Annotated in this window: 58 protein-coding genes, 1 tRNA gene and 1 pseudogene (2 of these 60 cut by a window edge); 6 read left to right on the plus strand and 54 right to left on the minus strand. The window is 43.5% G+C overall.

The genetic code is table 11. The features are described 5' to 3' along the window. From T359_RS0109255 to T359_RS0109275, 5 genes are all read right to left on the minus strand, one after another. Nucleotides 1-911, minus strand: partial view of an EAL domain-containing protein gene (locus tag T359_RS0109255; RefSeq protein WP_026517230.1) — the 5' end (the start) only. It extends 1,459 nt beyond the left edge of the window; only the first 911 of its 2,370 coding nucleotides appear in the window; the start codon lies at nucleotides 909-911; its stop codon lies off the left edge, out of view. A 4-nt stretch (nucleotides 912-915) separates the two neighbouring features. Then, a complete protein-coding gene (locus T359_RS0109260) occupies nucleotides 916-1,965 on the minus strand; it encodes a GGDEF domain-containing protein (RefSeq protein WP_026517231.1) in 1,050 nt (349 codons plus the stop codon). Between the two features lie 228 nt (nucleotides 1,966-2,193). Beyond that, the gene (locus tag T359_RS0109265; RefSeq protein WP_026517232.1) at nucleotides 2,194-8,643 is read right to left on the minus strand and encodes an InlB B-repeat-containing protein; all 6,450 of its coding nucleotides are present in this window, start codon (nucleotides 8,641-8,643) and stop codon (nucleotides 2,194-2,196) included. Between the two features lie 166 nt (nucleotides 8,644-8,809). Further along, nucleotides 8,810-9,826: a hypothetical protein gene (locus T359_RS0109270; RefSeq protein WP_026517233.1), complete on the minus strand. Its 1,017-nt coding sequence runs from the start codon at nucleotides 9,824-9,826 to the stop codon at nucleotides 8,810-8,812. A gap of 109 nt (nucleotides 9,827-9,935) precedes the next feature. After that, nucleotides 9,936-10,008: transfer RNA gene (locus tag T359_RS0109275), tRNA-Ala, on the minus strand. A gap of 187 nt (nucleotides 10,009-10,195) precedes the next feature. Between T359_RS0109275 and T359_RS0109280 the strand changes: the two genes are divergently transcribed. Then, entirely contained in the window at nucleotides 10,196-10,831 is a 636-nt protein-coding gene (locus T359_RS0109280) for a GDSL-type esterase/lipase family protein (protein ID WP_026517234.1), read from the plus strand. A 47-nt stretch (nucleotides 10,832-10,878) separates the two neighbouring features. On the opposite strand, the gene T359_RS22460 is transcribed toward T359_RS0109280, so the two are convergent. Then, nucleotides 10,879-11,028, minus strand: a complete 150-nt coding sequence (locus tag T359_RS22460; RefSeq protein WP_155840075.1) for a hypothetical protein — start codon at nucleotides 11,026-11,028, stop codon at nucleotides 10,879-10,881. A gap of 195 nt (nucleotides 11,029-11,223) precedes the next feature. Here T359_RS22460 and T359_RS0109290 point away from each other — a divergent pair, with 195 nt between their 5' ends. After that, nucleotides 11,224-12,228, plus strand: coding sequence for a hypothetical protein (locus tag T359_RS0109290; RefSeq protein WP_026517235.1), 1,005 nt, complete (start codon nucleotides 11,224-11,226; stop codon nucleotides 12,226-12,228). Nucleotides 12,229-13,465: 1,237 nt separating this feature from the next. On the opposite strand, the gene T359_RS0109295 is transcribed toward T359_RS0109290, so the two are convergent. Then, the gene (locus T359_RS0109295) at nucleotides 13,466-13,684 is read right to left on the minus strand and encodes a hypothetical protein (protein WP_026517236.1); all 219 of its coding nucleotides are present in this window, start codon (nucleotides 13,682-13,684) and stop codon (nucleotides 13,466-13,468) included. Nucleotides 13,685-13,920: 236 nt separating this feature from the next. On the opposite strand from T359_RS0109295, the gene T359_RS22465 reads away from it, so the two are divergent. Beyond that, on the plus strand, nucleotides 13,921-14,142 hold the full coding sequence (locus T359_RS22465; protein WP_026517237.1) for a hypothetical protein: 222 nt from the start codon (nucleotides 13,921-13,923) through the stop codon (nucleotides 14,140-14,142). A gap of 47 nt (nucleotides 14,143-14,189) precedes the next feature. On the opposite strand, the pseudogene T359_RS23450 reads toward T359_RS22465, so the two are convergent. The 3 genes and pseudogenes from T359_RS23450 to T359_RS19920 all read right to left on the minus strand — a co-directional run. Continuing rightward, a pseudogene (locus T359_RS23450) lies at nucleotides 14,190-14,303 on the minus strand (TipAS antibiotic-recognition domain-containing protein); the annotation flags it as partial. A gap of 73 nt (nucleotides 14,304-14,376) precedes the next feature. Continuing rightward, nucleotides 14,377-15,141: an MBL fold metallo-hydrolase gene (locus T359_RS19915; protein ID WP_051545192.1), complete on the minus strand. Its 765-nt coding sequence runs from the start codon at nucleotides 15,139-15,141 to the stop codon at nucleotides 14,377-14,379. Between the two features lie 121 nt (nucleotides 15,142-15,262). Then, on the minus strand, nucleotides 15,263-17,392 hold the full coding sequence (locus T359_RS19920) for a DEAD/DEAH box helicase (RefSeq protein WP_051545195.1): 2,130 nt from the start codon (nucleotides 17,390-17,392) through the stop codon (nucleotides 15,263-15,265). Between the two features lie 251 nt (nucleotides 17,393-17,643). Here T359_RS19920 and T359_RS0109315 point away from each other — a divergent pair, with 251 nt between their 5' ends. Further along, nucleotides 17,644-22,779, plus strand: coding sequence for a DUF4332 domain-containing protein (locus T359_RS0109315; protein ID WP_026517238.1), 5,136 nt, complete (start codon nucleotides 17,644-17,646; stop codon nucleotides 22,777-22,779). Nucleotides 22,780-22,793: 14 nt separating this feature from the next. Then, nucleotides 22,794-23,087, plus strand: coding sequence for a hypothetical protein (locus tag T359_RS0109320; RefSeq protein WP_051545197.1), 294 nt, complete (start codon nucleotides 22,794-22,796; stop codon nucleotides 23,085-23,087). A 67-nt stretch (nucleotides 23,088-23,154) separates the two neighbouring features. Here T359_RS0109320 and T359_RS0109325 read toward each other — a convergent pair whose 3' ends face one another. From T359_RS0109325 to T359_RS0109345, 5 genes are all read right to left on the minus strand, one after another. Further along, a complete protein-coding gene (locus T359_RS0109325) occupies nucleotides 23,155-23,577 on the minus strand; it encodes a DUF3021 family protein (protein WP_026517240.1) in 423 nt (140 codons plus the stop codon). A gap of 23 nt (nucleotides 23,578-23,600) precedes the next feature. Continuing rightward, nucleotides 23,601-24,050 carry a LytTR family DNA-binding domain-containing protein gene (locus T359_RS0109330; RefSeq protein WP_026517241.1) on the minus strand — a complete coding sequence of 150 codons (450 nt, stop codon included), beginning with the start codon at nucleotides 24,048-24,050 and terminating at the stop codon, nucleotides 23,601-23,603. Next, the gene (locus tag T359_RS0109335) at nucleotides 24,050-24,961 is read right to left on the minus strand and encodes an ABC transporter permease (protein WP_026517242.1); all 912 of its coding nucleotides are present in this window, start codon (nucleotides 24,959-24,961) and stop codon (nucleotides 24,050-24,052) included. Before T359_RS0109335 ends, T359_RS0109330 begins: the two co-directional genes overlap by 1 nt. Continuing rightward, nucleotides 24,961-25,875, minus strand: a complete 915-nt coding sequence (locus tag T359_RS0109340; protein WP_026517243.1) for an ABC transporter ATP-binding protein — start codon at nucleotides 25,873-25,875, stop codon at nucleotides 24,961-24,963. The genes T359_RS0109335 and T359_RS0109340 overlap by 1 nt, the downstream gene beginning before the upstream one ends. A gap of 125 nt (nucleotides 25,876-26,000) precedes the next feature. Then, on the minus strand, nucleotides 26,001-27,284 hold the full coding sequence (locus T359_RS0109345) for an O-acetylhomoserine aminocarboxypropyltransferase/cysteine synthase family protein (protein ID WP_026517244.1): 1,284 nt from the start codon (nucleotides 27,282-27,284) through the stop codon (nucleotides 26,001-26,003). A gap of 193 nt (nucleotides 27,285-27,477) precedes the next feature. On the opposite strand from T359_RS0109345, the gene T359_RS0109350 reads away from it, so the two are divergent. After that, nucleotides 27,478-27,879, plus strand: a complete 402-nt coding sequence (locus T359_RS0109350; protein WP_026517245.1) for an RrF2 family transcriptional regulator — start codon at nucleotides 27,478-27,480, stop codon at nucleotides 27,877-27,879. A 23-nt stretch (nucleotides 27,880-27,902) separates the two neighbouring features. On the opposite strand, the gene T359_RS0109355 is transcribed toward T359_RS0109350, so the two are convergent. The 39 genes from T359_RS0109355 to T359_RS0109555 all read right to left on the minus strand — a co-directional run. Then, complete coding sequence (locus tag T359_RS0109355) at nucleotides 27,903-28,355, minus strand: C-GCAxxG-C-C family protein (RefSeq protein WP_026517246.1); 453 nt, start codon at nucleotides 28,353-28,355, stop codon at nucleotides 27,903-27,905. Nucleotides 28,356-28,385: 30 nt separating this feature from the next. Continuing rightward, nucleotides 28,386-29,021, minus strand: a complete 636-nt coding sequence (locus tag T359_RS0109360; protein ID WP_026517247.1) for an MBL fold metallo-hydrolase — start codon at nucleotides 29,019-29,021, stop codon at nucleotides 28,386-28,388. A gap of 35 nt (nucleotides 29,022-29,056) precedes the next feature. Then, entirely contained in the window at nucleotides 29,057-29,680 is a 624-nt protein-coding gene (locus tag T359_RS0109365; RefSeq protein ID WP_026517248.1) for an esterase, read from the minus strand. A 104-nt stretch (nucleotides 29,681-29,784) separates the two neighbouring features. Next, nucleotides 29,785-30,675 carry a carbohydrate ABC transporter permease gene (locus tag T359_RS0109370; RefSeq protein WP_026517249.1) on the minus strand — a complete coding sequence of 297 codons (891 nt, stop codon included), beginning with the start codon at nucleotides 30,673-30,675 and terminating at the stop codon, nucleotides 29,785-29,787. 11 nt (nucleotides 30,676-30,686) lie between these two features. Next, entirely contained in the window at nucleotides 30,687-31,625 is a 939-nt protein-coding gene (locus tag T359_RS0109375) for an ABC transporter permease (protein WP_026517250.1), read from the minus strand. 104 nt (nucleotides 31,626-31,729) lie between these two features. After that, a complete protein-coding gene (locus tag T359_RS0109380; protein WP_026517251.1) occupies nucleotides 31,730-33,523 on the minus strand; it encodes an extracellular solute-binding protein in 1,794 nt (597 codons plus the stop codon). Between the two features lie 268 nt (nucleotides 33,524-33,791). After that, on the minus strand, nucleotides 33,792-34,808 hold the full coding sequence (locus T359_RS0109385) for an HD domain-containing phosphohydrolase (RefSeq protein ID WP_026517252.1): 1,017 nt from the start codon (nucleotides 34,806-34,808) through the stop codon (nucleotides 33,792-33,794). 221 nt (nucleotides 34,809-35,029) lie between these two features. Further along, complete coding sequence (locus tag T359_RS0109390) at nucleotides 35,030-36,052, minus strand: lysozyme inhibitor LprI family protein (RefSeq protein WP_026517253.1); 1,023 nt, start codon at nucleotides 36,050-36,052, stop codon at nucleotides 35,030-35,032. Between the two features lie 99 nt (nucleotides 36,053-36,151). Continuing rightward, a complete protein-coding gene (gene bcp / locus T359_RS0109395; RefSeq protein WP_026517254.1) occupies nucleotides 36,152-36,604 on the minus strand; it encodes a thioredoxin-dependent thiol peroxidase in 453 nt (150 codons plus the stop codon). A gap of 35 nt (nucleotides 36,605-36,639) precedes the next feature. Continuing rightward, entirely contained in the window at nucleotides 36,640-37,125 is a 486-nt protein-coding gene (gene msrA, locus T359_RS0109400; protein ID WP_026517255.1) for a peptide-methionine (S)-S-oxide reductase MsrA, read from the minus strand. Between the two features lie 32 nt (nucleotides 37,126-37,157). Continuing rightward, nucleotides 37,158-37,700: a TIGR00730 family Rossman fold protein gene (locus T359_RS0109405; RefSeq protein WP_026517256.1), complete on the minus strand. Its 543-nt coding sequence runs from the start codon at nucleotides 37,698-37,700 to the stop codon at nucleotides 37,158-37,160. Nucleotides 37,701-37,708: 8 nt separating this feature from the next. After that, nucleotides 37,709-38,584 carry a LysR family transcriptional regulator gene (locus T359_RS0109410; RefSeq protein ID WP_026517257.1) on the minus strand — a complete coding sequence of 292 codons (876 nt, stop codon included), beginning with the start codon at nucleotides 38,582-38,584 and terminating at the stop codon, nucleotides 37,709-37,711. Nucleotides 38,585-38,934: 350 nt separating this feature from the next. Next, on the minus strand, nucleotides 38,935-39,303 hold the full coding sequence (locus T359_RS0109415) for a hypothetical protein (protein WP_035784098.1): 369 nt from the start codon (nucleotides 39,301-39,303) through the stop codon (nucleotides 38,935-38,937). A gap of 113 nt (nucleotides 39,304-39,416) precedes the next feature. Further along, the gene (locus T359_RS0109420) at nucleotides 39,417-39,644 is read right to left on the minus strand and encodes a hypothetical protein (RefSeq protein WP_026517259.1); all 228 of its coding nucleotides are present in this window, start codon (nucleotides 39,642-39,644) and stop codon (nucleotides 39,417-39,419) included. A 138-nt stretch (nucleotides 39,645-39,782) separates the two neighbouring features. Further along, on the minus strand, nucleotides 39,783-40,637 hold the full coding sequence (locus T359_RS21545; RefSeq protein WP_155840077.1) for a hypothetical protein: 855 nt from the start codon (nucleotides 40,635-40,637) through the stop codon (nucleotides 39,783-39,785). A 234-nt stretch (nucleotides 40,638-40,871) separates the two neighbouring features. Next, entirely contained in the window at nucleotides 40,872-41,726 is an 855-nt protein-coding gene (locus tag T359_RS0109430; protein WP_026517260.1) for a hypothetical protein, read from the minus strand. Nucleotides 41,727-41,818: 92 nt separating this feature from the next. Beyond that, nucleotides 41,819-42,547, minus strand: coding sequence for a flavodoxin family protein (locus tag T359_RS0109435; RefSeq protein ID WP_026517261.1), 729 nt, complete (start codon nucleotides 42,545-42,547; stop codon nucleotides 41,819-41,821). Between the two features lie 288 nt (nucleotides 42,548-42,835). Then, nucleotides 42,836-43,270 carry a helix-turn-helix domain-containing protein gene (locus T359_RS0109445; protein WP_026517262.1) on the minus strand — a complete coding sequence of 145 codons (435 nt, stop codon included), beginning with the start codon at nucleotides 43,268-43,270 and terminating at the stop codon, nucleotides 42,836-42,838. Next, on the minus strand, nucleotides 43,267-44,343 hold the full coding sequence (locus tag T359_RS0109450) for an acyltransferase family protein (protein WP_026517263.1): 1,077 nt from the start codon (nucleotides 44,341-44,343) through the stop codon (nucleotides 43,267-43,269). The genes T359_RS0109445 and T359_RS0109450 overlap by 4 nt, the downstream gene beginning before the upstream one ends. A 213-nt stretch (nucleotides 44,344-44,556) precedes the next feature. Beyond that, nucleotides 44,557-44,694: a hypothetical protein gene (locus T359_RS23340; RefSeq protein ID WP_242839071.1), complete on the minus strand. Its 138-nt coding sequence runs from the start codon at nucleotides 44,692-44,694 to the stop codon at nucleotides 44,557-44,559. 147 nt (nucleotides 44,695-44,841) lie between these two features. Continuing rightward, nucleotides 44,842-45,987 (minus strand): GGDEF domain-containing protein, encoded by a 1,146-nt coding sequence (locus T359_RS0109460; RefSeq protein WP_026517264.1) that lies wholly within the window; start codon nucleotides 45,985-45,987, stop codon nucleotides 44,842-44,844. Nucleotides 45,988-46,060: 73 nt separating this feature from the next. Continuing rightward, nucleotides 46,061-46,372 carry an ATP-binding protein gene (locus T359_RS23455; protein WP_197027084.1) on the minus strand — a complete coding sequence of 104 codons (312 nt, stop codon included), beginning with the start codon at nucleotides 46,370-46,372 and terminating at the stop codon, nucleotides 46,061-46,063. After that, nucleotides 46,350-46,646, minus strand: coding sequence for a DUF4143 domain-containing protein (locus tag T359_RS23460; protein WP_026517266.1), 297 nt, complete (start codon nucleotides 46,644-46,646; stop codon nucleotides 46,350-46,352). Before T359_RS23460 ends, T359_RS23455 begins: the two co-directional genes overlap by 23 nt. 84 nt (nucleotides 46,647-46,730) lie before the next feature. Further along, nucleotides 46,731-47,411 carry a nucleotidyltransferase domain-containing protein gene (locus tag T359_RS0109475; protein WP_026517267.1) on the minus strand — a complete coding sequence of 227 codons (681 nt, stop codon included), beginning with the start codon at nucleotides 47,409-47,411 and terminating at the stop codon, nucleotides 46,731-46,733. A gap of 42 nt (nucleotides 47,412-47,453) precedes the next feature. Continuing rightward, on the minus strand, nucleotides 47,454-47,606 hold the full coding sequence (locus T359_RS19935) for an AbrB/MazE/SpoVT family DNA-binding domain-containing protein (RefSeq protein WP_081795526.1): 153 nt from the start codon (nucleotides 47,604-47,606) through the stop codon (nucleotides 47,454-47,456). A gap of 95 nt (nucleotides 47,607-47,701) precedes the next feature. Continuing rightward, nucleotides 47,702-48,271, minus strand: coding sequence for an HD domain-containing protein (locus T359_RS0109485; RefSeq protein WP_026517268.1), 570 nt, complete (start codon nucleotides 48,269-48,271; stop codon nucleotides 47,702-47,704). A gap of 86 nt (nucleotides 48,272-48,357) precedes the next feature. After that, a complete protein-coding gene (locus tag T359_RS0109490) occupies nucleotides 48,358-48,795 on the minus strand; it encodes a cytidine deaminase family protein (protein ID WP_026517269.1) in 438 nt (145 codons plus the stop codon). 113 nt (nucleotides 48,796-48,908) lie between these two features. Next, complete coding sequence (locus tag T359_RS0109495) at nucleotides 48,909-50,090, minus strand: MFS transporter (protein WP_026517270.1); 1,182 nt, start codon at nucleotides 50,088-50,090, stop codon at nucleotides 48,909-48,911. A gap of 32 nt (nucleotides 50,091-50,122) precedes the next feature. Then, nucleotides 50,123-50,674, minus strand: a complete 552-nt coding sequence (locus T359_RS19940) for an SGNH/GDSL hydrolase family protein (RefSeq protein ID WP_051545203.1) — start codon at nucleotides 50,672-50,674, stop codon at nucleotides 50,123-50,125. Nucleotides 50,675-50,682: 8 nt separating this feature from the next. Continuing rightward, the gene (locus tag T359_RS0109505) at nucleotides 50,683-50,997 is read right to left on the minus strand and encodes a hypothetical protein (protein ID WP_026517271.1); all 315 of its coding nucleotides are present in this window, start codon (nucleotides 50,995-50,997) and stop codon (nucleotides 50,683-50,685) included. 3 nt (nucleotides 50,998-51,000) lie between these two features. Further along, nucleotides 51,001-51,471: a Trp biosynthesis-associated membrane protein gene (locus tag T359_RS21560; RefSeq protein WP_051545206.1), complete on the minus strand. Its 471-nt coding sequence runs from the start codon at nucleotides 51,469-51,471 to the stop codon at nucleotides 51,001-51,003. Between the two features lie 17 nt (nucleotides 51,472-51,488). After that, nucleotides 51,489-51,956, minus strand: coding sequence for an HIT family protein (locus T359_RS0109515; protein ID WP_026517273.1), 468 nt, complete (start codon nucleotides 51,954-51,956; stop codon nucleotides 51,489-51,491). A gap of 7 nt (nucleotides 51,957-51,963) precedes the next feature. Next, nucleotides 51,964-52,602: an NUDIX domain-containing protein gene (locus T359_RS0109520; RefSeq protein WP_242839072.1), complete on the minus strand. Its 639-nt coding sequence runs from the start codon at nucleotides 52,600-52,602 to the stop codon at nucleotides 51,964-51,966. Nucleotides 52,603-52,618: 16 nt separating this feature from the next. Then, nucleotides 52,619-52,990: a YccF domain-containing protein gene (locus T359_RS0109525; protein ID WP_026517275.1), complete on the minus strand. Its 372-nt coding sequence runs from the start codon at nucleotides 52,988-52,990 to the stop codon at nucleotides 52,619-52,621. Between the two features lie 409 nt (nucleotides 52,991-53,399). Then, nucleotides 53,400-54,107, minus strand: a complete 708-nt coding sequence (locus T359_RS0109535) for a DUF624 domain-containing protein (protein ID WP_081795527.1) — start codon at nucleotides 54,105-54,107, stop codon at nucleotides 53,400-53,402. Between the two features lie 15 nt (nucleotides 54,108-54,122). After that, complete coding sequence (locus tag T359_RS0109540; protein ID WP_026517277.1) at nucleotides 54,123-54,968, minus strand: carbohydrate ABC transporter permease; 846 nt, start codon at nucleotides 54,966-54,968, stop codon at nucleotides 54,123-54,125. A gap of 15 nt (nucleotides 54,969-54,983) precedes the next feature. Further along, complete coding sequence (locus T359_RS0109545) at nucleotides 54,984-55,907, minus strand: carbohydrate ABC transporter permease (protein ID WP_051545218.1); 924 nt, start codon at nucleotides 55,905-55,907, stop codon at nucleotides 54,984-54,986. A 153-nt stretch (nucleotides 55,908-56,060) separates the two neighbouring features. Beyond that, nucleotides 56,061-57,506 carry an ABC transporter substrate-binding protein gene (locus T359_RS0109550; RefSeq protein WP_026517279.1) on the minus strand — a complete coding sequence of 482 codons (1,446 nt, stop codon included), beginning with the start codon at nucleotides 57,504-57,506 and terminating at the stop codon, nucleotides 56,061-56,063. A gap of 52 nt (nucleotides 57,507-57,558) precedes the next feature. After that, nucleotides 57,559-57,671: the end of a glycoside hydrolase family 127 protein gene (locus T359_RS0109555; protein ID WP_035784103.1), read on the minus strand. It continues 1,828 nt past the right edge of the window; 113 of the gene's 1,941 nt are visible here — the last part of the coding sequence; the start codon falls outside the window, past its right edge — the gene reads right to left on this strand; the stop codon is at nucleotides 57,559-57,561.

The following is a 57,671-nucleotide window of genomic DNA, read 5'->3' on the forward strand; positions in this document are numbered from 1 at the left end:
TTCTGGGAAACGTTAAAGCAAACGTCCGGATACTTAAGCTTACTGCTTTCAAATATTTCCTGAATCTTTTCGTCGAGATAATAGACCTCGCAGTTTTCATTTTTCTTGTGGACAGACAGAACCATATCGTAGCCGTCCGCCAGGAGGGTCTTTATTACAGACTGCTCATAATAGCCCATGTAGGGCACAATGGTTCCCTGCTTCATGGGGGTTATTTCGCCGTCTTCTATAATGTCTCCCTCACCCTTAAAGGTGGTCTTTCCGTTCTTTATCTTAAAATAACTTTCATCGGAAACCAGGTAGAATCGCCTTCCGTAGCTGTCGGGAATAACCACGTCCTTTATATAATCCATGTCCCCGATCTTGTATTCCAAAATGGAATCCCGATGAGGTATCATCTGAACATTGGTTAGATCAAGACCGTCGGAGAACCGCACATAGTTGGGATCCCTGATCTCCTCAGGATATTCAGGCAAAAGATAAACGCTGTAAGCCGCGTTCATTGAACCGGCGCTGAGTCCAATGATGATTCCGTCAAAAGAGGCCAGGGCCTCCTTAAGTCCTATCCTTTTCATGAAGGCCAGCTGCGTAGGGCAATGGCCTCCCGCCAGGTAGATAACGTCCGCCCAGGCAATGAGTTCCTCCAGCTTTTTGCCCTTTTGTTCCTCCAGAATGATGGTCTCCTTTACAGGAAGATCCGTGAATTCAAAGGCATCCAGAACTCTCTTTTTCTGGTGCTCATTCTCCTTATCCGCCTTGGGGTCACAGGGCACATAAAGAAGATTGGCCTCTTTCCCCGGCCATTCCTTTTTAAGGTCCTTAAAAAAGCCATGACATTCGCCAGGTGCCATCTTCTCGTAGGTATCAATGCTCTGATAGGGTATGAAACTGCTGGTCAAATATACTACCATACTCTTATCTCCCGGTATTCTTATCTTCGTACATGGCCTCATCAGCTCTGGCTATGAGGTCCTTCAGCTCATCCGAATCTTCCAGGGCTGCGCAGCCTATGCTGACTGTGAGCTCAAATCGGAGATCTTCATTTTTTACTATCTCTGCAAGACTTTCGTTTATCTTATTCTTAAGCTCCTCACGAAGCGTTACATCAGCTGTGGAAACAAGGACTACAAATTCATCTCCGCCGTATCTTGAGATAATAGCTCTTCTGGGGAGATTGCGGCAGCCCTGCTTCAAAGCCTTGGCCACAAGCCTCAGGGCGTAGTCTCCTTCAAGGTGACCGTAGGTATCATTTATATATTTAAAGCGATTGGCATCTACAAGTAAAAGAAAAAGCATGTCCTCATCGCCTTTGTTCTTTTTCCACTGCTCAAAGGATAGCATCAACTGTTTTCTGTTACTGAGCCCCGTCAGAGGGTCCACCGAGATCAGCTGATCGGTCCAGTGAAGATACAGCAAAAGCGTGGTAAGGGACATGGCCACGCAGGCCACGGGATATGTGGGATCGATGAACTGCATAATACCTGAAATTCCCGGAGCTATCGGAAACATGGCCAGTATTATGAGATAATTTCTGTCTATCTTGCTGTCATTTCGCACAATATCGGTGATGATCCTGGCGCAGGATATGATCACATAGGAATAGGCCAGCACATAGGTCAGGATAAACAGGGGACCTCTGTAATATATTCCCCGGTTGTCTATATAAAACAGATATTTGCCGAAAAAGTTTCCGAAAAGAAGCAGTGCCATGAGCCAGATAACCGAGGATGCCAGGCTGATCTTTCTTTTCTTCTTTACCAGGGAAGTTTCCCTCAGATACTCAAAATACAGGAACCAGAAAAAGCACATGGTCGCCGTGGATAAAAAGTAGATGGTCTTAAAGATCATGATGGCGACGCCGTTTCCCGGGATAACCCCGTTATAAATTAGGGCACACAGGGTATCCGATATAAAGAAAATCATTTCGGAGATAATGGACAGCACAAAATTTCTCTGGGCCATCATCTTTGACAAACCTCTGGTCTTATGGAGGATTATCGAGATGAGGATCAGAGAAAAAAGATTTATCTCCAAATATAAAATTCCGTATTCAAACTGTTGCATGCCTTAATTATATACCATATTATCGCCTTGTTGAATAACAGAATAGCAAAATTGCGACAAAATCAAAGTGATAAAAAAGCGGGTGCCGGACACCTATGTGCCCGACACCCTTGTCGGTTAAACTATATCTTACTTCACTATTCCCTTCTTGATCTTGAAGGTTGCCTTCTTGGTTCCGAAGTATGTGCCGTTACCCTGAAGGATAATGGTGGCTGTTCCAACCTCGGTGTTGTTGTCAATCCTATAGATCTCAAAGTCAGTAGGATCAAGAATTGTCTTGCCATATTTAACTGTGATGTCTGTCTTGGCAGGTTCAATGCCCTCGCCGCCTGCATAGTACTGATCTGCTATCTTAACAGAGCACTTTGACAGGTCAACGCTGCCGATGGTGTATTCACAGGTAAATTCTGTAGGAGCATCCTTTCCGCCGTACTGAGCTGCCTTATAGGAGCTCTTTTCTGTAGGAATTGCTGTGAAACGTACTCTGATCACAGCGCCAAGATGAACGATCTCATCATCAGGAATCTCCATGCCGGCTGTTCTTATGTAAGTTGTATTTCCGTTCTTGTCTTTCTCGATAATATCCTCTGCATAGGTGTAAACAGGTGCGTCAACTATCTTGTAATCCTTGTTAAGGGAGAGCTTCTTTCCGTTGTCTGAAAGAACAGGCACAGACTTGAAGTATCCGCCTGCTTTTTCCTTATAGGCTTTATCCTTGGAATCAGCATCGATATTGACGGTGTTGAACTCACCCTTTCCTACCTTGAAGGTCTTGATAGCCTTGACAGTGCCGCTGTAGTTGCCGGTGAACTTAAGGTTGACCTTACCTGTAGCCCCTACTTTGGTATTGCTTGCATAGGATACGGTGAAGTCTCTTCCCTCCACAAGCTCCTGACCGTTGTAGGATACTATAACCCCGGGAGCTGCTCCTGTCTTTGAATAAGGAACATCATCAGGGTTCACATATTCATCAAAGTTTACTACCAGGTTCTTATCACTTGAAGTGATCTTCTTTGCTGCTACCTTGATCTTCTTGGTAACCTTTCCTATGATACCTTTCTGGTTAACACCTTCGAATACCACTGTTACGGTACCTGCGGCGCCAATATCATTTTCTGCGTACATGTTGTATTCATCGTCTTCAAGAACCTTAACTTCCTTGCCGTTCTGGATGTAGGCCTGAGCAGTCTTTGCTCCTGCATTGTCTGCCTTCTTATCATTGCTGTAGATGTTAAGAAGTGATTTTGCCCTATTCAGAATGAAGTTGTCCTCCTCTTCTTCATAAACAAGAAGGGGTTCTCCGGTGTAAGCAACTGAGGATGCCACAAATCTTGCATTTATCTTGGTTCCTGTGATGGTAAAGGCAACTCTGTAATCGCCCACCAGCTTGTTGCTGTATGCTGAGCCCTCACTCGTAGGTGTAGCTCTGAGAACAAGGAAGTTATTGCTTCCGGGATAACGGTTTATTGCAGCGTCATTATCAGCGGGATCAACTATCTCAAAGTAGTATCCGTCTGCCTTGATCTTGGACTCATCCTCTGCATAATTGATGACGGTCTTGCCGACCTTAACCTGGATGTCTCCTGAGGAAAGGAGCTTAGCAATATCCTTGGAAAGAACCTTGGCTTCACCCTCGGCATCTCTTGTATAAACCATGGTAGGAACCTTCTTGGAAAGCTTGGCATTTCCAAGCTGAAGGATTCCGTCCTTTACATCCTGCTCGCTGATGATGGTAAGTCTTGGAGCTGCTCCGATGCCCACTGCATCAGTCTCATAGTCACCCTCAAAGTTGCCTATTCCTCTGAAGTTGATCACATAGCTGTAAGGAGCAAGCTTCTTGGCTGCGCGGTCCAAAATCTCAGATTTAAGCTCAGCAGCTGTAAGCGCCTTGGAGTAATCAACTGTTTCTCCGTCAATTCTGTTATAGAATACCTCGTAGTCTTTTCCTGCCTTAAGGGTCTTGGCATTTCCGTCGGAAAGGTCAATTCTTACAACAGGATCAGATACGGATTTGAACTTCTCTGCCACAGCGGTGATCTCGCCGTTGGAGCCCACATAGGTATCGTTGATGCTTCTCTTTAAGATGGAGAAGTATCTTATGATCTTGCCGTCATATTTGCCGATGGCTGATACGGAAACTCTCGGAAGTCTGTTCTTCTGAGAATCTGTTAGACCGTTCAGGCTCTCGGGAGCACTTGCCGCATTGAGATTATTGGCGTAAACAACCTTGTAATCCTTTCCTGCGGTAAGAAGTCTTCCGTTGAAATAAACCCTGATATCCTCATTGCTGAAGGTTATCTCTTCGCCGGTGTAAGGGATGTTTGTAGGGATATGTCCAAAAATAAGTCCGCTGTTCTTAACATTTTCAAAATTGTCGTCAAAAAGATCTCTGTCTTCTTCATATACGTCAAGCCATGCATCACTATTGTCTATTGAGAATACCATGCTGACTATATCTGAATCAGCAAGGCCTTCCTTGGAAGCCATGGCTGTGATGCGTACAAAGCCCTCTGTGGATGACCAGGATATGGAGATAGGATCCAGGTATTCCTCAGTAAGGTCTTCAGCCTTGATCTCAGCGAAGGAATTGTCGAGACTGTACTCAGCCTTGTATCTGATGACAGAGCCTCTCGTCTCTGAGTAAAGAGATATCTTCGTGCCGTTAGTTACTGCTCCGTCTGTTTCTTCAACCTCTGCCACATCCTGTCCGTACATGGAAACGGGCATTGCCTGCTGCAGATCGGAAACCTTGATGTTAACAAGTGCATATCTGCCCTTGGCAGTGGTTATCCGGATATAGCCTTCACCCACACTCTTAGGAAGTACCTGGAAGGTGTAGGTTCCAACACCGCCGTTATAGGACTGGGACTGGGCAGTGATCTCCGCAAAATCAGCCTCTTCCTCGCTGTTATTGTAAAGAACTGCCGTAACAGCTGCCTCTTCCTGGGTGTGATCCTTGACGGTCACAACAAAGCTGTCCTTTGCGCCTTCAATATTGGTAAGGAAAATTGAATCTTTACTTACGGTTACAGGGTCCACAACAGTGATGGTTATCTTAGCGGTGAGCTTGCCCACTGAAGCGGAGATCTCGGTGGTTCCCTCTCCCAGACCGGTAACCTTGGCTGTTGTGCCCATTCCTTCTACCTTTGCAGCCTTTTCATTGGAGCTCTTCCATACAAAAGTGCTGTTCTCTAAGGTTTCAGGAGTTACAATTGCCTTTATCTCAATAACATCATCTTTGCTTATGGTGGTCTTATCTGCTGTCAGCTCTATGGATGCGTCAGCTGCCTCGGAACTAACTGTCAGGGTTATGGAATTTGAAATAACACCGTTGACATCAACACACATCAGCACGGAGCCTTCTGCCTGGCCGATAACCACTCCGGTATTGTCAATTACTACCGGCATTTCTCTTCTGGTATTGGTGGATCCGTAGGATATACGCATAAGATGATAGGTTATTCTGGCATCCTTAAGGTCACTCTTAATGGTTATCTTGCCCTTTTGTCCGATTCCAAGGGTCATGTCGGACTCAAGCTTAACAGCCGAATCCTTGGAATAGTCCACCCACTTGGCGTAGAGGGTCACATTCTTATCCGGCTTATAATACTGGTTCATGCTGGTATCCAAAATTGTGAAGGTGGGCTTCTGGGTGCAGGCTTCGTCAAGATACCAGCCGCCGAAGGTCTTGTTGCTTTCGTTTCTTATTCTCTTTGTATAAGAGGAAACCATAACAGTCTTGCCCGGTGCCACCTTGGCGGTCTCAAGATAATCTCCTCTTATGGTATCTGAAGGATTGCGGGTATATCCATAGCCCTCGATGTCAAAATAGCCACCGTTGGCGTCAAAGCTTACCCTATATGCATCCACATACTTGGCGTAGAGATCAAAGGATCTGTCTTCGTATCCCTCACCTATACAAATATATTCCACTTCGGCTGTTGTTTTGGTGTATGGATACGGATTGGTAAATTCGGGGTCGGTATACCATCCGGCAAAGGCTTTATCCGGGTCATTGGCAACCATATAATAACCGCCGTAGGTGTGAGCTGGTGTGTTATATTGGGGGTATACATGACAACTATATGTATCCATCTCATTTTCATATAGTTTCTTTATACCATATGAATAGCCTATGCTCCTGCTAACCATCTTACCATCCATGGCATGAAGTTCTACTATATTATGCTCAACCTCTGTACCGCTGCCTGTAGAAGTTTTTGTATAAACTTCAAGGTCCTTTGTGAGGACAGTGGAAGTTGGTATAGACTTACCGTCTTTATCATAGCCCCAGGAGTAGTAAATATATCCATTATCGGTTTTAATACTTTGAACAGAAGGGGCATAGTAACTAAATCGTGATACTAAAACTCCGGAATACGTGGTGAAAAGAAGCTTACTGATGCCGTTTTCCGTTTTTAATTTCAGGTACTGATCTGATGAAACTTTTACAGAAGCATTGTATAAGTAAGCAGTGTCACTAATAGTTCCCCCATCAGGTATTATGAATGATACAGTAATAGAATCCTTCCATTCTGCAACAAAAGTCATATCCCTGTCAGGAATAAAGCCTGTTTCGGAAATATCATAAACATTACCATTCTTATCAACTCTCTGAGGGGATACGTAAGCAAGTCCTCCAAACCTGGAGAAGTAATATTTATCATCTGTTCCCTCAAGAAGCCAGTAGCTGGTAGGAGTGTATCCTTTTTCCTTGACGCTCTCAGTAAAATCAATAATAGGAGAAGTTGCCACATCTGCAGAACCGTTTATACCTGTTTTTCCGTAGGTTAACGCTTCTCCCTTTTTAACCTTTACAACTACTTCGGCCTTTCCGTTCTCATTTTTGAAGGAAGCATAGTCCTTGCCTGACTTAAAGGTAATGGTAAAATATCCGTCATCCGTATAACCGGCATAAAGGTCTGTATTACCGGTTATCGCATACTTCTGGGGATTAATTGCCTCAGAAGTGGCAGCGCTGTCAGTATACCAACCGGTAAAGTCCCCGGAATCAGCTCCCTTAACTACAGGAGCCATGGCACCTATTGTCTTTCCCTCCGGCACCTTTACTACAACAGTATCTTCGGTTTTATCTACAAATTCACCGCCGTTGGCATGGAAAGTAACGGTACACGCCTTGACATATCCGGCATAAAACGTGGTATCAGCTTCCGCCTTGTACTCTATAATCTCTGTCTTGGAGATCTTCTGGGTCAGTTCCTTATCCAGATACCAGTCTTCAAAGATAAGGCTATCATCTGCTATCACTGGTTCATCCGGATAGCCATAAAAGTTTCCGAAAGCTTTTCCCTCAAGCAATCCGGTATACTCTGCTATGTTTTCTCCATTGCTGAAGGTTCCTTCCCCTGCGTCGAAAGTGACAGTATATGCATGACTATAGGAAGCCTTGAAGTTAAGGCTACCTGTCATACGCGTATTTTCAATTTGTTTAACGGTCATCAAAAAACCGGTTGCAGTGTTTATCCACCCCTCAAAGGCCTTCTTTTTATCATTGCTTATCGGATCAGCTGGGATATATATTGATCTTTCGTTACCATCAGAATCTATACAAACATGTGAATCCAACCATTTTCCTTCTTTTACCTGGGTATAACACCATGTCCTGCCTTCATTAAAATCAAACTCATCATCATAGAAAGAGTCATCAAAATATCCATCTCCGGCATCATAAGTAATGCTGTACTTAGGTAAAAAGACAGCGGTATATGTCATATCCTTAGTGGGTATTATTTGTCTGAGCATATAAGGAGTAAAAGTATTTCCATTAGAATCCTTCCACTCATCCAGCTCATAGTTTTCTTGATCAACATGACGAGTGTAATACTCGTCATAATGCTCTTTAAAATCATAATAATAGAGTGTCTTTCCGGAATCCTTTGGTACTTTTAATACCCAGGTATGCTCAGATTTCTCAGTAATGCTTCCATCATCAGTCACATATCCTTCATCGCCGGCATCAAGGGTTATAGTGTAATAATCCTCGGTCCATCCGGCATAAATATCTCCGGAATATCCTGCAATAGTATTAGAATGATATTTATAATCTTCAGTTTTATACTCATCATTTACGGGTTCTGTACATTCAGGATCTTTATACCAGCCGGTAAAAGCATATCCATCTTTGTCTACATACAGATAGACCACTCCATAGTCATCTTCATCATAAATGCGGTATATAAGATTATATGTTTGCTCTGATTCTTCTTCACCAATAAAGTGTCCACCATTGAGATGTAATGTAACTTCATATTCTGTTTGCTGAAAAGCAGCATCTTCCTCAACTAAGAGTTCCTGCTCAGAAGGCTCCTCTTCAAGACGCATTTCATGCTCTTCGCTTTCCCAACCGTCATTGTTAGCATCAAATAACTCTTTTTCTGAAGCATCAAAAAACTCCTCTTCCGGTTCCGGAGTTTCCTCTTCAAAGGTTCCAAGTTCAATCTCTTCGCTGATTATTTCCTCTGTAAAATCAGCGGCTCTTGCAGTCACGCTCCATCCGTCAATGGATGTAACAGCGAGAAAACCTGCAAGAGCTGTCGCAATCAAACGCCTAAACTTCATATTTACTGCCTCCTTTTCATTACGCATCCGTGCGTCCCACACGAAAAGTATATTGTGAAGTAACTCAGTTCTATAATAAGTTTGCGGGCCCTTGCTGCCAATTAAATGTTTGTGAAATATTGGTAAAAAAATACACAGGCACGTTAGCCTGTGTATCTATATCTTTTTATCTTGCAGCGGGATAACCGATCTCTGAAGCTCTGTCTTTTAACATCTGATCGATCTCAGCGGCGGTGTAGGTCTTGATGCCCGCATCGGTGAATCTCTTTTTGAGCTCGTTGGAATCGTCGTAATCGGCATCTGTTGTTATGTCGTTGAAATTATCATCCAGGATGAAATAAGAATGATAGTGGGTTCTGTTATCGAAGTCCGCTTCAAAGTAGTAGTCCCTGATTCCCAGGTGGTCCTGATCAAGGCCCTCTGTGGGAATGAGCTCATAATCTGAGCCGGTCTTGTATGCGTAGTAATCTCCAAACAGTGTCAGGTTCTCCTCAACACCATAGTAGAACTTATAATCTCCTGCTGCGTCAACAAAGGCGTAGTCAACGATATGTACGGACGCTCCACCGGAGCCGCTTCCTTCAATGGTTCCGTCACTGTTGACCACTACATCGCTTCTTGACCAGGCATCCTGGTCGTAGCAGATAACCAGCTCATTATCTATCTCTTTGATGATCATGAAAAGTCTGAACTCTGCGCTAAGCTGCGCCATTACAAGAAGCTCGGGCTCTCCGTCCTGACCGCAGTCGATGTAGTTGTATTCCACATCCGAAGAAACCTGAAAATCTTCAAAATCATTGCTGTTATCTAAAGCCTTTACTATCTCCTCCAGGGAATAGGACTGGCCCTTCTGAAGTACCTGGGATATCTCCAGGTAAGAAGTCAGATCACCGGTTCCTCTGTATTTTGCCTTGGCTTTTCCTTCTTTAAAATCCTCGTAGAGGCTATCCCCCTCAGAAACCTCTTCGTCTGTTGTTCCATTGCCGTTGTCAGCTGCGTTTTCCTCACTCCAGCCGGTCTCATCTTCTGTATTCTTCTGGGGAACCTCTTCCCAACCTGCCTCAGACTGTACCTGAGCTTCCGCTGTCGTCTCCCGGGGTTCGATGTTGTCCTGTGTCTTTCCACAGGCCGCTGTAGCAAGCACCAGTGCGCATACTACTCCTGTTGTGATTGATTTTTTCATTGTTTTCTCCTCATAGATAATTTCTTATGATTGATATACGGCAATAATTCAAAGTGCTTAACATGCAAGCATGTTAAGCACTCAAATTATGACACCTATATCATAGAAGTGGAGCATACGGGACTTGAACCCGTGACCTCCACACTGCCAGTGTGGCGCGCTCCCAACTGCGCTAATACCCCATTTGTGGAACCTGTATTCAACTCACCTATTTATAATACCACAAAAAGCCGATAAAGACTGCAATTTTTTTCATATTTAGTTTTAATTATACCTGCCGATAAGCTTTATCTTTTTTACAAGGGGAATAGTTCGGAATTATGATAAATACAGATACAGGTAATGCTTTTTTGTGAAAAGAGGGGCTATATGAGGCAGATACTGGCTTTTGGCGATTCAAATACATGGGGACTTATCCCCGGGACTTCACCCTATGAGAGGTACCCCTGGGGCGTGAGATGGACAAGTCTTTTACAGGAAAAGCTTGCGGATGCAAGGATCATAGAAGAGGGCTTATGCGGAAGGACCACTGTTTTTGAGGATGAGCTAAGGCCCGGGCGAAAGGGAATCAACACCCTGCCGGTGCTCCTGGAGAGCCACTATCCTGTGGACTTCGCCATTATCATGCTGGGGACCAACGACTGCAAGCGTTATTACAATGTGTCCGCCAGGACCATAGGTAAAGGCATTGAGAGATGCCTTGATGTGCTGGAGCAGCACCTTTCGCCGGAGAATATCCTTCTGATTTCCCCAATGGCTCTGGGAGATGAAGTATTTCTGGAGGAAAAAGATCCCGAGTTTAGCCGGGAATCGGTTTCGGTCAGCAAGAACCTGAAGGAAGTTTATCGCAGCATCGCCAAAAGACGGGGCATCAACTTCCTGGCAGCCTCAGACATAGTGAAGGCCAGCACCATAGATGACGAGCACATGGACGCAGCAGGCCACAGAGCCTTTGCTGATGCGGTATATGCAGCAATACGAACAGGCCTCGCCGCGGTGAGCTAAAAAAAGTGGAGGAAAATTTCCTCCACTTTTTCGCGTGTGTTTTGGGGTTATTTGCATAATGAGAAAAAGTACCATGATACGACGGAGATAACAATTCCGGAAAGGGAAAAAATGGTTTTCAGCCTCGCGGCCACAACCCTGGGATCCATGTAATGGCCTCTGAAATAAACTGCACTGAAGGTTTCTGATTTTTTCATAGTATTATCCCCCTCCCTTAATCGTTCAAACACTATATGTAGTATTTATATAATTAATTATATACAAGATATTCTAAAAAATGCATAAACTATTCAGGAAAGATTTAGAAAGAAAAATGCAGATTTTCTGTTTACACAGTGGGGCCGGTATATTATACTGTGCGCAATGAAAAAAGTAATTGGGAGTGTGTTTTTATGAGTTTTATGAATAAGAATAAAGAAGAGTATGACAAGATCCTTCAGATAATCGATCCGAAGGATTATCCGGAGGATGCGGAGTTCACTAAAAAAATCAACAATTTCCGCTACATCAGGAGAATTCCTTATCTCTTTCTTATCGCAATGTGTTTCTATATTTTCCAAAATGGCAAGCTTATCCCCAAAAATCATGATATGCTGACGCTTCTAGTTTTTGTGATGGTAGGTTGTCTGCTTCTTTATATGAATCAAAAAAAGAAGTTCCGTCAGGAGATCGTGACAGCTGTGTTCAAAGAGTGCAGACCTGAGCTTGGTATTTCCAAGTATTTAAGCTTTGTAAAAAAGATGCTTGGAAGCGAACTTGTCTGGAACGTCGCCCATTACAATCTTGGCTACGACCTTTATATGTCAGGAAAAATCGAGAAGGCCCATGAGATTCTGAAACTCATGCAGGATTCCTGCCAGACAGCAACTGCCATGCTGATGGCTGAGCGTTTAAAGCAGCTCATTGCTCTTTATTACAATGATTACAACACTGCGGTTACATGCGCAAATGAAGCCAAGACTATTTTTGCAAATTGCAGCCGCTCCGAATGGAATGTCAGGATATTTAACGATACTCAGAAAGCCGGCGGCTTTGCGGACAGCTTTTTATCCGGTAACTACGGACAGGTATATGCCCTTTATCAGGAAAAAACCTCTTCTCCCCTGGATGAGGTTTTAAGATTTTACTATCTGTACCGGGCTGCTGTAGCACTGAATGACCCGGAAAATGCTGAGAACTACAAGAAATATGTTATGGATAACGCAGGTACCACCTGGTTTGGAAAAGCCCTCAGTGAGGGCTTTGTTCCGGAGGCTATTCCAGCAGACTATCCGGCATTTAATATGAGCCCTGAGAAACTCAGTGCCCCCAAAAAGGTGGACCCTGTCAGATATAAATATATCCTGGCAGGAATACTGATCGGTTTATTGCTTATTTACTTACCGAGAGTAATCTGAGTCAGTAGGGACGGTTTTTCTTATTATTTAGGTAATAAGTATAATAGCAAAGTGCATAGACGACCGGAGGACGTTCTTGGAGGGAACCTTCGAGAAGTTTCCCTCCGCCACTTGGGCATCCTCTCTGTAAGCTTTATCTCTGGGCGCTGCCCAGAAACGTCCTCGTCGGAAGGCAGGATGGCCGACGAAAAAGATGCCGGCCTCCGCCCGGAATAGGATTTATCCGTGTCATGATATCAAGGGCTTTCGCGGCATAAATCCTCGCTCGAGATAGTATATGGCTCCACACCAAGTCTTTGGCGCTGCGGTTTATTCCACGGTCCCTTGACATCATTCCCGCTCCGGGAAGTGGCGTGGAAAATGAAGAAAAGGATTGATCTGTTGCTGATTCTGTACTAACCACACGCACAGAGCTCATAATATAATTCCTACGTGTAGTGTTTTTCAGAAAACAACACGCAGAAAGAGCATTTATTCTTCTATGCGTGTATCGGATTGGTTTATTGAACACGCAATCATACGAAGATTGCTTATACACGTGTAGTCCTTGGTGCAAAAATCAACCTTTTAACACGCAAAATACAGAATTGTTCCGAAACACGTGTAGTTCTGGTATTGAATAGTACACGCAGAATGGTAGCCTCTATATTCTGGCGTGTTTATGGGGGTGAAAAATCAGGGAAATAGGATAATAATGCAGGATTCAAGCAGTTTTATCCTAGTTTTTTCTTGAAAAAGTAGGATAAGATCAAGGAGTTTTTATAGTCTTATCCTATGATTTCTGAAAAAGTGCGAGTGCACGACATTTTAATATTGCAATATCGATAAAATATAGGATAAGTCGGACCATTTCGGTACATCTTATCCTATTTTGCTCTCGGGAAGAGATCTCTGCGTTACTTCAGCAGCCATATTTTCCCTAAGCGGGAATGAAGTCAAGGAACCGTGGAATAAACCGCAGCGCCAAAAGGTTGACGAAGAGCCATGAATTGCCCCGAGCGAGGATTTATGCCGCGAAAGTCCTTGACAGAATGGAGCGCCCAACCCTTAACCTTCGGGATGGCACCTCAAGTGCCATCCCTTGTCTACCCAGGGGTGACTTCCGTTAACCGCAGCATAGAAGCTCTTAAGAATTTGATGTTTTTACGTATTTTCAGTGGTATACGATTACCTACGAATGCTATGATTATACCTACAAGGACCGTTAGTAAAGTCCCGGAAAAACCGTCACATCCTCTTACCTACTCTTTACAGGAAGCAATGCCAGATCCTGTGTCCCAAAAAACAGGCTGTTTCTGATCATTCCGATACGGTAAAGATTCAGCACATAGAACATCATGCACATAATAGTGATGGTTCCGAACTGCCTCATCAGTTCCTCAACTGTAGGCGGATAGCCATGTCTCCTGGTGAAATTTCCAACATATTCTGCTATTTCTGATTCAAGTCTACTCATATTTTTGTAACCCCTTTTTGAATTCATTGTTACCTTTCGTTTTGATGATTATATGTTATACAGTCAACCTAAATCCTAACTAAACGACATTTGTCTTAATTGTGTTCATATTATAAAAAAAGGATAAAGTAGATAAATAAAAATCTGTGCGTCCCATGATAAACGTAATATCGGTTATAATAGAATAAGTGACAGAATATTTATGATGATTTACATCAAAATATAAGGAGACTTCTATGATAATTGATAGCATCAAAAAATATATCAAAAAGAAACAACGTCAGAAAAAGATAAAGAAGTTCAAGAATACAATGCTCATCGCAGGTGGTGCGCTGGCTGTTTTAGCGGTGTTGGTAATTTGGCGTATCCTTAAAAACAGGGCAAAGAAAAAGATTAGGGAAAAAATCATTAAGACTATAAATGATAGAAAAGAAGAAAAAAGAGAAAGTGAGAGTTGAGGGCTGATGTAGGTACTTTGGGTTGGTTTTTCCGGGACTTTACCGCCGGCCACATAGCCTGTGCCCAGGCCGTAGAAAATTTCGTTGGTACAGGTGTAGAAATTCTGCGTAATGAAGTCCTGTACTTTTTTCACCCCTCTCACTTTCAGGTATTTGCACATATTCAGCAGATTCTCGATATGTTCCTTTTTGAGCTCCAAAAGTTCTATCTGCTTCTCCAGCGCTTTTGTCAGATCATAATTCAATATCTTCCATCACCTTGGGAATTCTGCATTTCAGTGCATCCCCATATTTGGCGTCGATGTAGTCAGCGAATTCAGCAGGGTTCTCGCTGTTGCCGGCAAACATATCCCAGTGGCCGGGGATTACCAGTCCGGGCTTAACTTCTCCGGCAAAATCGGCTGCTTCCTGGAAGGTCATGTTGCCGATGCAGTTATCACGATAGCGCCTTGCATCGCGGCCGTTGATGGGAAGTAGTTCAACATCAATATGCCCAAAGTTCAGAAGCTTAGCCAGCATGCCTTCATATCTTACTGTATCTCCTGCATGGTGGATCTTCACTCCGCCGGCTTCTATAATGTACTGAAGATAGGGATACAAACCTGTCTCCGGATCTTTATCCAGAAATTCATGAGCTGCCGCAATGGCGCTTATCCTCATATCTCCCAACATAAATGATTCACCGTCATTAAGACCGATGGCATTGTCAGGATTTATTCCGTCAGCCAGAACAGCTTCCATATGTTTCCTGGGAAAAATGAATTTTGAATCTGGGTTAGTCTTTGCCCATATTTTCCATGCCTCATGGTCAATGTGATCAAGATGATCATGGGTTCCCAGAAATGCATCGACGTTTTTCAGTTCATCGGCCGGAATTGGCGGAGGTGTCTGCCTGGAAGGATCAGGGCTGGCATAGTAATCAACGCAGACTGTGACATCTCCTGCCTTGATCATAAGTCCCATCTGTCCAAGCCATTTTATTAAAATCGGTAATTTCATAACTTTTCCCTCCATATATTTATCCCTTGCTTGTTGTATTTATCATAGCATTTATAAGTAATCATATGCTATTGACAACACGAAAAACCGTCAACTTCTTAAGACCACCTTAAGAAAGTGGTTAAAAGGCAAAATACCTGCTCTTCTGGTTTGCAATAGCCGCGGCGATCCACTCTTTATCCATGATGTTATCAAAGGCTCCGGCGACAACGGATTCATCCGCGAAGTTGTCGAACTCTGTCTGCTTTTCTTCAAGAATTCCCATCATCTCTTCGTCAATGGTATATGGGCAAAGCAAATGATAAACCAGCACATTTTGCACCTGGCCCATTCTGTAGACCCTGGACAGGGCCTGGCTCTCCAGTGAGGGCTTGATCTGAGGCTCGCAGAAGATCACAATGCTGGCGGCCTGGATATTCAGGCCCACACCCCCTGCGATGATCTGGCAAAGAAGCACGCTTCCATCAGGGGAATCCGCAAACTTATCCACAATCCCCTGCCTTGAATCCACCGGGGTGTCTCCGCTTATAACTCCCACACACCTGCTTCCAAGCAGGGCCCCAACCTTGGCTATGGTCTCTCTGAAAAATGAGTAGATGACAACCTTCCTTCCATCATCCCCGGCCTGCTCAAGCAGCTCCAGAAGTCTGATGCACTTGGCAGATTCCGCCATATCGTCCTGCAAAAAAGAAACCCTTCTCATATCAGAAAAACTGCCCGCTGTCACCGCAGCCGCATAGGCTGTCAGATCCCTGCTTGTCATGCTGCACCACTCATTTTCTTCATTGATGGGAGGCAGCTCCTTAAGAACCTGCTTTCTTGTCCTTCTGATATAGACCGGCGCAAGACTCTCCCTGAACTGTGGCAGGTGACTTACATTGGCAAGGCTCCTTACCTCCTTGGTCATATCAGGGCGGACAAAATCTATGAGATTACACATCTCCTCCACCCTGTTCTCCAGGGGAGTTCCCGTCATCAGAAGTATCCTCTCGGATTCATTGTCCAGACGCCTTATATAAGCAGTGCGCTTGGCATCCGGATTTTTCATGTAATGTGCCTCATCGATAACTAGTAGGGACAGTCTCATGTGATTGTCTATCCTGTCCACTATTTTTCCCATGGTCTCATAATTGGTTATGGCCGCTCCGCCCTCCTGCTGCCATCTGTCAAAGGAGTCATCCGCCCCGGGACCGTGCACTATATATGAATTTATCCTGCTGAACTTCTGAAGCTCTCTCGCCCAGTTAATAAGCACACTGGCGGGGCACACGATAAGATAATGATTCTTCTTTTTCTCTGTGGTCTCTATATGAGTCATGGCCGCAATGGCCTGTATGGTCTTGCCAAGGCCCATCTCATCCCCAAGAAGGACCTTCTTCTGATGCAAAATATATTTTGCCCCAAAAACCTGATAAGCTCTGAGGTTCCCGGAAAATCCGCCAAGGTCCAGCTCTGTCCCATCGATCTCCTCCGCCAGCTGAGCCGGAATACTGTCGTAGACAAAAGCCTTATTACCTGTGACGCTTCCAATGTTCTCCAAAAGCGCATAGAAGTCCGCACTGTTTCTGCGGTAAGCAGCCAGAGCCGCCTCCTGTGAAGTGTGGGAAGCCGCCTGATATTCATCTATGAGACTTATCATCTTCCGGAAAAAAGCGCTGCCTGTAAACTCATAGATCCTGTCTGCCATGTAGAGAGTTCTCGCTTTTGTTTCATTGGAGGAAAAGATCCAGTGAATACCGCTTCGTATCATCCTGCTGCCGACGATCTCCGTGGCGAATTTATCCAGGTTCGCTGCAGGCTCCGCAAAATCCCGCCGCAGCTTCTCGCTGTTGATATAGTTGGCCAGTTCGGTTATAAGCTCAACCTTGCTCTCATCAAGACTGACAGCCTGCCCCGAGGATAAGCTGTTGGCGAACTGGGTGATCACCCGGTGGATGGCCTCTGTCTGCTTTTCTCCTATCCCGTCCACCGCCTGAAGCTGATAATCCGTACAGGCAGCCACATCCCCCAGGGTCTTGTAGCCCGCATCCATAAGGGCCTGAACCCTTATGCCTGCCTTGGCATTTTTCAGCTCCTCCACGGAATAGTTGTAGAGCTCCTGCCTGGCCAGCTCCCCCGCAGCCTTACTGCAGAGAGCTTTTATATTTTTTTCCTGAACAGCTCTGTCATCAAAAAAGCTCTTGAAGGCTCCGTTGGTGTCATCTATAGCCTTTATCAGTTGTTTAAGATCCTTAAAATTCGGCTTATTCATCATTTCACCCATCAACTTTGGTTAATTTGTCCTGTGAAAAAATTGTAGCATAATTTTTCCCACTATAAGTTGTGCATTTTTTCAGACATATATACAACTTGTAGATATATTCACGAAAATTCATAAAATTAATTCTATTTTATTGTAAATGCGTAAATTATTAATTAAAATTTAATATATCCGATAATTTATGCACTATATTTCGCTAATCACATCATGTTTCAGGCGGAATAAGAAAGGAAAGGGGAAGTATGCCAACCAGTGAGAAAACCAGCTTAACTCCGCTTTACAACTCCATCACTATGGCCGAAGGTGAGACACTTCAGATACCGCTGTGCGGGGACGACGCCAATAACCACAGCGCCCTGAAGTGGGCTACCAGCGACACTGATCACGCCATCGTTGACAAAAACGGCTATGTGACAGCAAAGCTTCGGGGTGAAGCAACCATCACAGTACAGGACAAAAAGGGTGATTCCATCGAAAGAGTTGCCAAGATCAAGATCTACATCGCCAAGGGCGGGTCTCTTATCACCGGAACTCTGCAGACTCTTTTGCCGCTGTATATTGACGAAAAGACAAGGCAGATCCTGAATGCGGACCTGAGCATCGTGACCTTACAGGACATTCTGGACAAAGCCGCCACCAAGGCTGACAGGCAGAATATCGCCAAAAAGACCGGTGTCACCGAATCCACCGTAGGTGTGTGGTTCAGACAGGCCGCCTTGTGGAACACACCGGGAATAACAAAGGAGATCTGTTATCTGGCTGCCATGGCGGGAATACGAAATGCCTATGACCTGTCCAAAGCAGAATTTGAGGACCTTAAGAACATCTTCAGGATCCTGGAAAACAGCATTGTTCTCCCGGAGGGGACAACTTTTATTCCGCCTAAGGACGACGACCTTCTGGTGGTCATTAACAACGCCCTGAAATCATCACCTCAGGAGAACATGTACTACTACGTTATCGGCGGTGAGGATCCGGAACCTACATTTCTTTTTGCCGCAGAGGATGACCTTATTAAGTCCGACACCCAGATTCTTCAGGAGGGTCTGGAGTTTTTAAACAACATAAAAATGTCTCTGCCGCTTCCAACCACCATCAGCGGCACCGTTGTTATGAAGGAGGAGGGGAACAAGGGAAAGAGCGGCCTGAAAGTCACCCTTACCGGTATTGCCAATGCCACCAGGGATAAGACTGAGAACGAAGATGAGCTCTTCTGCTACACAGACGAAGACGGCAGATTCACCATTGTCATGCCGGATCGCTACAACATGCAGGAGACCGTGAAGTTTACTGTCACGGAAAACACTGATGATAACGCCTCCATGGCACTTAAATCCTCATCTGACGGGGCCTACAGTGTCAATCAGTCCACCTTTATCAGAAGGGCCTCTGAGATCATCGACCATGAGTATGTGAAAATAATCACCGATGCAGCCAAGGGTACCACCGAGATAAAAAATGCCTCGGATATCCTCTCCTGCATCGACCGCATCCAGGTTCTTTCCGGAGAAATAGAGGATCTTGAAGGAGATATCTACGAAGCAGCCACAGGAAGTGCTGCCAAGACCCTGGCGGAAGCACTGCAGAAAAAGAAAGATGCTGAAGCTGCCCTGGATGATAAAGCCTACGCCCTTAAAGAGGAACTGGCTTTCCACTTCAAGGAAAAGGAAGCCGAGGTTGAAAAAGCTCAGGAGGAATTTAGTAAGATATCCGCCGGAGGACGTCTGATCCTTGTAAGCCAGATACAGAACTATTATGCGGAACTGGTGGAAGTATACAGTGAAGCAAGGATAACTGCAGGGCTTAAGCCTCTTACAGCTTTTTCAAAAATTGATGACCTCATTGCCAAAAAGCCCATAAAAGATGATACCCGCCTTAAAGCAAAGAAAATTTCCACAGAGTTGAAAGCACTTTTTGCGGCCAAAGACCTGTCTGTACTGGAAGATCTGATCACCGGTTCCATAACAGTTTTAGAAAGAATTGAGGCTGATGGTGATGACTTTGATTTCGAGGATTATTTTGACGGAAAAGATCTTATCATGACCGGCAAGTCAGGAGCCAGGATAAGCTCTGCCATCAAGGCCACCGGGGAACTTGGTCAGTATATTAGAAAGTTCCGACTTGCCAAGGAAAAGATTGCCAGACTGGAGCAGGAAAAAGAGGCTCTTGCAATTGATATCGAGCTTTCCGACAAGCGATACGAGGAACTTAAAAAGAACCACGAGGACGGCCTTGGAACCAATTCTGAGATTCCGCTCTATGAGAGAGTCAGAAATATCTGCCATCTGTCCCAGCAAAAGATCACTGACTATCTTGAGGCAGAAAGAGACGTTCTTGACTACACCAGAAAGTACAACATTGCCAGCGCCAATGCTGCTGTAATAAGCAGAGAGACAAAGATCAGTGATTACTGCAAATCAAAGGCAAAATGTGATAAGAACGGTAAGTTCGTAAGCAGCGATGATCCTGATGTTGCGGCCTACGAGCAGAAAAGGGAGGAATTGTCCGAGCTTAGTAAAGTGCTCTACGACCTTGATCCGAACACCAACAATTTCAAGAGAACCGTCCTTAACTTCCTGTCCAGAAAATTTGACTCTGACCTTGGAAAACTCACTCTTCACAAGGACTCTTTTGTCAAGAAAACCATGAAGCCCAGGGCTCTTCCCAGCGTAAAGCTCATGGGAGAAGGGGACGATGCAGTATATCTTCCTACGGATACAGCTCCCGCAAGGACCTTTAGCTACTCCATAATGCAGAGACTTGTGGAGCCTGAGATCACCATAAACAACAGAAAGTACACCCGCCAGAAGCTGACGGATGCCCTTGATGTCATGGCCTTCAAGGAGAACCTCTACGGAGATCAGTTAAAGATACCAATGGCTTCCTCACTTGGCATAGGCTATATCCTCAAGATGCATCAGGCCTGGGTTCCCGACGGCTATAGTCTCGGAAATCTTTTGTACTCCCTGGTTCTTGCACCGGGGGAGGAACAGAGAATAGTCGTAAAAGAGCATACGGAAGCTTATAATCTTCAGGACACCGCCTCCACCGTGGACACAATAAACGACAAATACAGTAACAGTCAAAGGGACAAGGAGACCGCAGCCTTCCAAACTGCTGCAGACCGCTACTCCTCTGCCAACTCAGACAGCTACTATTATACGGAATCAGAAAGCGGCGGTGGCTCGGGATGGGCAATCTTCGCTACCATCTCTTCATCATATGCTTCATCCTACGGAGAAAGCAGCGCTTCCGCTACTCAACGTGATAACTATGATGAGATATCCCTGGCAGCCCAGAATTTCCAAAGCACCATCCAGACTGAGGCCTCCAGGATAAGCTCCGAGCACAGGGCAAGTATCAGCATCGCCTCCAGTGAAGATGAAGAAGCTCTGTCCTCAAAGGTTATTGCCAACCACAATCACTCCCATGTCATGACAGTTCAGTACTGGGAGGTAATGAGAAGGTATTGCCTGGAGACCTGTATTGAGGGCGTGGACCTTACACTTTTTGTTCCCCTTAAGCCCATACAATTCCTGCCAAACGAAGCAAAAGGGCTCTTTGGAATCTTCTCCCGGTACACCCTGGATCCCACCTGCTTTGACGACTTCACAAAGAACATTTTCAACTTCAGATACGGCCAGCTCCTCAGGTATGCAGACTATCTAAGCCCTGCTCTTCCATGGCAGTATTCATCAGGACTTGAGCTGATAAAAAAATACGCTTCATACCCTCAGTGGACCACAGAGAAGTCATCCCTTGGCAACGACAAACAGGTAACTCTGAAACTTAAGGGTCACTTCATGGAGTTTGATAACCTCAATGCAACACTGTACTTTAACAAGGCCGGAGCCGCTGTTGCAGGCCACATTACAAGCATTGATTACCACAGGATACATCCTTCCATGAACAGGCGCTCTGAGGTTCTGTACGCCATGAGGCTTATCAGGGGAGGAACAAATGTTGAGAAGGTAAAACAAAAGGTTAATCCTGCTGATCCCGAATCCGTTGCAACGATCAATGTGATGAAGACCAGCACACTTAAGGAGACTGAGGTTGTGTTCACCTTTGATCTTCCTTCCAACATCTCCAACAATGATATTTCCTACATTGCCTTATATAACGACATTAGTACTTACAACTTCCGCTTAAGTCAGGATCCTGAATATATGGAACCGGATCAGGCCAAGTCCCTGGAGATGTTCAAGAATTCCGTATATAACTTCAGAAAAGACGACATCGACAGTATCGAGGACATGGATGCCCAGCTTCATTATTCCGGCGGACTTCCGGAGTGCTACCTGCATCCGGATGTAAGCTTCTCAAAATACGAGCTCCGGGATCTGGGTCCTATCGAGTTTACCGCCACTGTAACGGTTTCAGGAAAAAAAGACAGCATCCTGACTCCGGGCTGTTCTTCAGCAAAGCTTGGGGACTACTGCATTCGTCTTGATGTATCGGATCATATTCCTGTTCTTGGCTTCAACGAGATCATGAAGATGGAAGAAACCCTGCATCACGTTGCAGCCAACACCATCCGTTATTCCCAGGTGGTCTGGAAGTCACTTACAACCAACGAAAGGATACTGCTTCTTGAGCCTTACACCGTGGAATTTGCTCATCCGGAAAAGCTTGCTTCCAAGAATTCAAAGTCGAGCTACGTAAGCAAGATACCGCTCCTTAACTGCGTAAATGCCCACAAGCTTCTTGGATTCTACGGAAACTGCATGATACTGCCATTTACTTATCCGAAGGAGCTGGCAGAGGCTCTTGGTAAAACTGCTTCCGACATCCAGGACGAGCTGTACCGCTACCACACAAGCAACTTCAGGGTTCCGACCACTGTGGTTTCCGTGCCTACCTCTGGCATGGTTGGCGAAGCTGTTCTGGGCGCAACCAATGTCAGTGAAAAGATTGATATTACAAGGTTCTGGAACTGGCAGGATTCAGATATCGATCATACTACTCTTCCTACCGATAAGATGACAGCCAACAGCATCCTTGAAAATGCAAAAACTCAGGCTGCCGTGGCACCTACCCAGGGAGTTACCGCAACATCCCATATTGATGCGGGTCAGCTTGTCAACGCTCTTATCAGCAGGGCTCAGCCTACCTTTGCAAATGCCCTTGAAAACACGGATCTCAGAGAGGTTCTGAAGACCGCAGATACCAACACCGCAACGGGAAGAGATAACGTGATCAAGGCCAACACAGAGATTGTCACCAAGGCCATTGAGACCGCAGGAAATGTTGCTTCTGCCGGCCTTGCTCCAAAGAAGAAGGAGAAGGAAGAAAACAGTGAGACACCAAAGCCTGGGGAAGGTCAGAAACCCACGGAAGGCGGAGAAGGCCAGAAGCCCCAGAAGCCTAAGAGTTAACAGGAGGTAAAAATATGAGCAACAATCAGCAATACGACGGCCAGGAAGCTTTGCTCCAGGCCATGGCCCAGCTCCTTAATGCTGAGTCCAGTGAAAAGGCTCAGGAATATAAAAATCTGATCTTAAAAAGAATCGCTGAGGAAAGTGATGTTAAGCCCACAAGAATCCCGACTCCCCGGAACATCACGGAGGTGGGAGGTTACTACAATCTCATCGAACAGGTTCAGACCAATTCTTTGGAACTGGAACAGAAAAAAATAGATATGCAGCTTGCGCTTATCGCATCTGCGCTGGGACTGCCGGTATAAAAACAAAGGTGGGAGCCAATCGCTCCCACCTTCTTTTTCTTTCAGATCATATAATTAAACCTTAAATTCAATCCTCATTGAAATTCTTAAGGGCATTGGTCATTTCATCTGCTTCGTTTTTGGAAAGCAGGTATGAGATCAGGGCTGTGATAAAGTACACTGCCGCAACGCTTCCTGCCACTGTAAGAGCGCCGGATAAGGATAATTCAAACCAGTTAAATAAGCTTCCCAGCCCCATGATGATGGCGCAGAGCACAATATAATGCCCCACTCCCAGCAGTATCCTTACGGGCACTCCCATGGGCTTCTTGGGATTGATTGAAAAAACAATTGTGGTCACCAGAGATGTGGCCAGACTTGCACAGAAGATCTGGGGGATTATCTCAACCCATATGGTGTCGTATCTGAAAATACTGATCCACACCACCAGCATGATAGCTGTATTTATTATCACAAACCATTTTAATAGATCGGTAAAAAATGTTTTCATATGCTTATGTTCAGCCTCCCCTCTTACTTTCCTATTCCCAGCTTTTTCTTAAGTTCAGGCACATAGCCCCTGGAGATGATGATGTCCTCTCCGTTTCGAAGACTGGCTATGAACCTTCCGTTAAACTCCGGGCTCAGATGGTCGATGGCTCTGATATTTACTATGGCATTTTTGGATATCCTGAGAAAAGAAGAATCAGAAAGAAGCTCTTCTATTTCAAAGAGCTTTTTCCTGGTCTCATAGCAGTTTCCCCTGGTATAGGCAAAGACACGGTTGTCGGTGGCATCGAAGTACAGGATCTCCCTGGTGGGAACCATCTGTATACTCTCATCCGCATAGAGGGCCATGGTGTCCTTGCTGACGCCGTCCTTTAGCCGGCGCACCAGCTTCAGGACTTCGTCGTTCAGTTCTGCCATTTTTATTATGATTTCGTCTTCTTCACCGGGCATCGGTGTTTCAATAGTTATCTTCATTATCTGTCTTTCTTTTTGCAAACTGTTAAACAAATTGTGGAAAGCACGATGAATACTAACCCCACAGCTATAAGTATACCTACTTTTCCGTACTGGGACAATTGTGTATTGCCAAAGAAGAGCTCCATTCCCATGGCCTTGTCCACTTCGCTTCTGATGATCTCGGGAGTTCCGGCAAAAAAGCTGTTCTCCAGGGACTTCAGCATAACTTTTCTAAAGAGTGATGTTCCGTAAATAAAGGGGAAGCACTTAACCACATGCTGCATGGTGTCGCTCATGGAGCCAATGGGGAAATAGATTCCCCCAAGAAAGCCCGCCAAAGTTCCCAGGATGATTCCGATGCCGCTCCAGGCGCTCTGGCTCTTTATTACTGTTGCCAGAAGGAACATGATTGCCGCGTAAACGAAGGTGTTCAGCATGATAAGAAATATCAGCTGCAGATTGGTTTCAAGGGGAAGAAGGTCTATTCCGTTGATAACACCGATGATCTCTGTGATAACAAGAGTCACGATGCTCATGATAACTCCTGCTGCCCAGGCTGCTGAGATGTAACCAAGGACAAACACAGGTCTCTTCACAGGCATTACCATCAGTGAGTTCAGACGGTTACCGGTTCTGTCTTTTATCATGTTTGAGAAAAAAGCATGTGTCACAGTTGATGCATTGATAGTCATGATTCCTGCACAGGTCCAGAGGAAGCTGAAGTTCTTTACATAGTCCACATCTGCGTCGCCCCCTCTTCCCGGCACAAGCCTGATGGCATCCAGGAGATTGTCGTTATTGATATCCCCCAGGAAAAATACCATAAGAAGGATGATTATAAGCATTGATAACAGTGAAAAAAACACTGCGGAATAATCTCTGAAATACAGGTAAAGATTTCTTTTATTTATAGCAAGGAAACTTCTCATTATACTGCCCTCCCAAGTCCGTTAGTTACATTTAAAAATACGTCGTCCATTTTGCCCTGAATGATCTCAAAACCATCGATGATGCCCTTTAGGGAGCCGGCCTTTTCTGCGGCTTCAAAGGGATTTTTTGTCAGGGCGTAGCCCCCGTAGGAGGTGGCTACCAGGTTCTCTTTTCCCATAAGCTCCGTAACTTTCCCCAGCTTATCTTCACTGAAATAGAGCTTTAAGCTGTCACTGGCAAATCGCTCCTTGAGCTCGAAGGGGGTGCCCTCCGCCAGCTTTTTGCCCTTGTCTATGATGATGATCTTGTCTGCGGCCTGAGCTTCCTCCATGTAATGGGTGGTGAGGAAAACCGTCATGTCTGTGGTTGCTCTAAGCTGCTCCACCGCTTCCCATACATCCACTCTTGTGGCGGGATCAAGGCCCGTGGTGGGCTCATCCAGGAAAAGGATCTTTGGTGAGTGCATCAGTGCGAAGGCTATCTCGCAGCGTCTCTTCTGACCTCCGGAGAGAACTCTGTATCTTTTATCCATGATGTCCGAGAGCTTTAAGATATCTGAAAGATCTGACAGGCGGTTCTTTATCTTCCCGGCGTCCATTCCCAGCATCTTTGATCTTGTGACAATGTTTTCTTTAACTGTGAAAAGGTCGTCCAGAACATTGGACTGATATACCACGCCGATGGACTTTCTGATGTCCATATCTTCTTTTCCAAGCTTATAGCCGCAAAGATATGCCTCTCCTTCGTCCGGGGTAAGTATTGTTGAAAGCATGTTGACGGTGGTGGACTTGCCCGCTCCGTTTACTCCCAGGAATCCGACAAAGTCTCCTTGAGGGATCTCAAATCCAAGGTTGTCAACAGCATTAAATTTTCCGTATCTTTTTGTGAGATTTTTGATTTCTATGGAATTCATTGCGCCTCATGTCCTTTCGTTTTATCTGATGATCAGATGATAGAACATGAGGCGCAAAGGCAAAATAGATTTTAATGTAAGATGTATTTTTCGGAAGGTAAGTTGCAATTATTGAAGACTAAATATTATTTTGCTGCCGCAAAACCTTTCTCCAGGTCTGCGATGATATCATCGATATGCTCTGTACCGATGGAGAGTCTGATGGTGCTCTGGGTTATGCCCTGATCGGCCAGCTCCTCGTCGTTAAGCTGTGAGTGTGTGGTGGTTGCAGGATGGATAACAAGGCTCTTAACATCAGCAACATTGGCAAGCAGAGAGAATATCTCCAGGTTGTCGATGAATTTCCAGGCTGCCTCTTTTCCACCCTTTATCTCGAAAGTAAATATGGAAGCTCCGCCGTTGGGGAAGTACTTCTCATAAAGAGCGTGGTCAGGGTGATCCTTAAGTGAAGGATGGTTAACCTTCTCAACCTGAGGGTGGTTAGCAAGGAACTCCACAACCTTCTTGGTATTCTCAGCGTGTCTGTCGAGACGAAGTGACAGTGTCTCAACACCCTGAAGAAGCAGGAATGCGTTGAATGGAGAAATGGTTGCTCCTGTGTCTCTGAGAAGGATAGCTCTGATGTAAGTTACAAATGCAGCAGGGCCTACCACATCATAGAAGGATACGCCGTGATAGCTTGGGTTGGGAGCTGCGATCTGAGGATAGTTGCCGCTCTCCTTCCAGTTGAACTTGCCGGCCTCAACGATGATTCCGCCGAGGGTTGTGCCGTGGCCGCCGATGAACTTGGTGGCTGAATGAACTACGATATCAGCGCCGTGCTCGATGGGTCTGATAAGATATGGTGTTCCGAAGGTGTTGTCGATAACCAGTGGAAGACCGTGCTTGTGGGCGATCTCTGCGATGGCATCGATATCGGGAATATCACTGTTGGGATTACCCAGGGTCTCAAGATAGATGGCTCTTGTGTTCTCCTTGATGGCTCCCTCAACCTCTGCCAGGTTATGAGCATCTACAAATGTAGTTGTAATGCCGTACTGTGGAAGAGTGTGGGCAAGAAGGTTGTAGCTTCCTCCGTAGATGGTCTTCTGAGCTACGATGTGTCCGCCGTTTGCTGCAAGAGCCTGAACAGTATAAGTGATGGCTGCTGCTCCGGATGCTACAGCAAGAGCTGCGCTGCCGCCCTCAAGAGCTGCGATTCTCTTCTCAAGAACGTCCTGTGTGGAATTGGTAAGTCTTCCGTATATATTTCCTGCATCAGCAAGGCCGAATCTGTCAGCGGCGTGCTGTGAGTTTCTGAATACATAAGAAGTTGTCTGGTAAATGGGCACTGCCCTTGCGTCTGTAGCCGGATCCGGCTGCTCCTGTCCAACATGTAACTGAAGTGTCTCAAATCTGTAATTGCTCATACCCTTTATCTCCTCTCGAATTTGTTTTCGTCTTGGCTGTTTTTGTTGAAAAAATCATATAACGTATTTACCTACTGTGTCAATATGTTTTATAATAACTTTGATTTATAGAATGTGATAAGATATGATTAATTCTTCCCATTTGCGATATGATATAAAGTAGAAGGGAATGATACCCCGAAAGGAGCAGACTATGTTTTCAACCAAAGGACGCTATGCACTTCGAGTAATGATAGATCTGGCACAGCAGCACAGCGAGGAGTTTATTCCTCTTAAGGATATCGCCGAGAGGCAGTATATTTCCAAGAAGTATCTTGAGATCATCGCAAAAGAGATGGTTAAGGGAGGCCTTATCATAGGCGCCAGCGGTAAGCACGGCGGCTACAAGCTTAAGAAAGATCCTTCCGAATATTCCGTTGGAGAGATAATAGAACTTATGGAGGGCCCCATGGCACCGGTGGCCTGTCTTGCAGATCCTGAATACGAATGTAACAGAAAGGGCAAATGCAAAACTCTGCCCATGTGGACAGAGTTCTACAATTTGGAAAGAGATTTCTTTTATGGAAAGAAGCTAAGCGAACTTATCGGTGAATGACCGCTTCCCTCAGGGGAATGCGGTCATACCGGGTTCTCTTTTACGTACTGCTCCAGGATCTCTGCGGCATCTCCGATGATCTCCGGGCAGGGACGCTTTTTGTAATACTCATTGGTCCTGGCTTCCGGCACGGGAACGTCGTGCTTGACGCTAAGTCCCAGCATCTCGCGACAGACTATGGTGCCGTGCTTTTCCTCAAATCTGCGGGCCAGCTCCTGGATCCTGGCGTAGTGATCAGCCTTCACCTGTCCGGTCTCCGGGCCCTCGTAGCCATAGAGAAATCCCGCCACCATAAAAATTCCTGTCACGGAGCCGCAGACTTCACGAAGCCTTCCCATGCCCCCTCCGAAGGAAGAGGACATCTTTGACAGGGTCTTTTCATCTATAGGAAGCATATCCGCAAAGGCCAGTACTATAGATTGGGAGCAGTTATATCCCTTCATAAAATTGTTCATGGCCATTTCTCTGCGGGTCATATCTTCACCTCTGATTCAATAATAATCTTCTTAAAATACAATCTTCTCAACCACCTTCACGGGGCTCTTCACCAGCTTGGCAAAGGTCTTGCCGTCTCCGGGCTTTCCGACAATGCATCCGTAGTGGACAGGAATAGCGTACTCCGGTCTGATGATATTGGCAAGCTCCGCTGCCTTTTTGGCATCCATGGTATAGGTTCCCCCCACAGGCAAAAGAGCTATGTCACACTTAACCTGTCTGGCGTCCTTGGTAAGTCCCGTATCTCCGGCAATATAGATGCGCTTGCCGTCCAGCCTCAGGATATATCCCACCCACTCCGCACGCTTGGGATGAAAAGGCTTGATGGTGTTGTAGGCTGGGACCGTCTCAAATTCGAGACCGTTTATCTCTCTGTATACTCCGGGCTTAACTCCCACAACCTCTTTTACCTCACGCTCCAGTTCCAGTGCGTCATCGATCATGCTCTCCGGGGAGACAAGAATCGTATTTTCATTAATGACCTTTCTGATATCCGCCGGAGAAAAATGGTCATAATGCTGATGAGTTATCAGAACATAATCCGCGTCATGGGGCTCCTCTTCCATCTTGAAGGGATCCACATAGATGGTGACATCCGTCCTGATCCTGATACTGTTTTGGGTAAAAACTTCAATCTTGTCAATCATCAGTTTCTCCTTTGATTCTTTTCACCTTACTTTTCTTATATTTCCAATAACCGGGAAAATCCCCGGGCAGTCCTAAGATCCGGATCCCTGAAGTGATTGCCTTCGTTCCATTCCAGAACAGAACTCACTCCCTTTTCCCTAAGGAAGGCATCCGCCGAACGTATTCTGTCCCCTACTGTTGCCATAACCGGATTTCTGACCTTTTCTTCCTTGTTTCCAAGACTGAGATAAACTTTGCTGCACTTTATCTCATTTTCTCTCATATATACATCAAATCCCGGAAACCACATGGAGGGTGATACCGCTGCCACTCCTGCAAAAACATCGGTCTGATAAACAGCCCACAGAGAAAAAAGACCTGCCAGCGAATAGCCGCCGATGTAATAGGTCTTCGCATTATCCGTGCAATATTTTAACATTTCTTCCAGGGTGTCCCCGGCCCCATCGCCGAAGTCCTCATTGCCGAAGACTGCAGGTGCCTTCCAGGGTGAGAGATCTTTATTCCAGTCACTGACTGTAAATGCAGCCAGCATAAAGTCTTTATTCGATGCTTTTCTTATTTCGGCAGTTTCTTTTTCAAGCATGCCAAGACTGTGTCTGTCCACGGCCTGAAGAAGAACGATTCCCGCCTCCTTGTTTCCGAATTCATATATATCCATTATAGCCCCCCAAAGAATTCTCCTCTACTATAATACGAAAAAGCAGCACATAATCCAAGGACTATGTGCTGACTTTATGAAATCGTTAGATTTAAAAATATCTATTACTCCTTAACACCACCGATGGTAAGACCTGCTACAAAGTATCTCTGCAGGAAAGGATAAAGCATTACGATAGGAGCCATAGTGATGATGGTAGCTGCGGCTCTTACAGAAACAGGAGTGATATTTACCTGGGTTCCTGTGGTGGCAGCACCGGCGTTACCCTTAAGACTGGTAACCGCTGAGAGCATCTTCATCAGCTCGTACTGAAGTGTTGTGTACTGATCTGCCATACGGTTGTAGAGCATTGTATCAAACCATGAGTTCCACTGTCCTACCGCTACGAAAAGAGCGATTGTAGCGTAGATAGGCTTACAAAGAGGTGAAACAACGGATACAAATATCTTCATGTAGCCTGCGCCGTCGATCTGAGCAGCTTCCTGAAGGGACTCGGGAAGACCTTCCATATAGGTTCTCATAACCAGCATGTTGAAACCGCTGATCATTCCGGGAATAACATATACCCAGAAGGAATTGGTGAGATGGAGGTTTCTGTACAGGAGCATGATAGGGATCATACCGCCGTTAACATACATGGTTATAACCCAGAAAAGTGAAAGCTGTGATCTGAAGATGAAGTTTTTCTGGCTTACGATAAAGGCCAGCAGCGCATTGGCTGCAACTGCAAGGATTGTACCGATAAGAGTTCTCAAAACGGAAATGACAGCGCCACGTCCGATATTTCTCAAAGCAAGTACTGTGGTATAGTTCTGGGTTGTGAACATTCTGGGCCATAAGTGTACTCCGCCTCTCATGGCATCTACACCGTCGTTAAAGGAGATAGCCAGAGTGTTGAGTACAGGGTAAATAGTTACAACACAGAAAATTATCATGAACAGCCAGAGGAAAAGATAAAAGATAAAATCCCCTAATTTAAATTTACTTTTTACCATGCAGCACCTCCTTAGAATAACCTTTCTTCACCGGTTCTCTTAGCGAGCTGGTTGGCGATAACGATGATCACGATTGATACCACGCTCTTAAAGATACCTGCAGCTGTACCAAGGGAGTAGTCGTTCTGACTGATACCCCAGGTCAGTACGTAGATGTCGATAGTGTCTGAAACGCTCTTTACAAGGCCGTTTCCTAAGAGATACTGTACTTCAAATCCTGCGTTCAACAGATTACCCATATTCATGATAAGAAGAATGATGATGGTAGGTCTGATGCCCGGCAGTGTAACATTCTTGATCTTGCCCCATCTTCCGGCGCCGTCGATTGAAGCAGCCTCATAAAGACAGGGGTCTATAGCTGTAATAGCTGAAAGATATATGATGGCGTTCCATCCTGTCTCTTTCCATACATGGGCAAAGGTTACGATAGGCCAGAATAACCCGGGTATAGAGAAAAACGGAACGGAATCCTTAACAAAACCAAAGTTTCTGAGAATTTCGTTAACAATACCTGTAGATGAAAGTGCATCGCTGAGGATACCTGTAACGATGATCCAGGAAAGGAAGTGAGGCAGGTAGGAAATAGTCTGGACTACCTTTTTACCTATGATCAGTCTGAACTCGTTTAACAGGATAGCGAAAATGATAGCTGTAAGAGTTGTGAATATGAGATTCAAAGTTCCCATACAAAAAGTGTTTCTGATAACCCTTAAGAAGGTTGCGTCAGAAAACAGGAATTTAAATTTATCAAGGCCAACCCACTGGGAGTGGAAGAGACCGGTTTTGTTCTTATAGTTCTCAAAAGCCATCAGCCAACCTGCAAGGGGCAGATAGCAGAAAATGAAGCCGTAAATAACGAATAATGCAGACCACGCTATAAGAACCTTCTGCTTTACGAGCTCTTTTTTGGTGATGACCGTTTTCTTTTTATTGGCTACGGTTTTGCTCATGCTAATGGTTCCTTTCCTTTTATAAGCTGTAAAAAAGGCAGCCATACACTGGATATTTCGGCATATGGCTGCCATATAAGACTAACTTTTGATTATGAGTTTAATCAGCCCTGGTTAGCAGCTGCAACTCTCTTGTCAAGCTCTTCCTGCATCTGTCCAAGGAAGTCCTGAGGCTGGCATCCTTCATAAGCCTTCATGTAGTTTGCCCACTCAGCTTCGAAGTCAGAAGCCATAACAACCTTAGGAAGCCACTCGTGCTTGCACTCGCCCATCTTTGTCCAAGCTACACCGCCGGGTGTTGATGTGTCGAGGTTGTTTGAATATGACCACATAGGGAACCAAGGATGTGTTGCGTTTACATCTTCCTGAACTGAACCGATGAGGTCAGGATAGTTCTTAGCGCCGTATGCATCGAAGCACTTCTTAAGAGGCTCAGCAAGCTTGTTAAGGAACTCTGAAGGCTGCTCTTCAGGAAGGTTAGCGTTGATTCCGTCATCGCTTGTTCCGCCGTACTGAGGAAGGTAGCTGTATGTGCACATGTGATCTGCTTTGTACTTAGGATCAGCAACCTGAGCTCTGATCTCATCTGTTCTGTAGAAGAGGCCGTTCTCATCAACGAGGTAGTCAACACCCTCTACACCCCAGAAACGAAGGTTCATGATATCCTGGTCAAGCATCTTGTCAAGGAATGAGAATGCAAGGTCTGGATCTGAGCAGCTTGTTGTTACTGCGATACCGGAAGCGATGTTAAGTGTATCGCCGTATGTGTGCCAACGGTTGTCCATACCCTTGTCAATTGTAAGTCCGAGAGGAACATAGTTGCATCCGAGCTTATCAAGACCTGCGTTGAGAAGTGCGTCGTTGATCTGCTGGAAATCCCAGTACTGATCGCACATGCCGAGTACGTTACCGTTTGAAAGCTTCTGGATATAATCATCATACTTCTGAGTACCGAAATCCTTGTCTACGATACCCTTCTGATACTCCTCGTTGAGCTTCTGGAAATATCTCTTAGCTGTAGGAGTTGTGTTGTAGTCAACGATTGTAGGATCCTTGCCCTCGAAATCAACGATTACAGAACCGTCATTTGGATATCCGTCAAGGAACTGAGGAGCGTTCTCGATACAGAAGTAACGCCAGTCATCGCAAAGGCAGGTGTAAGGAATGATATCCATCTCATTGCCGTTAGCGTCCTGTGTCTTAGGATTAGCTGCTGCATATCTCTCAAGGAGGTCGAAGTACTCATCAAGAGTCTCAATCTTTGGATAGTTGTCCCACTCAAGAACACGAGCCTGGATCCAGAATGCCTCGTCGTTGTGTGCTGTTCCTGTAGGAGCACCCTTGGTGTTCTGGAATACGTTACACCAGTAGATGTGTCCGTCGTCCTGTCTGAACTGATCCCACTCTGCAGGTGTGTAGTAGTTTGTAAGGTTAGGATACTTGCCGCTTGCAAGATAGTCATCCCATGCGATAAGTACGCCTTCGTTGTAAAGATCTGTACATCCGTCACCACCATCGATAAGATCAGGATATGTGCCTGATGCGATGATGCTTCCGATTGCCTCTGCTACAGTCTGGCCTGTAAGCCATGTCTCTTTAAGACGAACACCGGTCTTAGATGCAATAATGTCCTGGATCTCGTTGTTGCCGCTGTTGATCTCTGTTCCGGGCATTCCTGCAAAGAATGTGAAGTCTACGATGTTCTCCGGTGCAACTGTTGTGTCCCCGCCATCATTAGTTGCTGTCTCTGTTGTAGTTGTTGTCTGCTGAGCGTCAGATGTTGTTGCAGGTGCTGTTGTTCCTGCGTCAGTTGCTTCGCCGCAGCCTGCAAGTGTTGCTGCCATAAGCACTGAGCTCATTGCAAGTGAAACAACTTTTTTCATTGCTTTGTTTCTCATAATTACCCCTTTCTCCCTTTTGTGATCCACACAAAAATGTATATAAGTTACTCTTTCTGGGAATTATTATATGTATAAGTTTTCACATAAAGAATGTAATTCTTTTACCTGAGCAAGCACATTTTTTACTTCTTTAACAGAAAGTTTATGATTTGTTCTAAATTATTGTGAATTATACACAAAAAGATTCTGCGTCTTTCATTCAAAACGCAGAATCTCTTGTAAATTTGCTATATCATTTTGGCGAAATACAAGCCCTTAATTTTCTTCATTCGTGCTTGTCACGCATATTGTAATCTGTATCTTCATCTATCATGGCAAGCATGATGTCCGCAAACTGAGGATCGAACTGGGTTCCTTTGCCCTTTTCTATCTCTTCACGGATCTTTTCCTGGGGAAGGGCTCCTCTGTAGCTTCTGTTGCTGCTCATGGCATCATAGGCATCCGCCACGGCTATCATCCTGGCCTCAAGAGGGATGTCCTCTCCGGCCTTGCCGTCGGGATAACCCCTGCCGTCATATCTCTCATGATGCCATCTGGCGCCGTTCACCAGCATGGGCATTCCTTTTATGTTGCTGAGGATGCGGCCTCCGATGACAGGGTGGGACTTGATAATGGCAAACTCCTCATCCGTAAGCCTGGAGGGCTTGTTGATGATCTCGTCGGGAACGCCGATCTTGCCCACATCATGGAGAAGTCCCATCATATAGATCATGTCCTGCTGCTCCTCATCAAAGCCATAGCGCTTTGCTATCTCCCTGGAGTACTCCGCAACTCTGGCGGAGTGGCCGTTGGTATAGGCATCCTTGGCATCAATGGCATCCGCCAGGGAGCTTACCACATTCAGATACAGCTGCTCGATCTCTCTGGTCTTTCTCTCCACTTCGCTGCCAAGCTCTCTCTGGAGGGTTACCAGCTCTATGACGTGGCGGACCCTGAGCACCAGAATACTTGGGATAAAGGGCTTTCTGATGTAGTCCATGGCCCCCAGGGACAGACCCTTTGACTCCGTGTCCTCGTCCTCGTTGGCTGTCAGGAAAATGATGGGAATCTCCTTGCCCTTTTCCTCGGTCTTTCTAAGCTCTTTCAAAACCTCGAAGCCGTCCATATCCGGCATGCTGATGTCCAGAAGAATCAGGTCCGGAGCACCGTTGTCGCGGATATAGTCCTGTATCATAAGTCCGGATTTCAGCACCGCAGCCTTCATTCCGGCCTCTGTCAAAATATTCCAGGCCCCCTTAAGAATTAAGGGATCGTCGTCAACAATTAAAATCTGAGAGCTCATAATATCCTCCGTAAAAAGATAGTTTCTCTTTTTTATCTGATATCCTGACCCATAAGTTTGTTGTGATTTCCCTGAGTTCCACTGCTCAGCCTCCTTAATGTAACAAATTTTCACAAAATAATTATACGTTTAAATGTAAAAAAATAGCAGGGAAAACACGAAAATTTTCCCTGCTATCGTACATTTTTAATCACTATTTTATAAAATTTATTTTTCTTTTATCAGAACACCATTGGGAACTCAAACTTATCCCCAAGGCTTACTACAGAATCTCCGTTCACCTCGGTGATCTCAAGAACTGCGCCGTCCCATCCGTAGGTGATGGTTCCCTTTACGGAGTCATCATCGGAAGCAAAGGAAAGTACGCCGTCGCCGGCTTCCTCAACGGTGCCTTCAAGCTCGCCGATTCCGTGAAGTGTTGCCTTTGCAATATATCCGGATTCCCAGCTTTCAGTTACTGACAGGCAGCTGTATATGCTGTCAGTGCCCTGGTTATCTACGTAAGAACCTAAAACAGACTTCTTGGGCATTGTGAATGAGTCGCCCTTGGCAGCCGCCATCTCTTTTGCCAGGAAATAGCATCTTACCTTGGTGCTGTCCTCCATGAAGCTGTTGTAAAGAAGAGGATAAATGCTGCCGCCTTCCTCCTGAGGTCCAAGGGCCTCCAGAGCTGCATCCTCCTTCATGACGTTCCAGGCCCTCTGATCTGCCAGAACTCTTTCCTTGGTGGCATCATCAACAGTCTGGGTAAATCTGTCCCAGAGATTGTTGAGCTCGGCATCCCAAATCTGATAGTAGTAGAAGGAAACCACATTCATCTCTGCCTGGTTCTCATCATCGCTTCTTCTGGAAGTGATATGCTCGTGAATCTCCTGCATCTTGGCAAACTCATCCTCAAAGGAAGTAGCACCTGCCACTGCTCTCTCAACAGCTACCTTGATTTCCTCAGTATAGTCACTGGCGTAATCAAAAGGTGTTGTCTCATCACAGATGCTCACAGCACCGTTGTCAGCGGGTGCCTCCTGGGTAGCTTCTGTGGTCTGATCGCCTGTTGTCTGATCTGCCGCGGTCTGCTCTGTCTTTTCCTGCTCAGTAGTTGTCTGCTGCTCATTCTGAGAACCTGCTGTCTCAGTCACAGGCTCAAACTCAGAGCTCCATCCCTGTTCTGCATCGCCCTTGTCACATCCTGCCAGTGTAAGGAACGCAGCTGTGATAGCTAAAGCGCAATAGATTTTTCTTTTCATAACTTTTCTCCTCAAAACATGTTTTACATAAAAAATATTTATCCGCACAAGTATATCACATATTTAAAAATTCTGCGCTAATAGATAAAAAGGTCTGTATTACAGCAGGTTGAGCATATTCTCAGGATCCTCTGCTGCCTTAACTTTGTCGTTGGCTCTCACAATGATTCCCTGCTCGTCGATGAGGTAGGTGGTGCGGACAACCCCCATGGTCACCTTGCCATAGTTCTTTTTCTCCTTCCACACATCATAGGCCTCTATTACCTTGCGCTCAGGATCTGCCAAAAGAGTGAATGCAAGGCCGTACTTTTCCTCAAACTTTTTATGAGAAGCGACGGTATCCTTGCTTATGCCCAGGACAACTGCGCCTTTTTCCTGAAAATGAGGATATCTTTCAGAGAAGCCGCAGGCCTGTTTGGTGCAGCCTGCTGTATTGTCCTTGGGGTAAAAATACAGAATCACTTTCTTTCCCTTGTATTCTTCCAGGGAGTGCATTACGCCATTCTGATCCGGAAGTTCAAAGGCCGGTGCCTTGGTTCCTACTTCTAACATATTTTTGTCCTCCTGCTTTGGATTCTTGCTATATATTATTTTTTTCTTCCGGACTCAATGAGCTCTTTCTCAAAAGCCTCTGGATTCTTGAGATAATAATCCTGATGATACTCTTCCGCCTCATAAAAGTTCTTATAGGGCAGAACAGCCACCTGAGCTTTCTTCCCTGACTTCGCTTCCAGTGCAGCAATCTTTTCAAGGGCTGATTTTTTCTCATCCTCTGTCATATAGAAAATCGCCAGGGTATAAGAGAATCCCTTATCAATAAACTGTCCTTCCGCATCATAGGGATCCACGTTGGCAAAATAGATATCAAGAAGCTTCTCATATGCTACCTTCTGAGGATCATATACGAGCTTTATGGTCTCCCGGTGCCCGGTTTCCTGGTGCTTGACCTGCTCATAGGTGGGGTTTTCCTCGTCACCGCCGGCGTATCCGCAGATCACCTTATCCACTCCATACATTTTATAAATTGGCGTAACACACCAAAAACATCCCCCTGCAAAATAAGCTTCTTTCATCCTTTAATTCCTCGCTTCCTATTCAAACCGGGCTATTTTTGCCCTTTTGTAATGAACTGTGATATCACTTCCATATTTTCAGAAAAAAGCATTCTTGTAAAGTACTCATTTCTTCCAAAGCCGCTTTCTATGATCTTCCTGATAACTGCTCTGAAGGGCTGATAGTATCCGTCTGTGTCGAACAAAACAATGGGACAGGTGGTTATATCAAGACTTGAAAGAGACAGCACATCTGTAAGCTCGTCTAAAGTGCCGATTCCCCCGGGCAGCGCCACAAAGGCATCCGCAAGTTCTATCATCTTGGCCTTTCTCTCGGCCATTGAGGGGGTATCGATATATTCCGTCAGTCCCTGATGACGTCTTTCCTGTATCTGCGGCACATCCGGCAAAACTCCTATAACCTTTCCGCCGGCTTCCAGTGTCGCATCACTGACTGCTCCCATAAGTCCCTGGCTGGCTCCGCCAAAAACAAGGGTGTTTCCGTTTTCTCCGATCCACCTGCCCAAAGCCCTGGCAGATTCTATATATTTGCTGTCATTACCTTTGCTTGATCCGCAATAAACTACTATGTTCATATTACCTCCTAATTGGTATTAACCATGTTCCAGAATTCCTCAGCCACCTTTGAGAGATCCCGCTCTGCACTTCTGACGATAGCATAGCGGGCTGTGACATTGGGCTTTGCGATCTTTTTTATAACAACATCCTCTCCTACATATTTAGCTGCTGAAGCAGGATATATGGCAATTCCCACGCCTTTGGCCGTTAGCTCATAGGCGTTTAGCATATGCGCTATTCGGCAGATTATCTTAGGTTCACAGCCAAGAGGAGCAAACCAGTTCTCAATCTCTTTTCTCCTGGATCTTCGGGAAGGAATGATCAGCTCATAGGGGGCCAGTTTTTTAAGCTCTATGCTGTCGCTCTTTCCCTTTGCCAAGGGGTGTCCCTTGGGAATTATTGCAACCCAGGGCTCAGTATATATAAGGCGCCCCTCAAGACCTTCCTCGTCAAAAGGAAAGGTTATGACACCTACTTCATTCAGTCCCGAGTGTACTCTCTTTATAACATCATCGGAATTCCCGTTCCATACTTCGTATTCAACAAGAGGATATTTTTTCTTGAAGTCGCTGATCCAGTTTGCAAAAAGCTCCGGAGCATGTCCTTCAACCGTAGCAAGGTAGAGCCTGCCTGTAAGGCCATCCTGCATCTTGCTTATATCTTCGACAGACTGATCCGACAACTGCTTGATGCGGCGTGCATATTGCTGAAAGCGCACCCCGGATTCAGTCAGGGCCAGGCCTCTGGATTTTCGCACAAAAAGCTTGGTGCCCAGTTCCTCCTCAAGATCACGTATCTGGCGGCTAAGAGGCGGCTGTGCTATGCAGAGTTTTTCCGCAGCCCTGGTAAAACTGCCTTCTTCAGCCACTGTGAGGAAATATCTGATATGCCTAAGCTCCATTTGCCCCTCCTGTTCTCTTATACCTAAAAGGTATATCTCTACTGTCATTATATGTATTATACAATAGCTAGACAAGATGTTATCATTAAATCATCAAAAGAGCAAACGACTGATAATCGTATTTAAAAAGGAGGTTTTTTACAATGAAGAAACTTTTTGAAAAGATTGAGAAAATACTTGAAGAAATTTATGATATAGAGCACAACGTAGCATAACTACTGAAAAAGAGAGAGATTGGGGTCACTGACCCCAATCTTCCCGGCTTATTCTCCATCGCTGTAATCGAAAATCCCGTCATTCTTTTCTTCCAAAGCTTAGGACAAAAATCAAATTACCAAGAAATCTCATTATCAAACTTCTCCCTTGTTTTTCCTATCCTTTATAACCACCACAACAGTTCCAACCGCGGCAACTGCAAACGCTATAAAGCCATAAACCATCATGAGAGCCGCACCAAAAATCGGCGCTTCAGAATTAGCACTGACAAAATAGTAGTAATAATATGTGTAAAGAATCATTCCCACTACGGTAGATACTACAAGCATCAGCGATGAAATAAGATACTCTTTCATGCTTTTTTCAAGGAACATGTTCATAACTCCAAGTGCAACAATTATTATCAGTAAATACCTGCTGATCAGTGTTCCTCTAAGCTTATCAACAATGAAGAACATAATAAGCGGTATCAGATTAAGCCATTTTAGATATTTCGTATTCACTATAGTCCCAACTCCTTTCAAAGTACATCATATCAGAACGCCTTGTTTTTAAACCGCAAAATCCAGGCAGCTTCTGATCTTGGTATAAGGTCTCACCTTGGAATCAGCCACTGCTACATGCTCGGCATGCCCTTACTTTCAAGCACTTGAACGATAGCAAGGGATGTAAGAAGATTACACAAAAACCCGTAGTTCTTGGAATCTGTATATTGAGAGTTCTCGAAGAGAAGGACATTCATCTTATCTATCAAAAGAGCCCGGTCCTCCTCGTCCCATTCTTTATACAGATCTCTGAAACGACTTCGAGAGATCATTTTCCATGGTATATATTTCTTGTTCATAATCTCACCATTTTCCGATACACGTGATCATTTCTGTATCACTGCGATCACGCAGGGCATTCTTCTGCCAACAACATTGTATTCTACTTTATCGTATCTCATATGTCAGTTTTTTTCATTTTTAGGAATTCGTCCATATTATTGCTTCAGGTAATCAATTATCCCCTGGATGATCTCCGGGTTCGGATATCCTTTACCGTCTTTGCCCTTCATACCGTATAGCATCGCATAGGCAAAGTTATCCGCCATACATTCCTCCGGATCAGTTACATAACCGGTATTTGTTCCAAAGACCTCATCAAAGTTTGATGCCTGTTCGCTGGTATAATAAATATCCGTTCCGTCAACAGGAACTAGAGCCGTAGCATCGTTGGACATAAAGCCTGATTGTGCCTCGGCATAACTCTTTGTTGTGATGCAGGCCGTATAACAGTCAATCGGTTCTCCGTCTATCAGAAATGTTGCGTAGGAGTTGTGGTGCTCCACATCAGGGTTACTGATATATCTCTCAAGCACACACGGAGGTAGTTCATACTCCTTATCCGTGACTGTAAAATGAATGAGGGAATACATATCGGTCCTAAACTGAGGATTACTCCTTGTAAGGCAGTGAAACAGCTCATGATATAACAGTTTGTCCATATATTCACTAAATCCGGGAATGATATTCATAAGAGCATATATAGTAACTAAATCATCACTCAAATAAATCTGTGTCCCATGCGTATATCCGCTTGCTCCAGATTCAAGTTCCATATCGGCTTTTATAAATACGATTTTTTCAACTTCAGGGATGTCGTACCCCTTAAGTTTAAAATGTAATGCCATTCTTGCAAGGCGACTATTCAGATACCATTTATCAATAAAGTTAAAATCACTGACGCTCTCCCGGGAGGCTTCCAGGAATTCCTCCTTTGTCGCGCCGCTTTTTCGCATACGAAAGTCAAAATCATTCTGCGTCATGTTGTCATAGTATTCTGTATTCGAAAGCATGATTTCCCGACCTTCCTGCGCAGATGCATAGCGATGAGGGATTAAACCGGAAAAGATTAATGTGATACAAAGATTTAGCATTCCCCAGATCATGATCAGCCCCAATATGATCTGTAATGCTTTTCTTCTCTTTTTCTTTTTTATACTCCTGTCTTCATGTTTTATCACGAAGGTTCTCCTTTGTCTTTGGATTCTAACAGTTCTTCAGTAGTTTCTTTGATTTCGATTTCTATATCATTCCTCTAATAGAGCAGCCCAGTAGCCATCAATTGCTGCTTTGTTATCGTATGAACTGAGTGCCATAAGCAAAAAGAATAATTTACTCACTTCCTCAAACGACGGCATCTCACAATATGTCTCATATCCCGCCTTGAAATCATCCCAGTCCTCAACCTGGTAATGAAGGAAGCTAAGCTCCCATTCTACAGGTCCAATCACATACGCATCTAAATCAACACACGCTACAATATTCTCATCGCAAAACAAGAACTGATCCGCGCAGATGTCGACCATAATTAGAGAATTTCCATTGTTTGAAAGCTTTTTATCCTTTATCTGCTCGTAACAACCCCTGACCTTTTTATCTGCATCATCATCCCCACTCCAATGCTCGCTAATACAATCTTCAATATATCTTCTGGCATTCTCAAAAAATAAATCTCCTTTTGAAACGCCCAAAAGTCCGGAATAATCGTACTTTGTCCTGTGATTATATCCAATAAACTGCCCCAGAGTATAAGCGTTTTTCTTTCCCTTTGGAAAAAAATCATTATCCCATGCTGTTCCTTCAACAAACTCAAAAACGCTTGCATCTTCATTGGCTGCTACAAACGGAGCCACTTTTATGTGAGGGTTATCCTTCAAAGTATTGTAGATATTATGAAGACTTGAATTCTGCTCCTTTACCGAATAACCAAACACCTTTCTCATCATTGTCCAGAACGGTGAAAAATCATCTCTTGTCATTAATGGAGTCTTTAAAATATATCTTTTTCCCTCGTATGTAAAAAAACGAATTTCATTGGATGAGACTCCTCCCATCTCAAAAGAGGATTTATTCCTTTGAGCATATTCCAAAATCGTGTTCATTCCTTATTTAATGAATCCTCCGTAGAAATATAATTCGTTACCCTCCGTAATCAGTAGTAATCACATTTTTACTACTACATTTACGGAGTTTTTTAATCTTTAATCTGTTTCCATGGTCTTACTTTGCCAATCCAGCCGTTCTCATTCCAATACTTAAAATCGGTGTACTCAGGATTCTTTTTACCAAGGCTTGTCTGCAGCATTCTTACCATGTAGAACTTTGTTTTCACCATAACATTTGTATGAGCCGGTTTATCATAATTTATGGCATGCATTTTTCGTGCGACACTGCTCAGCTTCTTTTGAAAGGATGCTTTTCTCTTGTCCTCGATCTTATCCCAGTCAATTTCGGACATCAACTTGAAGCTTACTACTTTGATGTCCGAAATGCCCCACCAGGAAAGGCTGTCCTTAATATCTTTTGCTGTGGATCTTCCACCGGCCCCCAGGCACTGTGTGATTATCACCGCCCGCTTCCCGAACATTTCCTTCGCCGGACGGTGAGGCATCCACCTGTAACCGAAATGGTCAAGCATAGCCTTCATTGCGCCGGTTGTATGGAAAACATACGCGGGTGATGTAAAAACAAGCAGATCCGCTTCAAGCAAGGATTTCTCAATCTTCTGCACCTTCTCGGCATCCTTACAACGCTTCTGATCATTCCTGAAGCACGCAGTACATCCTATGCAGAAACCCGGACCATCCTTGGGAAGATAATATTCCGTGATCTTTGAATCGTCTCTGAACTGCTCTAAAAATATTTCCTTCATTCTGTATGTAACACCGCGTTTTTCGGTTCCGTTTATCACTGTGATCTTCATTTTGTTCTCCTCGGCGATCTCCTCTTATTATTCTGCATGTTTTTTTCATCTCTTGCGTACAGTTTATTAAACTGCCGAACATGCGCTTCCATTGTCTTAAGTGCCTCTTTCTCACGCTCTGGATCCCGATCGCATATGGTCAGAAGCATGTAGATCGGCGCGTAAAACTGAAAGAATTTATCGCTTAATCCCCAATATGTGAGATTTCATTTTGAAACCATACTTCTCATACAAATGAATCGTCTTGTTACCATCAACCACTTTTACTTCGATATGTCTGACATTATTTTAGTCAGTTATACTTTCTTTCGCACTGTTGATAAGTCCCAGGAGACCTTTTTCTTTTATAAGGGCAATACCCTGGAATTCATCTCCGAGGACAATCAGATTGTCGCCTGTTTTAATATTGAAGATCTTTCTTGCTTTGGCAGGAATGACGATCTGACCCTTATCTCCTACTTTGACCATTCCAAAGATATGTTTTCCTTTCGGCGGTATAGCATATCCCAGGTTGTCCGAATCATTCTTTTCATATGAGATAAGGTCGTCCATGGATACACCAAAGAGGTCAGCCAGCATCTTACATCTCTTTATGTCCGGCAGCGACTCTCCGGTCTCATATTTTGAAAGCGTCTGTCTGGATACGCCTATCTTCTCAGCAATTTCCTCCTGTGACAGGTTATTAAGCTTTCTTAATTCCATAAGATTGTCTGCAAAACTCATTCTTTCTTCTCCTTTTTTATTCCCAGAACACACCACCTTATGAAAGGTATGCGGCTCATGATTTCATACAGAAGGTAGGAGCCTGCGAATGCTGCTATTGCAACCAACAGGTATACGATGACAGGGGCAAGGAACGGACATAATGTATGCAGATACCATCCGCTGACCGCTATCATCAGATAATGGAATACGTAGAGGCCCCATGATTTTCGGCACATCCACTTTGAGAAAGCATTCGTGAAATTTCCCCATTTTTTCATGAAGGCAAGTATACCGAGTGTTCCAAACCAAGCATATACATTGCACATGATTGTATCCAGAACCACGTGATCCGGATAAGACTGACCTTTATATAAAATCACGAAGGCTACGCAGGATGCGAAGGCAAGGATGCTTAATAACACCCAGTTTTTACCAAGTCGATCCATCACTTCGTCATGGGACAATACAAAGTAGCCGATCATAAAGCCCAGTCCGTAGATACCGAATCTGTATACCACAATTATCGGTGTGTTAAGTATCTGCGCTGCTCCGTATACGGGTATGACAAGAAGTATAAGTGTCAAAAGATTTGCTTTGCCGCATATATTATAAAATCCGTCTTTTTCAATCCTTCTGATCAGTACCAGTATCAGGCTGAAGAGCCAAAGCATCTGAATGTACCACAGAGGGCCAGAGCCGCTGACTGCCATAATCAGGAAAAGGATTGGCCCCGGTACGTTGTTCATGGAATCAAATGCACCGGAAATCAGCATATTGTAGTAGCCAAGAACCCAGCCGAAAAACAGAAGGCCAATTGTTGATGGCACAAGATACTTTCTCGTCCTTACTCTGATGAATTCCTTCTCTGTTCGCTTAACCAGTTCATAGCGGGCTGACATGCCGGATACCACAAACAGAAGTAGCATGAACCAAGGATATACAATGTACTGATATGTATCCTGGGGCTGATGTTCACTGAAAGGGCCGATGATTCCATGCTGTGTAACGCCGTTGAATATGTAGATTACATGATAGATGACAACCAGCACTACTGTTATCCAGCGAATATTATCCAAGTACACCTTCCTCATATTTCTACCACCTTTGCTAAATATTTTAACATTTTTCTCAATCATAAAAAAGTAAGCTCCACCTGTCTACCAAGCGAAGCTTACATATTTTGCTATTTTTGTTAAATTTGGCTGCGAGCGCATAGTTTTATAAAAGCGCTCATTGGTGCCGTCGTCAACAAGTTTTTTTAATGCGGATTCAACAGAAGAACTACCCAAACTGCCACGCTCATCTCAGTTTTCATAAAACACAGCCGTCAAATCCCCCTCACCGGAATATGCATACATGCCCATCATGGCACCGGTAAAGCGCTTGCCTTTCTTTAGCCCTTCATCGCATAAGTAATAGACATTATCTAATACCCCAAACACAGTATTACCAGGTTGCCCTTTTGAGCAGCACAAAAAAGCGCTTCTTTACTCACAAGAGAAGGTTCCTGTATTAACGCGTTCTGAACTGCATCTATTTTATTTTCTTTAATATCTGTAATTAGTCTGGTAGCGTCCATATAGAATAGTTTAACGATTATTTTTCATTTCATATAATTTTTCGTCAGCTTGAGCAATCAGCTGCGGAATAGTTACCGGATTATCAAAATCATATCTGGCATACCCGATACAAGCCTCCAGTTTAAAGACTGCCCCGGATTCTTCATTTAGCTTTGTTATGTTTTCACGAATCAGTTCAGCTGCTTCTTGGATCTGCTGTTCATTTTCAGCTTCCATGACGACTATGAATTCATCGCCTCCAAACCTTGATAAAAATGCCCTGTTTTTGGCATCTGAGCATGATATTTCTAAAGCCTTCGCAACTGTCACTAATGCTCTGTCACCTTCTACATGCCCATATCTGTCATTTATACCCTTAAAATGGTCCACATCCAGAATCAACAGATACAAATCCATCTTTTGTGTCCGGGACTTCATTTTTTGAGAAAGATATCTATTCATTTCCTGACGGTTATTGATCTTGGTCAACGGATCTTTTGATATTCTGTTTTCTGTAGCTGTTAAATATAGTAATAATACAGCTGCCGTTGCACTGTAACACATGATTGGAACAGTCAAGAAAAAAGCCTGCAGCATTCCACAAACCATAGGCGTTATAGGGAACACCCCCATAGCTATGTACAAGCTATGATCATAGTACCTATTGCTGGTATAGGCTCTATAGAAAGATTTTATTGAAGAAGACAATAGGTATCCAAATGGAATGCTTAATAAAAAAGCATACAGAAAACCATATTTCAGATATCCACTATCATCAATTATAAAGAGATAATCCGTAAAAACACCTATCACAAGTATTATAATTGCAGTCAAAAACGGGACTGCAGCTGCAACAAATCTAGACCAACTAAGAATCTTTGTATTTCCCTGTACAATTTCGCAGTAAAGAAACCAAAACCATGCTGTAATCAACAGGCAAATATACGGAATTATCGTAATTATGTACATTGCTGTCTTGCTACACTTAAAGACTCCACATTCAAACAGCACCCACACTGAATCCGATGCAAAATACCCCACCAAAAGCATCATTATCCGCGCAAGAAATAAAGTGGAAACCTGCTTATCTATCCCCTTTTCAAGCGTGAATAAAACTATACTCAAAAATACGATACATGATATATTTGCTAACACATAGCCTAGATAATCTGCCACTGATGCCTCCATTCCGCCCTATTGTATTTTATACAAGCGCAATACAGTTAACATATAGATACATAATATTATATTACTTTTGCGAATCAACAAGCCATTTGGCAATATCAATTATCCTTATTCCTTCATGCTGTGTCTCATCATGTTTCGTTCTTGCTATGAGCATCTTTGGATAAGCATCTTTAATGCTCAACAACGGAGCCACTTCTCTCTTAAAAGTCTCCTCCCTTGTTATATCATCGGAAACCTGTATGTACAGCTTTTCACCTTCTTTAATAGTAACAAAATCAATCTCTTTTTCATACAGCTTTCCAACATAAACCTCGTAGCCACGGCGCAAAAGCTCAAGAGCCACTATATTCTCATACATGACCATAGTCAGCATCTTTTGGTCCTAATTCAGCAAAGCGGAAAGACAGATCCGAAAGATAATACTTCTTGTCTGATTCAAGATATTTTTTCCTTTTTATGTCATATCTCTGAATTGGGTAGAACAAAAAAGAACGGCACAGATAATCTATATATGATCCAACCGTTTTATCGTTTGTTTTATATGTACCGGACGTAAGCTTAGAGGCAACATTTCTTATCGAAGTCTGATTGCCAACATTATCCATAAGGAAATTACCAATCATTATAAGTAAGGTAATATTTTGCATAACATACCGCAGTACGCAAAGTAATATTGACACATTATTACGCCTGTGCGCAATGTATTTGCAAAATAATGGCTAAACTGGAATTTATTTATATCCCGATGTTCTTTTCAAAACATCTTTACACCAATCCAATAACAAATCTAATTTCTGATCTATGTTTTCATAAGTGACATTTTCCGAGAAACAGTCCCAAACCTGAAGATCACTCCCTTTAACTATATAAGTCACCTCAGATTTTTTCTTGATAAAAGTATTATCTTCGAGATAATAAAGATTCTGAAGAATAAAGAAAATATCTCTTTTAGCTAAGGGCAGTTTATTAACGTTCTTTTCCATTTCAGAATGAATACGTCTATGGCAAAGAATATGATATAAATTTCCGACACTCATCTTGATATAGTCCGCCACATCCTTTTTACTGTAATTCGGCACTATATCATTCAGTTTGCCATATATATCCGAAGTGGTATGAAGTACATGGCAGATTTCTTCAGGGAACCAATTCAACAATTCATTCCTTCCGCAAACGAATCCACATGCACGATTATATTCGCCCAGTTCTTCCAGTATCTGACGATAAGCATTCAAATCTTTTGAATGTATCTCATCTAATACCAACATAATATCAATGTCACTCTCAGGCGTAGCTTCATCTCTAAGATAACTTCCCTGAAGTCCAACATATAAAAGCCTTTTGCCAAACTTCATTTTTAATGCTTCTGTTAATCTTTTCGTATAATCTTTTATATCCACTAGATTATTCATTTATATACCACCTATTATTTTGAAAAACCGGAAGATGCCGTTTCACAGATGTCTAAATGGTTTAACAAGCATTATCATGCCATTAGATACCTTTACATCAAGAACATCATCAACTGAAACAGCCGCTTCCTGAAGTACCTCTTTTGGTATTCTAATTCCCTGACTATTTCCCCATGTTTTAACTTGAACTTGCATAATCAGCACCTCCTTTGTATATACATTGTGTATCCTTAAAACAAAAAAAATCAACTTATTTCTCATCCAGATTAGTACGTTATGCTGGAATATACTTACTCTTGACCTTCTTTTTCAATCTTTTCTAAGGTATCTTCAAGAATTACTTTCCTAAGGTCTGTAAGCCATTCTGAAAAGGATACTGTATCAAAGGCATAGGTCTTATTGAGTTCATACTCATTTTCAGCCCATGTATCAATTGGGGATTCGTTGTGTTGAATCAAGGCCTCAAGTTTATCCAATGACTTGTATAGCTTAGCCTCCTTAGTTTTTTGGGCATCCATCTCTTCATAAAGGGCAGCTATCTCCCCAGATAGTTCCTCAGGAAGGGATTTAACCCACTTGTTCAAAAGAGAATCCTCAACTTCTCTATCGGAATCAGTCTTTACAAATGTCGGAATATCGCCGGTAAAACACTCCCCCAAGTCATGAATGAGGCACATATCTACAACTTTATTGATATCTAAATCTGTAAACTCGTGTTTTAGAAGAAATGCCATGAGTGAAATACGCCAGCTGTGCTCTGCCACACTCTCAGTTCTTCTTTTCGATGTAGTACAATGACGAGGCGTATCTTTCAGTCTCTCTGCAACATGTAAAATCTCTAAATACTCCCTTGCGTTCATACCAGCTCCTCCTCTGTTTTGATAATCAATTAAATGGAACATAAAACATCAACAAACTAGGCTTCTTCTACTCTTCAAGCTTGCATTTATTGGTTATTATTTGCTTCTGCGTAACGTTCTTTTCCCCACCAATTTGGCATGAGTTCCTTTAATGTGATTGTCTCCCTTGTTTCATAATCAACCAAGATTTCCATATCTTCATTGGTTTCATTCAATTGGTAGTAAAACTCTCTGCATGCACCACATGGCATTCCACTGCCGCCTCCATTAGGAGCAGTATCTCTAAATGCAATAAACCTCTTAGCTTTTGTCTGACCACTGTTCATATACATATTGAGAGCTGCCATTCTATCAGCGCAAATGTTCATTACCCCACTGCAACTTTCGATGCAGAATCCTGTATAAATCTCTCCGTTTTCGGCTTCTATAGCACAAACAACATTATGTGCATATATAAAAGGCGATACCTCTTCAGGATGATACTGCTCTTTTGCTTTTTCATACATCTTTTCCCAAATATCCATTTTCCCTCCACAACTTCAAATTAGTCATCATGTTATTATTAGTCAGTAATGCTGGAATATATTCCGATAAAACTCACCTATACATCATCCCGACGAAACTTCAGTTTGTATAATCATCTATACTTTTTTCGAATATATAGTACCGAGATTACCAAAACAATTGGAAAACCTATTCCTGCTAAAACCCCTGCCCGCAGATTATTTGCTGCTTTCTGAGATACATTACCAATGATCGCAGGCCCTACAGCTCCACCTAAATCTCCTGCCAAAGCAAGAAGAGCAAACATTGCTGTACCACCCGTAGGAAGTATCTGAGATGAAATACTGATGGAGCCGGGCCACATAATGCCTACAGAAAATCCGCACAAAGCACAACCTATTAATCCTGCCAGCGGAGCTCCTGCCAATCCTGCAATCAGGTAACAAACCAGACACATTACTCCCGAAGCCATCATGAATATAGTCAAATCAACTTTTTCACCAAATTTCCCATAAAGCAATCTGCTAATACCCATACATACTGCAAAACCACAAGGACCAGCCAAATCTCCGACTGTTTTGGAGACATGCAATGCTGACTCAGCAAAAGCCGATGCCCACTGACCCATCGCTATTTCTGATGAACCGGCACAAACCATCAAAACAATAAAAATCCAAAACGCTTTTGTTTTGAAGAGTTCAAGCATTGTCATACTTTTGCCATCTTCAACCAATGATTCTATCGGACAGGTTGCAAAATTGTAAATGTTATAAAATGGTATGACTGACCATATCAGTGCCATTATCCGCCAGTGCTCTATGCCAAAGACAGTAAAGAAAACCGTAGAGCAAAGTACAACACCAACCCATCCCCAACAGTAAAAGGAGTGCAAAAGACTCATCATAGAATCCTTGTTCTCAAAAGGACATGCCTCAATGATCGGACTGCCCAAAACCTCAGTCAGGCCACTCCCAATAGCATAAATAATGACACATGCAAGGATTCCATAAAATGGTACAGGTAATAAATCAGGTAGGAATGCCAATCCCGCCAGTCCTAATCCGGAGGTTATTTCTGCCGCAATAATACATGCTCTGTATCCCAATTTATCTACTATTCCAGCGCACAAGAAATCAACTATCAGTTGAGTAACGAAAAAACATGATGATATAAGCGCAAGCATCCCAAAAGATATATCATAGACATTGTGAAATGTTATAAACAACAACGGGACATAATTAGCACATATAGCCTGCGTTACAAATCCCAGATAGCATGCAAGCTGTGTTTTTTTGTAATTCTTCTTTAATTCCATTATTATTCGCCTCACGTACATTTAACTGGAAGTTATTTTGTATCCCATTCTTCCTTCGTACCATTCAATGTCTCAAATATAGTTTTTGCAACGAGTCTTGAACCCGCAGGCGATGCATGCCTTCTATCTTCAAAGTAAAGATCCACAGTGGGATTCTTATGATATTCTTCCCACCATTTTTCACCTACAGGAGCCACAAGACAGTCATGTTTACTAGCCAATTTCCTATATCTTGAAGACATTTCAGACTGGAACTTTTCATTTTTCTCTTCAGTCCATGTCATGTAATAGCAAGGAACCGCCTTCGTTTGCCTGATCCATTCCATAATTGTATCAGCCGCTTTTTCCATAACCTCAAACTCACCCATAGGATGTGCCACATGCTGTAATACGATGAAATCATAGTCTCCAAAAAGGATATTAAATCTTGTCTGTTCATTTTCTGCATGATAATCTAAGCCCATTCCGCCCTTTGTAAGCATAGTAACTTGCATATCAATTCCATTCTCAGCGCAAATATCTTTAAACATCTTTGGCATATCATTGTAGTAAGTGTGGCTATTTCCAATAAAAAGTGTTCTCATATTCCTCCTCAGCTTATCCTCTGTAGTATCCCGGCAACATCCACTCCCGGGTGCGTCAGGTACATTCTGCAAATACTCTCTGCAAGCTCTTCTGATATCTTTAGCTTCTTGGCAATTTCTTTATGCGTTTTTCCTTTATCTGTCATGTCCATTGCCTTGGAAATAATCCTGTCTATATCCTTTGGAAGCCTTGAATCCTGACCTGAGTTATCTATGACTCTTTTTCTAAACTCAAACTCTCCGGGGCCTGATATCTCAAGAATGGCAAAAGACACTTCCTGCCTTAATAGTCCATGTGTATCTGATAGGATTCCTATTAGCATGCTTCAATCCACCTTACTATCGCTCTTGTTTCCTTTTTTCACTATTAGTATAATCCCTGCTATTGCTAAAACGAGTCCTCCTACAACCGCAGTAATAATGGTGCCTGCGCCATATTTTCCAGCTAGGAATATTGAAGTCGGTCCATCAGCACCACCTATAATTGTATAAGAATGCGGTGTACTCGTGTAGAGAGTAATAGCCATCCAGAGCACTCCTACAATAGCTGCTAAAACTCCGAGAATTATTCTCCCTGCTCTTTTATGAATAGCGAGCTTAATTAGTAGGCACAAGATCATAAAAGCCACAAAAGCTACTGCATTTGGAATTGCAGAATAGTAATACCAAGGAGCTGAATTGATCTCATACACTTCAGGATGATTTATGAAATCCCTGTACGCAGCATAAAGACTCTCTACAAAGATTCCTGCGCCAAATACCATTATCATGTTTATCAACGTGTTAAACTTCTTCATGAATCCTCCACAAATTATTACCCCAGCAGTTTATCCAGCTCACAAAGAAGTTTTGTTTTCATCTCTTCTAGTTCTTCACTGCTGGGTCTATTAGTGTCAGCGTACATTTTTTCACTTGGATAGCACCAGACAGGTCCCTTGCCTTGGTTTCCATAGTTATCTATGTCGCCAGCCCTTCTTGGAAACAGATGCCAATGAATATGTGCACCACCTTCACCATTTCCCAGACACTCATAATTCATCTTTTCAGCTCCGAAAGCATTTTTCACAGCTTCAGCAACAAGTGTCATTTCATATAAGTGCTTTGCTCTTGTTTCCTTGTCCAGATCAAACAATTCAACAACATGGTCTTTATACAAAAATAATGTATATCCCTTAAAATGCTGAAAATCCCCAATTACCACATATCCAGTTTCCAGTTCTTTTACAAGAAATGGATTGTCCCCTGCTTTTGTTTCTTTAATTCTTTCACATACTCCGCACATACACTTTCTACTCCTTTATATCAAGTAATTCCTTAGCTCGCTTCAAAACAGGTACTTCCCTATTAGCTACCAGTCTGCCTAATCTTGTACTACTGCACTTTTCATATTCTGCAAGTGCTTCATCATAGTGAAGCTTCAGTGTCGAAAGATGAAAATCCTCTATTTCATCCTGTGTCAGGTGTTTATCTCCAAAAGATTTAGCCCTGCAAAGAAAATAATTATTGATGTTATGCCTGTGAATCAGATTGTAATAATCGCTTACTACTCCAATCTTACATATCACTTCAACCTCAGCACCCAGTTCCTCTTTAAGTTCTCGTCTGATTGCAGTATCGAGATTCTCACCAGACTCAACTCCACCTCCAGCTGTCTCTATTAGTGTTGCTTTTCCAAAATCATCATCTCTATTTGCCCTGACAAAATAGAAATTATCATCACCATCCACCACTATTGCCCTGGCTATCATTCTGTCGTGGTCAATTGTTGTAAGTGGCCATTCCTTATCTTCCAAATTTAAATGCAGTTCTTCATCATTCATGCTTCCTGTACCTCTTATATATTCTGGTTTGACACTCCCATTAGCTTTAGCTGATGGGAGTGTCAAGCTCACCCCCTGAATCGGCAAGCTGCTTACTTCATCTAACACTTACAAAAACCTCATCTTAATAATGCACCCTCACAACCCTTGCACCAAATGGTAAAAGAGCTACTCTCGCAATCTTAAAGAACTGCTTGCCGAAAGGTATTCCGATAATAGTAATGCAGAAAATGCAGCCAATAATAGCATTCGCAATCGCAAGTTCAATGCCGGAAAGGCAGATCCAAAGTATGTTAAGAAGCAGCGATACTGCTCCGCCTTCATCCACAATCTCTTTTCCAAAAGGATTCAGTGATATTGAAGACAGCTTAAAGCACTGGAGCCCTACAGGTATTCCTACAACTGTACAGCACCAAAGAAGTCCTACAATCCACCATCCCAGGGCACTAAGCAGCCCTCCGCATAATATCCAAATCAAATTACCAAGAAATCTCATAATTTAACTTCTCCCTTGCTCTTGCTTTCATTTCCATTTCATTCATGTTCAAATCCTCATCAAAACTCGTTTTTATGCTTTTCAAAAAACTCAAAGTAAGTCCTTACTCCCTCAAGCTCCGTCCACTTCTTGATATCTACCGGCCTTTCATCAATTCCCTGTTCCGCTCAAGCGCATCATAAATTCCATCCTCCAGGAATTCATCTGATACCACCTTAAATCCTTCTTTCACATAATATCCTTCATCAACTGCCTTTGCAATCGTGATGTTATAGGTTGTCATGCATTTTTAATCGTTTGCCAAAGATTGGACTTAGGGAGAGAAAAGTACAATGACGTTGTACTTTTAGACAAAAGAAAAAGACGTATAAACCATATGGTCTATACGCCCTGTGTTATAAATTTCCTCTTAATTACCAGCTTCTTCATAAGGATCAGTAATTCTCCGCTTTATCACCGGACATATTATGCTGCAAGAGATCAAGCCATAAAGAGAATTACCAATGATCATTGGCACAAGAATTGAGTACGGCATAAGAGCAAGTATTATGAACAGATAAATTGCTGTATATATAATAAGCTTCAGGCTGCTCTTCCACTCCAGAATAAGGAGTATGGCTGCGTTTCTAATTATTCCTGACAATCCAAGACGCAGATGAGCAGCCAATACAATAGTCCATAATGCAAAAAGAATGCCTATGCCAAATATTGCGCAGCCGGCACCCATGATGATCACATATGAAGTATTGTCAGAGACAGCTTTAAAGTTTCCCGCAAGGCTCATGAGATAATAGCCATAGAAAATGACTGCAGACTCCATGATGCCCAAGACAAGCTTTTTAATAAAGCCATCTTTAAATTCTGCAAGATAGTCTTCCAGGGTAAAGTCATAACCCTTCAGAAACATTTTGCCGGTAAAGGCGCAAAGTGCTGTCCATGCAGCCGGTATTGTGATTAGAGGAATGCAGCTTATGATAAATACTATATTTATCATGAACAGCTTTCCCGGAAAATTAACAACAAGATATAAGATGCGGAAAAAGCCGTCCTTAGGCGGCTCTTTTTCCACATCGTTTTCTCCAAGATACCATTTCATAAAACGATTCAAGTATTTCATTTTTTCCCCTATATATTAGTTCTTCATACCAGTCAGTACTATACCTTCTACAAAGCTCTTTTGCCCAAATATATAGATTAATATACCAGGCAGAATAGTCATAAAAGTGGCTGCCATAGCCATGGGCCAGTTTGTTCCAAAAGAGCCTGTGAAATTGGTGAGTGCAATGGCAAAAGTAAACTTGCTCATACTGTTAATGTAGATTATCTGCTGGAGCATATCATTCCAAATCTGTATAAATAACATCATTCCAACAACAACTACTGCCGGCTTGATCGCAGGAACAAGAATTGTCCACAATATCCTCATGCGGCTGGCCCCATCTATTGATGCAGCTTCATCAAGATCCCTTGGGATTGTCATAAGGAACTGCCTGATCAGGAAGATGTTAAAGAATCCTCCACCTGTTAAAAACGGCAGGATCAGAGGCCAATATGTGTCACCAAGTCCAAAGAATTTTGTCCACGCAATATAAAGTGGAATCAGCGTAACCATGCCCGGAAGAAGAATTGTGCTGACGCAGATCTTAAATATAAGATTTTTGCCTCTAAACCTTAGTCTGGCAAAGGCGTAGCCACAAAAGATGGCAGTAATAACACCAAATGTCACAGCCGGAATGATAATTGAAAAGGTGTTTTTAAAATATGTCCAGTATTCGAAGGTCTGAAGGGTCTTGGTGTAGTTGGACCATAGCCACTCTGTTGGAATAAAGGATGGCGGATAAGCGTTGACCTGCGCAACACTCATAAGAGAAGATCTGAATATCCACCATATTGGAAGGAGTGTCAGAAATGCAAAAAATAAGGCAATCAATGTTACAACTGAGCGGTTTGCCAGTTTCCTTTTTTCTTTTCCTGTCATGTCTGCCCCCCTTTCTCATGCTTCATCGCTAAAGATGCTATCTTTTTGAGTTACAAATAATACTATTGTAAAAATGCCTACCAGAACAAAGAATATAACTGAAAAAGCTGCTGCATATCCAAGCTTATTTTTTTCAAATCCATACATGTAGATAACATAAGATAAAAACATAGACTTCTTGGCCGGGCCGCCATTTGTAAGGGCTAGAGCCGGATTAACTACCTGCAGATGTGTGATAAGAGCAGTCAATACATTATAAAAAATAATAGGCTTGATGCATGGAATAGTTATGTTCCAAAATCTCTGCCATGAGTTGGCTCCATCTATCTGAGCTGCTTCCTTGTACACTGTAGGTACATTTTGAAGTCCTGCAAGAAATATTACTATGAGATTTCCGCTGGCCCATACTGCAATGAGAACAAGGGCCGGTATTACCTGCCTTGGACTGTCCAAAAATCTCTGGGGTGGAATCCCCAGCATTCTGAAGATGAAGTTAAAGAGTCCATAGTTCTGCTCATAAAGCCATTGCCAGCCTTTGAAAACACCTATTGCCGGTAGCAGATAGGGTATAAAGAAAATAGATCTGAAGATAGTTCTTCCAAAAATATCCATGTTTAGAATAAGTGCTATCACCAGAGAATAGATAACCGCGCCGATAACTGCAAAAAATGCATACAAAAGCGTTGCCTTTACAGCACTTGCAAAATACACATCTTTTGTAAATATCCTAATGTAATTATCCAGACCCACAAATTCAGGGGTGGACAAACCATTATAGTTAAACAAACTAAGTACAAACACTGCTATGGTAGGAAGATAACTTATAAAGGTGATTCCAAGGAATGCCGGAATCAGGCACAAATAGGCACATCTTTCCTCTTTTCTATTATATTTGGACTGAGAAGTACGTATTTTTCTTTTGCCGGATGCTCTTTTCATACTCTTCGCCTCGCTTGTACTATATATCCCCGCAACTTCCATTGTATAATCCCTCTCCCCTGATATCAACGCCGGCGAAGGCAGTTATACTGCACTTTTGACCATGTTTCAAAGGCTATTATAAACTGTCTTCGCACGGCACTGTACTAATTGTTAATTATTTGTGCTGAAAATATCATTTAGCTCATCATAATACTCATCGATAGCTTCTTTCATTGTCTGATCACCAGACCAAACAGCCGAGAATGCTGAATCAAGAGTTGCATTAAACTCGTCTGTTGCATTGATGTAATACCATGCTGTTGACTGAGAATTTTCTCTTGCGTAGTCTACTACTGCACTCTTGTACATATCATGGTCAGGATAATTAGGGTTATCAATCCACTTATTTGTAAATTCATCATCTGTGTACCACTTATCAAGAATAGGCATCCATGTTCCTGCTTCAATAAGTGACCAGCTGTTTTCTTCCTGGTAGTACCACTTGAGCCATGTCATAGCTTCTTCAGGGTGCTTGGTTGTAGCAAATACCACGTTTGGTCCGCCAGTACAAATTGTAACCTTCTCCTTCATGTAAGGAAGAACGCCTACACCATATCTGAAATCAGCAGATGGTCCAAGGAAGGTTCCTACATTCCAGGTTCCATCTGTTGCCATAACAACCTTCTTGGAACCAAGCGAGGATTCAAGTGCGTTAGCTGCGCTTGTTACAGGAGGTGCACAGTGATACACATCTGAGAGGTCTGCGATCTTCTGCAGTGCTTCTACTGTAGCATCATCGTTAATAGTACATTCCTTGCCATCAGCACTATAATATCCACCGCCATTACTCTTTGCCCATACTTCAAGCTGCCATGGAAGGGTGTTTACTGTGCAGCCATAAACATCAACGTTTGCTGGATCAAAGTCTGGACTTAGCGCGTTATTGCCGTTAATATCAACAGTAAGTGTCTGAGCTATCTTAACAAATGTATCCCAGTCCCATGCACTGTCTGCACTTGCAGGAGGTGTGAAATCAGCAACATTTAATCCCTGCTTGGAACATATTTCTTCCAAAAGATCTATGTTGTACCAAAGGTTAAGTACCTCATTGGCTGCTGAATATGCCACAGGTGTTCCCTGATATTTAAAGGTTATGGAATCAAGAGGCTTGGAATCGCCTTCACCGTACATTGAGCTGATGTCTGCAAGCAGGCCATTCTCTGCAAATTTCAAAACGCCAGCTTCGCTCATGATGGCTGTATCAGGAAGTTCTCCTGCTGTAGCCATTGCATTTAACTTGGTTACATAGGTATCATGGTCAATCTTGATTACTTCTACTTCAATTTCATCCTGGGACTGATTGAACTTATCAGCCACCGCCTGAGTTGCAGCAGTCTCTGTCTCATTGCCCCACTGAGCATAGGTAATATGTACCTTTTCTCCAGTGTTCTCACTAGTTGAAGCAGGTGTCTCTGTTTTAGGTGTCTCTACTGCGTTCTGCGTTGTGTCCTGCGCTTCCCCCTGTGCGCTTTGAGAACTTGCACCACAACCTGTTACCAACATTGCCGTAGTAGTAATAACAGTTAATGCCATGCTCAACAATCTTTTCTTTTGCATACTTGAAATATCCTCCTTTAGAAAATTATTTTTCAGCAGTAATGTTCTATCTTTAGATAGAAATATTCTGCCAGACTTCCATCTCTCCAATACCTCTGTTGTTCCAAAAAGCATAGGGAACCGCTCTGATCTTCACAGGCTTCTTAGTAAATCTTGCCTCTCCGT

Source organism: Butyrivibrio sp. MC2021, from assembly GCF_000621605.1.
Lineage (GTDB): Bacteria > Bacillota > Clostridia > Lachnospirales > Lachnospiraceae > Butyrivibrio.

Excerpts from the sequence above, each read along its gene's own strand:
- T359_RS22460 (WP_155840075.1), bottom strand. The coding sequence starts at position 11,028 with ATGAAAAAATCAGAAACCTTCAGTGCAGTTTATTTCAGAGGCCATTAC.
- T359_RS0109550 (WP_026517279.1), bottom strand. The coding sequence starts at position 57,506 with ATGCAAAAGAAAAGATTGTTGAGCATGGCATTAACTGTTATTACTACT.
- T359_RS23460 (WP_026517266.1), bottom strand. The coding sequence starts at position 46,646 with ATGCAAAATATTACCTTACTTATAATGATTGGTAATTTCCTTATGGAT.
- T359_RS0109260 (WP_026517231.1), bottom strand. The coding sequence starts at position 1,965 with ATGATGGCCCAGAGAAATTTTGTGCTGTCCATTATCTCCGAAATGATT.
- msrA (WP_026517255.1), bottom strand. The coding sequence starts at position 37,125 with ATGAAAGAAGCTTATTTTGCAGGGGGATGTTTTTGGTGTGTTACGCCA.
- T359_RS0109355 (WP_026517246.1), bottom strand. The coding sequence starts at position 28,355 with ATGACCCGCAGAGAAATGGCCATGAACAATTTTATGAAGGGATATAAC.
- T359_RS0109535 (WP_081795527.1), bottom strand. The coding sequence starts at position 54,107 with ATGAAATACTTGAATCGTTTTATGAAATGGTATCTTGGAGAAAACGAT.
- T359_RS0109450 (WP_026517263.1), bottom strand. The coding sequence starts at position 44,343 with ATGAGGAAGGTGTACTTGGATAATATTCGCTGGATAACAGTAGTGCTG.
- T359_RS0109345 (WP_026517244.1), bottom strand. The coding sequence starts at position 27,284 with ATGAGCAATTACAGATTTGAGACACTTCAGTTACATGTTGGACAGGAG.
- T359_RS0109485 (WP_026517268.1), bottom strand. The coding sequence starts at position 48,271 with ATGAACGCAAGGGAGTATTTAGAGATTTTACATGTTGCAGAGAGACTG.
- T359_RS0109290 (WP_026517235.1), top strand. The coding sequence starts at position 11,224 with ATGAGTTTTATGAATAAGAATAAAGAAGAGTATGACAAGATCCTTCAG.
- T359_RS0109265 (WP_026517232.1), bottom strand. The coding sequence starts at position 8,643 with ATGAAGTTTAGGCGTTTGATTGCGACAGCTCTTGCAGGTTTTCTCGCT.
- T359_RS0109390 (WP_026517253.1), bottom strand. The coding sequence starts at position 36,052 with ATGAAAAGAAAAATCTATTGCGCTTTAGCTATCACAGCTGCGTTCCTT.
- T359_RS0109270 (WP_026517233.1), bottom strand. The coding sequence starts at position 9,826 with ATGAAAAAATCAATCACAACAGGAGTAGTATGCGCACTGGTGCTTGCT.
- T359_RS0109445 (WP_026517262.1), bottom strand. The coding sequence starts at position 43,270 with ATGAGTTTTGCAGACAATCTTATGGAATTAAGAAAGCTTAATAACCTG.
- T359_RS19935 (WP_081795526.1), bottom strand. The coding sequence starts at position 47,606 with ATGCAAGTTCAAGTTAAAACATGGGGAAATAGTCAGGGAATTAGAATA.
- T359_RS0109505 (WP_026517271.1), bottom strand. The coding sequence starts at position 50,997 with ATGCTAATAGGAATCCTATCAGATACACATGGACTATTAAGGCAGGAA.
- T359_RS0109360 (WP_026517247.1), bottom strand. The coding sequence starts at position 29,021 with ATGATTGACAAGATTGAAGTTTTTACCCAAAACAGTATCAGGATCAGG.
- T359_RS23455 (WP_197027084.1), bottom strand. The coding sequence starts at position 46,372 with ATGCTGACTATGGTCATGTATGAGAATATAGTGGCTCTTGAGCTTTTG.
- T359_RS0109405 (WP_026517256.1), bottom strand. The coding sequence starts at position 37,700 with ATGAACATAGTAGTTTATTGCGGATCAAGCAAAGGTAATGACAGCAAA.
- T359_RS0109295 (WP_026517236.1), bottom strand. The coding sequence starts at position 13,684 with ATGAGTAGACTTGAATCAGAAATAGCAGAATATGTTGGAAATTTCACC.
- T359_RS0109515 (WP_026517273.1), bottom strand. The coding sequence starts at position 51,956 with ATGTGCGGAGTATGTGAAAGAATTAAAGAAACAAAAGCAGGGGACAAT.
- T359_RS21545 (WP_155840077.1), bottom strand. The coding sequence starts at position 40,637 with ATGCTTTCGAATACAGAATACTATGACAACATGACGCAGAATGATTTT.
- T359_RS0109545 (WP_051545218.1), bottom strand. The coding sequence starts at position 55,907 with ATGAAAAGAGCATCCGGCAAAAGAAAAATACGTACTTCTCAGTCCAAA.
- T359_RS19940 (WP_051545203.1), bottom strand. The coding sequence starts at position 50,674 with ATGAGAACACTTTTTATTGGAAATAGCCACACTTACTACAATGATATG.
- T359_RS0109420 (WP_026517259.1), bottom strand. The coding sequence starts at position 39,644 with ATGAACAAGAAATATATACCATGGAAAATGATCTCTCGAAGTCGTTTC.
- T359_RS19920 (WP_051545195.1), bottom strand. The coding sequence starts at position 17,392 with ATGAATAAGCCGAATTTTAAGGATCTTAAACAACTGATAAAGGCTATA.
- T359_RS22465 (WP_026517237.1), top strand. The coding sequence starts at position 13,921 with ATGATAATTGATAGCATCAAAAAATATATCAAAAAGAAACAACGTCAG.
- T359_RS0109435 (WP_026517261.1), bottom strand. The coding sequence starts at position 42,547 with ATGAAGATCACAGTGATAAACGGAACCGAAAAACGCGGTGTTACATAC.
- T359_RS0109340 (WP_026517243.1), bottom strand. The coding sequence starts at position 25,875 with ATGAATTCCATAGAAATCAAAAATCTCACAAAAAGATACGGAAAATTT.
- T359_RS0109375 (WP_026517250.1), bottom strand. The coding sequence starts at position 31,625 with ATGAGCAAAACCGTAGCCAATAAAAAGAAAACGGTCATCACCAAAAAA.
- T359_RS0109540 (WP_026517277.1), bottom strand. The coding sequence starts at position 54,968 with ATGACAGGAAAAGAAAAAAGGAAACTGGCAAACCGCTCAGTTGTAACA.
- T359_RS0109410 (WP_026517257.1), bottom strand. The coding sequence starts at position 38,584 with ATGGAGCTTAGGCATATCAGATATTTCCTCACAGTGGCTGAAGAAGGC.
- T359_RS0109315 (WP_026517238.1), top strand. The coding sequence starts at position 17,644 with ATGCCAACCAGTGAGAAAACCAGCTTAACTCCGCTTTACAACTCCATC.
- T359_RS0109385 (WP_026517252.1), bottom strand. The coding sequence starts at position 34,808 with ATGAGCTCTCAGATTTTAATTGTTGACGACGATCCCTTAATTCTTAAG.
- T359_RS0109525 (WP_026517275.1), bottom strand. The coding sequence starts at position 52,990 with ATGAGATTTCTTGGTAATTTGATTTGGATATTATGCGGAGGGCTGCTT.
- T359_RS0109475 (WP_026517267.1), bottom strand. The coding sequence starts at position 47,411 with ATGAATAATCTAGTGGATATAAAAGATTATACGAAAAGATTAACAGAA.
- T359_RS0109365 (WP_026517248.1), bottom strand. The coding sequence starts at position 29,680 with ATGGATATATATGAATTCGGAAACAAGGAGGCGGGAATCGTTCTTCTT.
- T359_RS0109380 (WP_026517251.1), bottom strand. The coding sequence starts at position 33,523 with ATGAGAAACAAAGCAATGAAAAAAGTTGTTTCACTTGCAATGAGCTCA.
- T359_RS21560 (WP_051545206.1), bottom strand. The coding sequence starts at position 51,471 with ATGAAGAAGTTTAACACGTTGATAAACATGATAATGGTATTTGGCGCA.
- T359_RS0109495 (WP_026517270.1), bottom strand. The coding sequence starts at position 50,090 with ATGGAATTAAAGAAGAATTACAAAAAAACACAGCTTGCATGCTATCTG.
- T359_RS0109335 (WP_026517242.1), bottom strand. The coding sequence starts at position 24,961 with ATGAGAAGTTTCCTTGCTATAAATAAAAGAAATCTTTACCTGTATTTC.
- T359_RS0109370 (WP_026517249.1), bottom strand. The coding sequence starts at position 30,675 with ATGGTAAAAAGTAAATTTAAATTAGGGGATTTTATCTTTTATCTTTTC.
- T359_RS0109430 (WP_026517260.1), bottom strand. The coding sequence starts at position 41,726 with ATGAACACGATTTTGGAATATGCTCAAAGGAATAAATCCTCTTTTGAG.
- T359_RS0109490 (WP_026517269.1), bottom strand. The coding sequence starts at position 48,795 with ATGGATATTTGGGAAAAGATGTATGAAAAAGCAAAAGAGCAGTATCAT.
- bcp (WP_026517254.1), bottom strand. The coding sequence starts at position 36,604 with ATGTTAGAAGTAGGAACCAAGGCACCGGCCTTTGAACTTCCGGATCAG.
- T359_RS19915 (WP_051545192.1), bottom strand. The coding sequence starts at position 15,141 with ATGAAATTACCGATTTTAATAAAATGGCTTGGACAGATGGGACTTATG.
- T359_RS0109325 (WP_026517240.1), bottom strand. The coding sequence starts at position 23,577 with ATGAAAACATTTTTTACCGATCTATTAAAATGGTTTGTGATAATAAAT.
- T359_RS0109330 (WP_026517241.1), bottom strand. The coding sequence starts at position 24,050 with ATGAAGATAACTATTGAAACACCGATGCCCGGTGAAGAAGACGAAATC.
- T359_RS0109280 (WP_026517234.1), top strand. The coding sequence starts at position 10,196 with ATGAGGCAGATACTGGCTTTTGGCGATTCAAATACATGGGGACTTATC.
- T359_RS0109350 (WP_026517245.1), top strand. The coding sequence starts at position 27,478 with ATGTTTTCAACCAAAGGACGCTATGCACTTCGAGTAATGATAGATCTG.
- T359_RS0109320 (WP_051545197.1), top strand. The coding sequence starts at position 22,794 with ATGAGCAACAATCAGCAATACGACGGCCAGGAAGCTTTGCTCCAGGCC.